This window comes from Pseudomonas oryzae (assembly GCF_900104805.1).
In the GTDB taxonomy this organism is placed as follows: Bacteria; Pseudomonadota; Gammaproteobacteria; order Pseudomonadales; family Pseudomonadaceae; genus Geopseudomonas; species Geopseudomonas oryzae.
Map to the genome: position 1 here is coordinate 2,625,115 of NZ_LT629751.1, position 54,335 is coordinate 2,679,449.

General features: G+C 68.8%; 56 protein-coding genes (2 of these 56 only partly in view). 21 read left to right on the plus strand and 35 right to left on the minus strand.

Annotated features, from left to right (window positions below; translation table 11 throughout):
- On the minus strand, positions 1–182 hold the beginning of the coding sequence (gene exaC, locus BLT78_RS11760; RefSeq protein WP_090349153.1) for an acetaldehyde dehydrogenase ExaC. The gene continues 1,339 nt to the left of window position 1, outside the view; 182 of the gene's 1,521 nt are visible here — the first part of the coding sequence; it begins with the start codon at positions 180–182; its stop codon lies off the left edge, out of view.
- A 374-nt stretch (positions 183–556) separates the two neighbouring features.
- Here exaC and qhpR point away from each other — a divergent pair, with 374 nt between their 5' ends.
- Entirely contained in the window at positions 557–1,642 is a 1,086-nt protein-coding gene (gene qhpR / locus BLT78_RS11765) for an AraC-like transcriptional regulator QhpR (RefSeq protein WP_090349154.1), read from the plus strand.
- Positions 1,643–1,753: 111 nt separating this feature from the next.
- Here the strand turns inward: qhpR and BLT78_RS11770 are convergent, their stop codons facing one another.
- Together BLT78_RS11770 and BLT78_RS21985 are read right to left on the minus strand one after the other, a co-directional pair.
- A complete protein-coding gene (locus tag BLT78_RS11770) occupies positions 1,754–2,083 on the minus strand; it encodes a hypothetical protein (RefSeq protein ID WP_090349155.1) in 330 nt (109 codons plus the stop codon).
- A gap of 528 nt (positions 2,084–2,611) precedes the next feature.
- Positions 2,612–3,235 carry a PAS domain-containing protein gene (locus BLT78_RS21985; RefSeq protein ID WP_090349156.1) on the minus strand — a complete coding sequence of 208 codons (624 nt, stop codon included), beginning with the start codon at positions 3,233–3,235 and terminating at the stop codon, positions 2,612–2,614.
- A 388-nt stretch (positions 3,236–3,623) separates the two neighbouring features.
- Between BLT78_RS21985 and BLT78_RS11780 the strand changes: the two genes are divergently transcribed.
- From BLT78_RS11780 to BLT78_RS11810, 8 genes are all read left to right on the plus strand, one after another.
- Positions 3,624–4,994 (plus strand): flavin-containing monooxygenase, encoded by a 1,371-nt coding sequence (locus BLT78_RS11780; protein ID WP_090349157.1) that lies wholly within the window; start codon positions 3,624–3,626, stop codon positions 4,992–4,994.
- A gap of 174 nt (positions 4,995–5,168) precedes the next feature.
- Entirely contained in the window at positions 5,169–7,511 is a 2,343-nt protein-coding gene (locus tag BLT78_RS11785) for a DUF1989 domain-containing protein (RefSeq protein ID WP_090349158.1), read from the plus strand.
- A 56-nt stretch (positions 7,512–7,567) separates the two neighbouring features.
- Positions 7,568–8,887, plus strand: a complete 1,320-nt coding sequence (locus tag BLT78_RS11790; protein ID WP_090349159.1) for an ammonium transporter — start codon at positions 7,568–7,570, stop codon at positions 8,885–8,887.
- A gap of 379 nt (positions 8,888–9,266) precedes the next feature.
- Positions 9,267–10,589, plus strand: coding sequence for an ammonium transporter (locus BLT78_RS11795; RefSeq protein WP_231975620.1), 1,323 nt, complete (start codon positions 9,267–9,269; stop codon positions 10,587–10,589).
- Between the two features lie 56 nt (positions 10,590–10,645).
- Positions 10,646–10,819, plus strand: coding sequence for a hypothetical protein (locus BLT78_RS21545; protein ID WP_172830787.1), 174 nt, complete (start codon positions 10,646–10,648; stop codon positions 10,817–10,819).
- 452 nt (positions 10,820–11,271) lie between these two features.
- On the plus strand, positions 11,272–12,651 hold the full coding sequence (locus BLT78_RS11800; RefSeq protein WP_090349161.1) for an alanine/glycine:cation symporter family protein: 1,380 nt from the start codon (positions 11,272–11,274) through the stop codon (positions 12,649–12,651).
- A gap of 371 nt (positions 12,652–13,022) precedes the next feature.
- Complete coding sequence (locus BLT78_RS11805; protein WP_090349162.1) at positions 13,023–13,685, plus strand: phenylalanine--tRNA ligase beta subunit-related protein; 663 nt, start codon at positions 13,023–13,025, stop codon at positions 13,683–13,685.
- A 214-nt stretch (positions 13,686–13,899) separates the two neighbouring features.
- Entirely contained in the window at positions 13,900–14,367 is a 468-nt protein-coding gene (locus BLT78_RS11810; protein WP_090349163.1) for a hypothetical protein, read from the plus strand.
- A 90-nt stretch (positions 14,368–14,457) separates the two neighbouring features.
- Here BLT78_RS11810 and BLT78_RS11815 read toward each other — a convergent pair whose 3' ends face one another.
- From BLT78_RS11815 to BLT78_RS11825, 3 genes are all read right to left on the minus strand, one after another.
- Complete coding sequence (locus BLT78_RS11815; protein ID WP_090349164.1) at positions 14,458–15,456, minus strand: MBL fold metallo-hydrolase; 999 nt, start codon at positions 15,454–15,456, stop codon at positions 14,458–14,460.
- 131 nt (positions 15,457–15,587) lie between these two features.
- Positions 15,588–16,103, minus strand: coding sequence for a glycine cleavage system protein R (locus tag BLT78_RS11820; protein ID WP_090349165.1), 516 nt, complete (start codon positions 16,101–16,103; stop codon positions 15,588–15,590).
- A 29-nt stretch (positions 16,104–16,132) separates the two neighbouring features.
- Complete coding sequence (locus BLT78_RS11825; RefSeq protein WP_090349166.1) at positions 16,133–16,594, minus strand: GNAT family N-acetyltransferase; 462 nt, start codon at positions 16,592–16,594, stop codon at positions 16,133–16,135.
- 119 nt (positions 16,595–16,713) lie between these two features.
- Between BLT78_RS11825 and BLT78_RS11830 the strand changes: the two genes are divergently transcribed.
- Genes BLT78_RS11830 through BLT78_RS11840 form a run of 3 tightly spaced genes read left to right on the plus strand, consistent with a single transcriptional unit; the run spans position 16,714 to position 18,726 of the window.
- Positions 16,714–17,169, plus strand: a complete 456-nt coding sequence (locus BLT78_RS11830) for a nucleoside deaminase (RefSeq protein ID WP_090349167.1) — start codon at positions 16,714–16,716, stop codon at positions 17,167–17,169.
- Positions 17,169–18,305, plus strand: a complete 1,137-nt coding sequence (gene zapE, locus BLT78_RS11835) for a cell division protein ZapE (protein WP_090349168.1) — start codon at positions 17,169–17,171, stop codon at positions 18,303–18,305. Before BLT78_RS11830 ends, zapE begins: the two co-directional genes overlap by 1 nt.
- A 16-nt stretch (positions 18,306–18,321) precedes the next feature.
- The gene (locus BLT78_RS11840) at positions 18,322–18,726 is read left to right on the plus strand and encodes a VOC family protein (RefSeq protein ID WP_090349169.1); all 405 of its coding nucleotides are present in this window, start codon (positions 18,322–18,324) and stop codon (positions 18,724–18,726) included.
- 12 nt (positions 18,727–18,738) lie between these two features.
- On the opposite strand, the gene BLT78_RS11845 is transcribed toward BLT78_RS11840, so the two are convergent.
- From BLT78_RS11845 to hisN, 9 genes are all read right to left on the minus strand, one after another.
- The gene (locus BLT78_RS11845; protein WP_157719538.1) at positions 18,739–19,239 is read right to left on the minus strand and encodes a hypothetical protein; all 501 of its coding nucleotides are present in this window, start codon (positions 19,237–19,239) and stop codon (positions 18,739–18,741) included.
- A 150-nt stretch (positions 19,240–19,389) separates the two neighbouring features.
- Complete coding sequence (locus tag BLT78_RS11850) at positions 19,390–20,271, minus strand: cation transporter (RefSeq protein ID WP_090349171.1); 882 nt, start codon at positions 20,269–20,271, stop codon at positions 19,390–19,392.
- Between the two features lie 115 nt (positions 20,272–20,386).
- A complete protein-coding gene (locus BLT78_RS11855) occupies positions 20,387–20,731 on the minus strand; it encodes a DMT family transporter (RefSeq protein ID WP_090349172.1) in 345 nt (114 codons plus the stop codon).
- Positions 20,732–20,911: 180 nt separating this feature from the next.
- The gene (locus BLT78_RS11860) at positions 20,912–22,045 is read right to left on the minus strand and encodes an aminomethyltransferase family protein (RefSeq protein WP_090349173.1); all 1,134 of its coding nucleotides are present in this window, start codon (positions 22,043–22,045) and stop codon (positions 20,912–20,914) included.
- A gap of 158 nt (positions 22,046–22,203) precedes the next feature.
- Positions 22,204–23,232 carry a heme-dependent oxidative N-demethylase family protein gene (locus BLT78_RS11865; protein WP_090349174.1) on the minus strand — a complete coding sequence of 343 codons (1,029 nt, stop codon included), beginning with the start codon at positions 23,230–23,232 and terminating at the stop codon, positions 22,204–22,206.
- A 44-nt stretch (positions 23,233–23,276) separates the two neighbouring features.
- Complete coding sequence (locus tag BLT78_RS11870) at positions 23,277–24,236, minus strand: PDR/VanB family oxidoreductase (protein ID WP_090349175.1); 960 nt, start codon at positions 24,234–24,236, stop codon at positions 23,277–23,279.
- Complete coding sequence (locus tag BLT78_RS11875; protein WP_090349176.1) at positions 24,233–24,793, minus strand: dimethylamine monooxygenase subunit DmmA family protein; 561 nt, start codon at positions 24,791–24,793, stop codon at positions 24,233–24,235. The genes BLT78_RS11870 and BLT78_RS11875 overlap by 4 nt, the downstream gene beginning before the upstream one ends.
- 464 nt (positions 24,794–25,257) lie before the next feature.
- Positions 25,258–25,803: a hypothetical protein gene (locus BLT78_RS11880; RefSeq protein WP_090349177.1), complete on the minus strand. Its 546-nt coding sequence runs from the start codon at positions 25,801–25,803 to the stop codon at positions 25,258–25,260.
- Between the two features lie 222 nt (positions 25,804–26,025).
- Positions 26,026–26,817: a histidinol-phosphatase gene (gene hisN / locus BLT78_RS11885; RefSeq protein ID WP_090349178.1), complete on the minus strand. Its 792-nt coding sequence runs from the start codon at positions 26,815–26,817 to the stop codon at positions 26,026–26,028.
- A 198-nt stretch (positions 26,818–27,015) separates the two neighbouring features.
- On the opposite strand from hisN, the gene BLT78_RS11890 reads away from it, so the two are divergent.
- Together BLT78_RS11890 and BLT78_RS11895 are read left to right on the plus strand one after the other, a co-directional pair.
- The gene (locus tag BLT78_RS11890; RefSeq protein ID WP_090349179.1) at positions 27,016–27,678 is read left to right on the plus strand and encodes a PIN domain-containing protein; all 663 of its coding nucleotides are present in this window, start codon (positions 27,016–27,018) and stop codon (positions 27,676–27,678) included.
- Between the two features lie 82 nt (positions 27,679–27,760).
- Positions 27,761–28,267 carry a metal-dependent hydrolase gene (locus BLT78_RS11895; protein WP_090349180.1) on the plus strand — a complete coding sequence of 169 codons (507 nt, stop codon included), beginning with the start codon at positions 27,761–27,763 and terminating at the stop codon, positions 28,265–28,267.
- 37 nt (positions 28,268–28,304) lie between these two features.
- Here the strand turns inward: BLT78_RS11895 and BLT78_RS11900 are convergent, their stop codons facing one another.
- From BLT78_RS11900 to nifH, 7 genes are all read right to left on the minus strand, one after another.
- Positions 28,305–29,036, minus strand: a complete 732-nt coding sequence (locus BLT78_RS11900; RefSeq protein ID WP_090349181.1) for a 4Fe4S-binding leucine-rich repeat protein — start codon at positions 29,034–29,036, stop codon at positions 28,305–28,307.
- Positions 29,037–29,043: 7 nt separating this feature from the next.
- A complete protein-coding gene (locus BLT78_RS11905; RefSeq protein ID WP_090349182.1) occupies positions 29,044–29,313 on the minus strand; it encodes a DUF6129 family protein in 270 nt (89 codons plus the stop codon).
- A gap of 23 nt (positions 29,314–29,336) precedes the next feature.
- Entirely contained in the window at positions 29,337–30,080 is a 744-nt protein-coding gene (locus tag BLT78_RS11910) for a dinitrogenase iron-molybdenum cofactor biosynthesis protein (RefSeq protein ID WP_231975621.1), read from the minus strand.
- Between the two features lie 4 nt (positions 30,081–30,084).
- The gene (nifT, locus tag BLT78_RS11915; RefSeq protein ID WP_090349183.1) at positions 30,085–30,303 is read right to left on the minus strand and encodes a putative nitrogen fixation protein NifT; all 219 of its coding nucleotides are present in this window, start codon (positions 30,301–30,303) and stop codon (positions 30,085–30,087) included.
- Between the two features lie 133 nt (positions 30,304–30,436).
- Entirely contained in the window at positions 30,437–32,008 is a 1,572-nt protein-coding gene (nifK, locus tag BLT78_RS11920) for a nitrogenase molybdenum-iron protein subunit beta (RefSeq protein ID WP_090349184.1), read from the minus strand.
- 101 nt (positions 32,009–32,109) lie between these two features.
- The gene (nifD, locus tag BLT78_RS11925; RefSeq protein WP_090349185.1) at positions 32,110–33,591 is read right to left on the minus strand and encodes a nitrogenase molybdenum-iron protein alpha chain; all 1,482 of its coding nucleotides are present in this window, start codon (positions 33,589–33,591) and stop codon (positions 32,110–32,112) included.
- A gap of 121 nt (positions 33,592–33,712) precedes the next feature.
- On the minus strand, positions 33,713–34,594 hold the full coding sequence (gene nifH / locus BLT78_RS11930) for a nitrogenase iron protein (RefSeq protein ID WP_090349186.1): 882 nt from the start codon (positions 34,592–34,594) through the stop codon (positions 33,713–33,715).
- A 439-nt stretch (positions 34,595–35,033) separates the two neighbouring features.
- Here nifH and BLT78_RS11935 point away from each other — a divergent pair, with 439 nt between their 5' ends.
- Entirely contained in the window at positions 35,034–35,903 is an 870-nt protein-coding gene (locus BLT78_RS11935) for an SIR2 family protein (protein ID WP_090349187.1), read from the plus strand.
- Between the two features lie 28 nt (positions 35,904–35,931).
- A complete protein-coding gene (locus tag BLT78_RS11940) occupies positions 35,932–36,498 on the plus strand; it encodes a hypothetical protein (RefSeq protein ID WP_090349188.1) in 567 nt (188 codons plus the stop codon).
- Between the two features lie 362 nt (positions 36,499–36,860).
- Here BLT78_RS11940 and BLT78_RS11945 read toward each other — a convergent pair whose 3' ends face one another.
- Positions 36,861–37,601 carry a helix-turn-helix domain-containing protein gene (locus BLT78_RS11945; protein ID WP_090349189.1) on the minus strand — a complete coding sequence of 247 codons (741 nt, stop codon included), beginning with the start codon at positions 37,599–37,601 and terminating at the stop codon, positions 36,861–36,863.
- Between the two features lie 122 nt (positions 37,602–37,723).
- Between BLT78_RS11945 and BLT78_RS11950 the strand changes: the two genes are divergently transcribed.
- Genes BLT78_RS11950 through BLT78_RS11960 form a run of 3 tightly spaced genes read left to right on the plus strand, consistent with a single transcriptional unit; the run spans position 37,724 to position 42,579 of the window.
- Positions 37,724–38,524 (plus strand): hypothetical protein, encoded by an 801-nt coding sequence (locus BLT78_RS11950; RefSeq protein WP_157719539.1) that lies wholly within the window; start codon positions 37,724–37,726, stop codon positions 38,522–38,524.
- A 15-nt stretch (positions 38,525–38,539) separates the two neighbouring features.
- Positions 38,540–40,705 carry a bifunctional acyl-ACP--phospholipid O-acyltransferase/long-chain-fatty-acid--ACP ligase gene (aas, locus tag BLT78_RS11955; RefSeq protein WP_090349191.1) on the plus strand — a complete coding sequence of 722 codons (2,166 nt, stop codon included), beginning with the start codon at positions 38,540–38,542 and terminating at the stop codon, positions 40,703–40,705.
- Positions 40,702–42,579, plus strand: a complete 1,878-nt coding sequence (locus BLT78_RS11960) for an MFS transporter (RefSeq protein WP_090349192.1) — start codon at positions 40,702–40,704, stop codon at positions 42,577–42,579. Before aas ends, BLT78_RS11960 begins: the two co-directional genes overlap by 4 nt.
- A gap of 24 nt (positions 42,580–42,603) precedes the next feature.
- On the opposite strand, the gene BLT78_RS11965 is transcribed toward BLT78_RS11960, so the two are convergent.
- The 12 genes from BLT78_RS11965 to rsxA form a co-directional block, all read right to left on the minus strand.
- The gene (locus BLT78_RS11965; RefSeq protein WP_090349193.1) at positions 42,604–42,846 is read right to left on the minus strand and encodes a hypothetical protein; all 243 of its coding nucleotides are present in this window, start codon (positions 42,844–42,846) and stop codon (positions 42,604–42,606) included.
- 159 nt (positions 42,847–43,005) lie between these two features.
- On the minus strand, positions 43,006–43,578 hold the full coding sequence (locus BLT78_RS11970; protein WP_090349194.1) for a MerR family transcriptional regulator: 573 nt from the start codon (positions 43,576–43,578) through the stop codon (positions 43,006–43,008).
- On the minus strand, positions 43,575–43,991 hold the full coding sequence (locus BLT78_RS11975; protein WP_090349195.1) for a hypothetical protein: 417 nt from the start codon (positions 43,989–43,991) through the stop codon (positions 43,575–43,577). The genes BLT78_RS11970 and BLT78_RS11975 overlap by 4 nt, the downstream gene beginning before the upstream one ends.
- 210 nt (positions 43,992–44,201) lie before the next feature.
- A complete protein-coding gene (locus BLT78_RS11980) occupies positions 44,202–44,921 on the minus strand; it encodes a dinitrogenase iron-molybdenum cofactor biosynthesis protein (protein ID WP_090349196.1) in 720 nt (239 codons plus the stop codon).
- Positions 44,922–44,970: 49 nt separating this feature from the next.
- Positions 44,971–45,375: a NifB/NifX family molybdenum-iron cluster-binding protein gene (locus BLT78_RS11985; RefSeq protein ID WP_090349197.1), complete on the minus strand. Its 405-nt coding sequence runs from the start codon at positions 45,373–45,375 to the stop codon at positions 44,971–44,973.
- Between the two features lie 50 nt (positions 45,376–45,425).
- Entirely contained in the window at positions 45,426–45,677 is a 252-nt protein-coding gene (locus BLT78_RS11990) for an RnfH family protein (protein ID WP_090349198.1), read from the minus strand.
- Between the two features lie 22 nt (positions 45,678–45,699).
- The gene (locus BLT78_RS11995) at positions 45,700–46,416 is read right to left on the minus strand and encodes an electron transport complex subunit E (RefSeq protein WP_090349199.1); all 717 of its coding nucleotides are present in this window, start codon (positions 46,414–46,416) and stop codon (positions 45,700–45,702) included.
- Positions 46,413–47,096 carry an electron transport complex subunit RsxG gene (gene rsxG, locus BLT78_RS12000; protein ID WP_090349200.1) on the minus strand — a complete coding sequence of 228 codons (684 nt, stop codon included), beginning with the start codon at positions 47,094–47,096 and terminating at the stop codon, positions 46,413–46,415. Before rsxG ends, BLT78_RS11995 begins: the two co-directional genes overlap by 4 nt.
- Positions 47,097–47,098: 2 nt before the next feature.
- Positions 47,099–48,190: an RnfABCDGE type electron transport complex subunit D gene (locus BLT78_RS12005; RefSeq protein ID WP_090349201.1), complete on the minus strand. Its 1,092-nt coding sequence runs from the start codon at positions 48,188–48,190 to the stop codon at positions 47,099–47,101.
- Positions 48,190–49,656 (minus strand): electron transport complex subunit RsxC, encoded by a 1,467-nt coding sequence (rsxC, locus tag BLT78_RS12010; RefSeq protein WP_090349202.1) that lies wholly within the window; start codon positions 49,654–49,656, stop codon positions 48,190–48,192. The genes BLT78_RS12005 and rsxC overlap by 1 nt, the downstream gene beginning before the upstream one ends.
- 20 nt (positions 49,657–49,676) lie before the next feature.
- Positions 49,677–50,201, minus strand: a complete 525-nt coding sequence (locus tag BLT78_RS12015) for an RnfABCDGE type electron transport complex subunit B (RefSeq protein WP_090349203.1) — start codon at positions 50,199–50,201, stop codon at positions 49,677–49,679.
- A 35-nt stretch (positions 50,202–50,236) separates the two neighbouring features.
- Positions 50,237–50,809, minus strand: coding sequence for an electron transport complex subunit RsxA (gene rsxA / locus BLT78_RS12020; RefSeq protein WP_090349204.1), 573 nt, complete (start codon positions 50,807–50,809; stop codon positions 50,237–50,239).
- 452 nt (positions 50,810–51,261) lie between these two features.
- Here rsxA and nifL point away from each other — a divergent pair, with 452 nt between their 5' ends.
- Entirely contained in the window at positions 51,262–52,827 is a 1,566-nt protein-coding gene (gene nifL, locus BLT78_RS12025; RefSeq protein ID WP_090349205.1) for a nitrogen fixation negative regulator NifL, read from the plus strand.
- 18 nt (positions 52,828–52,845) lie between these two features.
- A protein-coding gene (nifA, locus tag BLT78_RS12030) for a nif-specific transcriptional activator NifA (protein ID WP_090349206.1) crosses the window boundary here: on the plus strand, positions 52,846–54,335 show its 5' portion. It continues 76 nt past the right edge of the window; only the first 1,490 of its 1,566 coding nucleotides appear in the window; the start codon lies at positions 52,846–52,848; the stop codon falls past the right edge of the window.

Sequence of the window (54,335 nt, forward strand, 5' to 3'; positions counted from 1 at the left end):
GCCAGCTCGATGTCCTCGGCGGTGGAGCGCGGGAATTCGGCGATGGCCTCGCCGGTGACCGGCGTGGTGTTGGTGAAGTACTGGCCCTTCACCGGCGCGACGAACTCGCCGTTGATGTAGTTGCCGTAGCGCGGCTTGAAGGAAACGATGGCGCCTGCGCTGCCCGGTTGTGCGTAGATCATGCTGGCTCTCCGAAACGACGATTCTTGTAGTTGTGGGATACCGGGGAGGACAGCGGGCCCTCGCCCGCCGCCGCTCGCAGCGGCTTGCGCTCAATCATGCGCCGGGCGCACGCGCCTGACTTGACCGTCGCCGCGCTGCGCTGTCGTCTGAAGTCAACTTTTCCGCGCCCGCCGCCCGCGTGTCACCGCCGGTCAACTCGCCGGCCCCGTTGCGGTTCGGGTGTTTCCAAATCACCCGCCGCATGCACCACCCCGGTGCGGCGGCGTCACGGCGGCAGCGCGCAGGCCCCGGCGTCACTGGGCCGGACCGGCGGACCGGGGGCCGGCGCGAAACTTGCTTCGGATGACCGGTTGTTCCCGCGGAGAGTTTCACCATGCCCCCGTTGCTCGCCTCCCCTGCCAGCCTGGCCGGCGTGCCGGAGCTGTCTTCCGGCCCACGCCACAGCGGTGTGCTGGCGGCGGCCGCCAGCGGCCTGTGCGCCTTCATCGACAAGCACGGCGGGGATGCCGACCGCATCCTCGGCATCTCGGGCATCGATCCCGAGCAGCTGCAGCACCCCACCCTGAGCCTGGCGCTGCCCAACTACTGTCAGGTGCTGGAGGAAGCCGCACGCCAGTCCGGCTGCGACAACTTCGGCCTGTACTACGGCCAGCAGTTCAAGCCGCAGGAGCTCGGCCTGCTCGGCTACATCGGCCTGTGCTCGGCAACTCTGGAGCAGGCGCTGATCAACTTCGCCCGCGCCTTCCCCCTGCACCAGCGCAACAGCCTGATCCGCCTGGTAGATGCCGGCGACTGCTACCGCTTCGACTACCAGGTGCGCCACGGCGCCATCCTGGTCCGCCGCCAGGACGCCGAGCTGACCCTGGGCATGGCCCTCAACCTGATCCGCCACGTGCTGGGCAGCCAGTGGGCGCCGCGCGCGGTGCACTTCGAGCATCCGCGCCCGGAGCACTGGCATGAGCACTGCAAGGTGTTCGACGCCCCGGTGTACTTCGAGCAGCCGTGCAACTCGCTGGTCATCCCCAAGCGCGACCTCGGCCGCGCCATGCCCGAGAGCAACCCGACCCTGCTGCTGGTGATGCAGGACTCGCTGCGCCAGCTCAGCCTGGCCGGCGGGCGCGAGGCGCCGAACATCGTCGACGACACCCGCGCCCAGGTGCGCCAGCAACTGCTCGCCGGCGAACCGAGCCTGGAGGTCGTCGCCGAGCAGATGGGCCTGGCCAGCTGGTCGCTGCAGCGCCGCCTGCGCGAGCAGGGCCTGACCTTCAGCCAACTGGTCGACAAGCTGCGCTGCGAGCTGGCCACCCACTACCTGCGCCAGCAGCAGCTGCCGATCTCCGAGCTGGCCCCGCTGCTCGGCTACTCGGAAACCAGCGCCTTCTCGCGCGCCTTCCGCCGCTGGTTCGGCGTCAGCCCGCGGCAGTGGCGCCAGGGCGGCGGCACCGGCACCGCGCACTGAGCGCCAGGCGCGAAGCACCGCGGCGCATCTCCAGCCACGCGCGCAAAAAAAAACGCCTGACCCGCGAGGGTCAGGCGAAAACTGAGGGTTTGTTGCTCTTTTGCGCCGGGATCAGCAGTAGCGGTCGATGTAGGCGACCTCGGGCTTGCTGCGAACTGCCGGCCATTCCTGTTGCAGGGTCTGGTACACGCGGCCGATGAACTCCTTGTCGGCGGCGGCCTTCTTGCCCACGTAGCCCTTGCCGCGGTGGTAGGTGCGCAGACGGGCACGCATGCTCGGGGTGCGCTTGGCGAACTCTTCCTCGCCCAGTTCCGGTGCCAGGGTGTCCAGGTGCACCTGGCCGCACTCGCTGACCCAGAGAATGTGGCTGCCGTGGCTGTCCTTGCGCGCGGCGAACAGTTTGGCCAGGTCTTCGGCGGTGTGCTGGTTGTTCAGATTCATGGTGTGAGCCCCTTAATTGTTGATCGAAAACGTCGGTCTGAATTTGGGTAGACCCGAATACCGCCAGCGGTAGGCCGGCGTGTGCACGCGGGGTCTGATCTCAACCTGAGCCTGGTGTAGCGCTGATCCAAGCGAACTACAGGCGGCAGAGCTTTGAAGCCTGCATCGGGTTCGTCGGGGTGGAAGGTGCCGGTGGGGCCTGCAGATGCCAAGCGGAGGGCGCAACCGGACTACGTACGGCCACAGCCAGCATCATGAGGACGTTTCACCGGCACTTGCCGTCCGCGGACGAACCTGCCAGTCAACTTCTTCAGTCTGCCTTGTGGGCAGTACAAACACGGGAGTTCCGGCTGGTGGGCCGGAGAGATGCTGAAGCCCCTTGCCAGGGCCCCCGCATCCGGGAGTGGCTTCATCCTGCATTCTTGCATGGCCCCTCGTCAACAGTTTTGTAGCGAATTTTTTGTCGCACTACAAAAGCACTACCGAAAGCCTGTACCAAGGTAGCGAATCCGCCGTGCATGAGCGCGACTAACGCGCCATCACCACTCCTTCCAGCTCCAGCACCTCGCCGTTGCCGCCGTAGATGCCGCAACCGCGCTCCTGCACCAGACGCTCGCGGCCGTCGGCGCACAGCAGCCGGTAGTCGAGGCTGAACGGGCGGCCCTCCTGCAGGCCGCGCTGCACCACCAGCCACACCCGATCGCGGTCGGCGGGGTGGATCAGGCTGTTCCAGGTCAGCCGGCGGCTGCCGAGCAGCTGCGCCGGGCTGTAGCCGGTCAGCTCCAGGCAACCGGCGCTGACGTAGGCCATGCTCCAGTGCGGGTCGTTGCGGCAGCGGTAGAGCATCAGCGGCAGGTCGTCGAGCAGGTTGCCGAGATCCAGCGGGCTGATCGGCAACTGACGGGCAACCGGCAGCGCCAGCGGCAGGCCGAGCTGGTCGCCGGCGCGGTGTGCCCAGGCCGCCAGCTCCAGGCGCGAATGCAGGCCGAGCTTGCACAGCAGGTGGCGGACGTGGACCTTCACCGTGCCGTCGCTGATGCCCAGCTGGCGGGCGATCAGCTTGTTGCTCAGCCCCTCGGCGATCAGCGCCAGGGTCTGCCGCTCGCGTTCGGTCAGCGCGGCCAGCAGGTCGGTAGCGGCGCCGCCGGTCATCGTCGCCCCCCTGTGGGACGCATGCATGTGATCGCCACAGCCAGCATGGGGTCTACCCTCGCAGAAAGGATCGCTGCCCGGCTGCAGCAAGTTCCGTGCCTTCCGCCCAGAAACAGGCGCTCACACAGGAAACAATCTTTCCCGACAGGGAACTGCGCCCGACAGCGCGGCCATCTGCACCAGCGCGATGCATCCTGCCCGTTTCCTGCCTGTTCGCGGTGCTTGAGCGCCAATCGGTCTTCGCCAGACGAACGACGGCCGCAGTATCTACCCCCAACGGAGTATCTCCACCGGCAGAGTTCCAGCACGGCACGGTCGCGGTAGCGTAATTCGCAACGGGAAACTTTGTTTCCTAAAAATCCGCAATCCTTCGTTTCAGGAGCTGACCATGACCACTCGCATCGCCATCATCGGCGCCGGCCCTTGCGGCCTCGCCCAACTGCGCGCCTTCCAGTCCGCCAAGGCCAAGGGCGCCGAGATTCCCGAACTGGTGTGCTTCGAGAAGCAGCAGGACTGGGGCGGCATGTGGAACTACACCTGGCGCACCGGCCTCGACGAGAACGGCGAACCGGTACACGGCAGCATGTACCGCTACCTGTGGTCGAACGGGCCGAAGGAGTGCCTGGAGTTCGCCGACTACACCTTCGACGAGCACTTCGGCCGGCCGATGGGCTCCTTCCCGCCGCGCGAAGTGCTGTGGGACTACATCAAGGGCCGCGTCGAGAAGGCCGGTGTGCGCGACTACATCCGCTTCAACACCGCCGTGCGCCACGTCAGCTTCGACCCGGCCAGCGAGCTGTTCACCGTCAGCGTGCACGACTACACGAAGAACGAGACCTACGCGGAAACCTTCGACTACGTGGTCTGCGCCAGCGGCCACTTCTCCACCCCCAGCGTCCCCTACTTCCCGGGCTTCGAGAGCTTCGCCGGCCGCGTGCTGCACGCCCACGACTTCCGCGACGCGCTGGAATTCAAGGGCAAGGACGTGCTGATCGTCGGCGCCAGCTACTCCGCCGAGGACATCGGCTCGCAGTGCTACAAGTACGGCGCACGCTCGATCACCAGCTGCTACCGCAACGCGCCGATGGGCTACAAGTGGCCGGCCAACTGGGAGGAGAAGCCGCTGCTGCTGCGCGTCGAGGGCAGCACCGCGCACTTCGCCGACGGCAGCCACAAGCACATCGACGCGGTGATCCTGTGCACCGGCTACAAGCACCACTTCCCCTTCCTGCCCGAGGAGCTGTGCCTGAAGACCGACAACCGCCTGTGGCCGCTGAACCTGTACAAGGGCGTGTTCTGGGAAGACAACCCGAAGATGATCTATCTGGGCATGCAGGACCAGTGGTACAGCTTCAACATGTTCGATGCCCAGGCCTGGTACGTGCGCGACGTGCTGCTCGGCCGCATCGCCCTGCCGAGCTACGAAGAGATGCACGCCGAGGATCTGGCCTGGCGCGCCGAGGAGGAAACCCTGCAGAACGCCCAGGAAATGTTCGAGTTCCAGGGCAAGTACATCCAGCAGCTGATCGACGCCACCGACTACCCGAGCTTCGACATCGCCGCGGTGAACAAGACCTTCCTCGAGTGGAAGCACGACAAGTACGAGGACATCATGGGCTACCGCAACAAGTGCCACCGCTCGCTGATGACCGGCACCATGGCCACCCCGCACCACACCCCCTGGCTGGAGGCGCTCGACGACTCGATGGCCGCCTACCTGTCCGACCAGCCGGAGAAGTCGCTCAAGGCGGTCGGCTGACTCCGCGCCGAACGGCTTGCGTAGGGTGGGCAACCGCGCAGCGTTGCCCACCAGGGGGCGCGGCGGCAAACCTTCCGCGGTTTTCCACCGGCTGCCCCTACGCCAGCGACCTCCCTGCAGATGGGCCAGAGCCCACCCGGAATCTTCCGCCGCGCCTTCGCGCAGGAGCCTTGCATGCACACGCCCGTGATTTCCCGACCGCGCGAACCCGCGCTGTTCGCCCGCGCCCCGGCGCTGGAGCGCCACCGCGTCGCCCCGGGCGGGCTGACCGTGGTCGCCCTCGAACCCGGCGACCGCCTCGAAGTGATCGACCTCGAAGGCCGGCAGAGCGCCGAGCTGCTGGCCTTCGCCGCCGGCGGCCGCGCCGCGCTGGCCGACCTCGGCCTGACCGCCAGCGCCGGCGCGCGCTTCATCCCCGAACTGCTCGGCGACGGCAGCGCCGAATCGCTGCACACCCGCCTGGGCCTGGCCAAGCGCGACATCGACTGCCGCGCGCTGCCCGACGCCGCGCGGCTGTGGGACGCCGACACCCCGGCCGGCTTCTCCCGCCGCTTCACCGCCGCAGGCGAGCTGCTGGTGCTGGTCGCCGCCCCCGGCGGCGCAGTGGCGGTGGACTGCCAGCAGCGCGCCAGCGAGCTGCGCCTGCTGATCCAGCGCGCCAACCCGCGTGCCGTGCTGGCCCCGCCGCTGCCGGCGCCGCTCGGCGAACTGGTCGACGAATTCACCATCACCCCCGGCACCGCCCGCGACTACGTGGTCGAGGCCGGCCAGTACCTCCAGGTGCTGGATGTGGCCGGGCGGCAGTGCTCGGACTTCGTCGCCTTCGACCGCCGCGCCCTCGACGCCGGTCGCCAGATCGACCTCGATCCCACCGTCACCCGCACCCTCAACGGCAACGCCTACCCCGGCCCGGGACTGTTCTCCAAGTTCTTCGACCGCAACCTGCAGCCGATGCTCGAGGTGGTGCGCGACACCGTCGGCCGCCACGACACCTTCGCCCTCGCCTGCACCGCGCGCTACTACGAAAGCCAGGGCTACTTCGGCCACGCCAACTGCAGCGACAACCTCAGCCGCGCGCTGGCCGCCCATGGCGTCGGCGCCCGCGCCGGCTGGCCGGCGATCAACTTCTTCTTCAACACCGGCATCGACGCCCACCAGCAACTGACCCTCGACGAGCCCTGGTCGCGCCCCGGCGACTATGTGCTGCTGCGCGCGATGACCGACCTGGTCTGCGCCAGCAGCTCCTGCCCGGACGACATCGACCCGGCCAACGGCTGGCAGCCGACCGACATCCACATCCGCGTGTATTCCGCCAAGGAGCGCTTCAGCATGGCCATGGCCACCCGCAAGACCGCCGACGCCGACCCGGTACTGACCCGCGAAAGCGGCTTCCACCCCGCCACCTCGGCGCTCACCGGCAACTTCGTCGACTATCGCGGTTGGTGGACGCCGACCCACTATTACGGCTTCGGCACCCTCGAGGAATACCACGGCTGCCGCGAGCGGGTGGCGGTGATGGACCTGTCCGCGCTGCGCAAGTTCGAGGTACTAGGCCCGGACGCCGAGGCGCTGCTCAACCACTGCCTGACCCGCGACGTGCGCAAGCTGGCGGTCGGCCAGGTGGTCTACTCGGCGATGTGCTACGAGCACGGCGGCATGCTCGACGACGGCACCCTGCTGCGTCTCGGCCCGGACGCCTTCCGCTGGGTCTGCGGCGAGGACTTCGCCGGCGACTGGCTGCGCCAGCAGGCCGAGAAGCTCGGCATGAAGGTCTGGGTGAAGTCCGCCTCCGAGCAGATCCACAACGTCGCCGTGCAGGGGCCGAAAAGCCGCGAACTGCTCAGCCAGCTGATCTGGACCCCGCCCAGCCAGCCGAAACTGGCAGAACTCGGCTGGTTCCGCTTCCTGATCGGCCGCCTCGGCGACTACAACGGCTGCCCGGTCATGGTCTCGCGCACCGGCTATACCGGCGAGCTGGGCTACGAGATCTGGTGCCACCCGAGCGACGCCCTGCAGGTCTGGCAGCGCCTGTGGCAGCTCGGCGAGCCGCTGGGCCTGGTGCCGCTCGGCCTGCACGCGCTGGACATGCTGCGCATCGAGGCCGGGCTGATCTTCGCCGGCTACGAGTTCTGCGACCAGACCGACCCGTTCGAGGCCGGCATCGGCTTCTGCGTGCCGCTGAAGACCAAGCAGGACGACTTCATCGGTCGCGAGGCGCTGCTGCGGCGCAGCGCCCACCCGCAGCACAAGCTGGTCGGCCTGCAACTGGAGGGCAACGAGCCGGCCCAGCACGGCGACTGCGTGCATGACGGCCGCGCGCAGATCGGCGTGGTCACCAGCGCCACCCGCTCGCCGATCACCGGCAAGAACGTCGCCCTGTGCCGCCTGGACATCGGCTACTGCGAGCCCGGCACGGCGGTGGAGATCGGCAAGCTCGACGGCCAGCAGAAGCGCATCGCCGCCACGGTGACGGCGCCGATCTTCTACGACCCGGACAAGAGCCGCGTGCGCGCCTGAGCACCCGCGGCCCGGTCCCTGGACCTTCTACTGACCCCTGACGAGAGAAACAGACCATGAAGCGATTCGGCCTTCTGCGCCGCAGCCTGATCGGCACACTTCTACTATCGGGCTCCCTCTGTGCCTGGGCGGACGATGCCGCCCCGGCCTTGAACAGCGGCGACACGGCCTTCCTGGTGGTGTGCTCGCTGGTCGTGCTGCTGATGACCCTGCCCGGCCTCGGCCTGTTCTACGGCGGCATGGCGCGCAGCAAGAACGTGCTCTCGGTGCTGATGCAGGTATTTTCCGGCGCCGCGCTGATGGCGCTGCTGTTCGCCATCTACGGCTACAGCCTGACCTTCACCGACGGCGGCAGCCTGCAGGCGCTGATCGGCGGCACCGACAAGCTGTTCCTCCAGGGGGTCGGCCCGGACGCCCTGGTGGGCACGATTCCCGAGCTGCTGTACTTCCTGTTCATGCTGCTGTTCGCCGCGATCACCCCGCCGATCATCGTCGGCGGCTTCGCCGAGCGCATGAAGTTCTCCGCAGTGATGGTGTTCATGGCGGTCTGGATGACCATCAACTACATCCCCATGGCGCACATGGCCTGGGGCGGCGGCTGGGTATTCGAACTCGGCGTGCAGGACTTCGCCGGCGGCAACGTGGTGCACCTCAACGTCGGCATCGCCGCGCTGGTCGGCGCCTGGCTGGTCGGCCGCCGCCGCGGCTTCGGCAGCGCGACCCTGTCGCCGCACAACATGACCATGACCGTCACCGGCGGCTGCCTGCTGTGGGTCGGCTGGCTGGGCTTCTGCGGCGGCTGCGTGCTGGCGGCCAACGGCTTCGCCATGCTGGTGATGGTCAACACCATGCTCGCCAGCTGCGCCGGCGCCCTGGCCTGGCTGCTGGTCGAGTGGGCGTACCGCGGCAAACCCAGCATGTTCGGCGCCGTTTCCGGGGCCATCGCCGGCCTGGTGGCCGTGACGCCGGCCTGCGGCTTCGTCGGCCCGATGGGCGCGATCGCCCTGGGCCTGATCGCCGCACCGATCTGCGTCTGGGCGGTCGACAAGCTCAAGCCGATGATCGGCCTCGACGACGCCTTCGACGTGTTCGGCGTGCATGGCGTCGCCGGCATCGTCGGCGGCCTGCTGACCCCGGTGTTCGCCATGAGCGTGCTCGGCGGCCAGGGCTTCGCCGAAGGGCGCGACCTGTTCGATCAGCTGGTCGTCAACGGCGGCGCCATGCTGTTCAGCATCCTCTACTCGGCGCTCAGCAGCTGGGCGGCGTTCAAGCTCGCCGCCGTGCTGTGCGGCGGCCTGCGCGTGGACGAGGAACACGAGGTGGACGGCCTGGACCTCTCCTCCCACGGCGAAGCCGGCTACAAGTACGCCAACTGACGTGCGCGCCAGCCTGGCTGGCGCATGAGCCCGAGCCCCGGACCGCGCCAGCGACCGGGGCTCGCGCCTTTCCGGTACACGCCCGGCAGGCCCGGCGCCACGACCCATTTGCAGGCACGCCCGTGCCGGCTTGGGCACCAGCGGGGCATCGGCACCGCTCCTGCCGCTGCCGCCGGCGAATAACTCTTTGAAATTCCGACCATTCCACTCGGTGGCACAACGATTGCACTTGCAATCTGCGAATTATTTATAACTCAAGATAATACCCAAAGCCCTGACTCTCGATCTGCCCAACAAGGTTCGCCACTCAAAATCGCATCGAGGTTTCACTATGGAACAGGCAACGCCCACACTCGAAGAGCTGCACCAGCTCATCCGCATGTCCGACACCATCAACATGGAGATCTTCTACTGGTGGTGCATCGCCTTCATGATCGTGATCCACGCCGGCTTCCTCTCCTACGAGATCGGCGCCTCGCGGCTGAAGAACGCGCTTACCGCCGGGGTGAAGAACATCCTCGCCTTCGCCTTCATCGTGCCGACCTTCTTCTTCTTCGGCTGGTGGATCTACAACGGCTTCGCCGGCGGCATCGTCCCCGACCTGGCCGGCGCCGCGGCCAGCCTGCCGTGGAGCGCCAGCATGGGGCCCAACGTGCAGGACAACGCCACCGGCATCTTCTGGGCCGCCTTCGTGCTGTTCGCCGCCACCACCGCCTCGATCATGTCCGGGGCGATCATCGAGCGCACGCGGATGAGCGCCTTCATCGTCCTGGCGATCCTGCTCGGCTCGGTGGTGTGGATCCTCGGTGCGGCCTGGAGCTGGCACCCGAAGGGCTGGATGACCAGCGAGTGGGGCTTCCATGACGTCGGCTGCGCCGGCGCGGTGCACCTGATCGCCGGCTTCTTCACCCTCGGCGTGGTGATGAACGTCGGTGCGCGCCTCGGCCGCTTCAACGCCGACGGCAGCGCCAACCCGATCGTCGGCCACAGCATGCCGATGAGCGTGATCGGCCTGATGCTGGTGATCGTCGGCTTCTTCGGCTTCCTCGGCGGCTGCATCATCTACAACGTCGGCGGCCAGTGGACCAACATCTACGGCCAGCCGGCCACCCTGTCCGCCTTCGCCTTCAACGCCCTGATGGGCTTCGCCGGCGGCCTGATCGGCGCCTACCTGACCACCCGCGAGCCGTTCTGGATGATGTCCGGCGGCCTGGTCGGCATCGTCTCGGTGGCGCCGGGGCTGGATGTCTACTACCCGCCGCTGGCCTACGTGATCGGCATGGGCGTGGCCGCCGCCGCGCCGCTGGTGCAGAACCAGCTGGTTCGCCGCGGCCTCGACGACGCGGTCGGTGCCTTCGCCGTGCACGGCTTCGGCGGCTTCGCCGGGCTGGCGATCAGCGGCCTGTTCCTCGCCGGCTACCCGAACGTCGCCGAAGGCGCCCCGGCGGTGAACTTCCTCGGCCAGCTCGGCGGCGCCGTGGTGCTCGCCGCGCTGGGCTTCCTCCCCGGCTACCTGGTGTCCCTGGCGATGAAGAAGGCCGGCTGGCTGCGCGTGCCGGCGCACGCCGAGGAGCGCGGTCTGGATCTGGTCGAGGTGCCGGCGCAGGCCTATCCGGAATGGGCGATCACCGGCGCCAGCACCACAGTGGCGGCCAGTGCACCGGCAGTCCAGCCCTCGATGATCCAGGCCAAGACCGCCTGAGCCAATCCCCTGTATGCGCGGCGCTCAGCCGCCGCGCCCGATGAAGGAGCAACGCCATGAGCAGTCCGATCAGCAGCTGGGAAGGCGCCAGCACCGTGTACACCTTCGCCGACAAACCGGCGGTGATGAGCGTGATCCTGATCCTCGCGGTCGCCCTGACCCTGTTCAGCATCTGGGCCACGGTGCGCCACGAGAAACACAGCTACAGCAGCCCGATGACCAAGAAATGACCCCGCCGGGGCCGGCTGCGGCCGGCCCCGCATCTTCCCCTAAGGCTACCGTGCGCCCCCCGAACTCCCCCTGCACCGGACCGGCCGGAGACAACCTGCCGTCAAGTAATCGTGACAGTTTTCGGTGATTTCTCGCGCAATCGATCTTGCAAACAGCCAAAACCCCCGAAGCATCGCCCCTATACTCGCCTCGCCACAAGCGCTGCCGAACCTCTCCAGCGGAATGCCCTGCACGGCGTCGCTCACGCCAGGTTCGACCTTGTGGCACATGGATAGTCAGGATGCAGTCCGCTGCCAGCACCCCGGCAGCCTCCGGATCGTGACCGGTTTCCCCCGAGGAGCAGCGCCCCGACCGGGCGCGCCCCTCCCCGGCCACCGACCTTCGGAAAGGCATTTCCGAGCCCGCAGGAACTACCCCTACCGCGGTACACAACAACAAGAGGAACCCCTCGATGGAATCCCTGAACAATCTGGTCAACGCTCTCAACGGTCTGGTCTGGGGTCCGCCCATGCTGGTCCTCATCCTCGGCACCGGCCTGTTCCTGATGCTGAGCCTCAAGTTCATGCCGCTGGCCAGGATCGTCACCGCCTTCGGCCTGCTCTGGCAGGGGCGCAAGAAGGACGACGACGGCTCCGGCGAGATCAGCCCGTTCCAGGCGCTGATGACCTGCCTGGCCGCCACCGTCGGCACCGGCAACATCGCCGGCGTCGCCACCGCGATCTTCCTCGGCGGCCCCGGCGCGATCTTCTGGATGTGGTGCACCGCGCTGGTCGGCATGGCCACCAAGTACTGCGAAGTGGTGCTCGCCGTGCACTACCGCGAGAAGGACGAGCGCGGCGAGCACGTCGGCGGGCCGATGTACGCGATCAAGAACGGCCTGGGCAAGAAGTGGGCGTGGATGGGCGGCGCCTTCGCCCTGTTCGGCGGCCTGGCCGGCTTCGGCATCGGCAACATGGTCCAGGTCAACAGCATGGCCGACGCCCTCGGCGGCTCCTTCGGCGTGCCGGACTGGGTCACCGGCGTGGTCACCATGCTGATCACCGGGGTGGTGATCCTCGGCGGCATCAAGCGCATCGGCAAGGTCGCCGAGGCCCTGGTGCCGGCCATGTGCGTGGGCTACATCATCGCCGCGCTGACCGTGCTGGTGCTCAACGCCGAGGCCATCCCCGGCGCCTTCGCGCTGATCTTCGAGCACGCCTTCAACCCGGCGGCGGCCACCGGTGGCTTCGCCGGCGCCGCGGTGATGGCGGCGATCCGCTTCGGCGTGGCCCGCGGCATCTTCTCCAACGAGGCGGGCCTGGGTACCGCCGGCATCGCCCAGGCCGCCGGCACCACCCACAGCTCGGTGCGTTCGGGCCTGATCGGCATGCTCGGCACCTTCATCGACACCATCCTGGTGTGCAGCATGACCGCCCTGGTGATCCTCACCACCGGCGCGTGGACCAGCGGCGCCAGCGGCGCGGCGCTGTCCAGCGCGGCCTTCGAGACCGCCCTGCCCGGCGTCGGCCAGTACCTGCTGGCCCTGGCCCTGATGGTGTTCAGCTACACCACCATCCTCGGCTGGAGCTACTACGGCGAGCGCTGCTGGGAGTACCTGGTCGGCACCCGGGCGATCCTGCCGTTCCGCATCCTCTGGGTGCTGGCGATCCCCTTCGGCGCCGTCGCCCAGCTGGACTTCGCCTGGCTGGTCGCCGACACCCTCAACGGCCTGATGGCGATCCCCAACCTGATCGCCCTGGTGCTGCTCAGCCCGGTGGTGGTCAAGCTGACCCGCGAGTACTTCGCCAAAGCGGCGAGCACCCGCGCCGCCAGTCTGCCGCAGAACAACTGAGCCCTCGGGCGGCCGCCGGCCGCCCGTCCCCCGCGCATGCCCCTGCCCCGTGTCAGGGGCATGCGCGTTTGTGGGGCAGCCCCGTTCCGCCACGGCGCAGCCCGCGGCGCCGTGGCGACGGCCGTGCGCCGCAGCTGCGGTGCAGGGCGCGGCACAGGGCCTGCAGCCCCGGCCCCAAAGCTGGCATGGAAGATGCTTTCAAACTCTCGACTGAATGATGCGGAGCCACCTTGCCGTGTACGACCCGGGTGGCGGCGCCGGTCTGGCGACCGGCGACCCTTCTGGCAGTACCGCACAACAACAATCGTGATGAAACAGGCAGCGCGACCTGGCCGGTGCTTCACCCCACTCCCGCTGCGCCGAGGTGCACCATGCTCAACCCCGTCTTCCGTCTGGAAACCCCCGCCGGCCTGGGCCTCAAGGCCATCGCCTTCACCCTGCACGGGCTCGACAACCACCACTACTCGGAGCGACTGCTGGAGCGCCTGCGCCACCTGCGCGAGAGTTTCGATCCCAGCCACAGCCTCACCTGCCAGCACGGCTTCCAGGCCCTGCGCCAGCAGATCGAGCGCTCGCCCCGGCGCTTTCCGCCCTCGCCGCTGGCGCTGTTCGAGCAGAACCGCCGCCAGGGCGGGCTGCGCCCCATCGCCCCGGTGGTCGACCTGTACAACCAGTGGTCGCTGAACAGCGGGCTGTCGATCGGCGCCCACGACCTGCAGCGCCTGCGCCTGCCGGTGCGCCTGGCGCTCACCCGCGGCAGCGAGCTGTTCCGCCCGCTCGGCCGCGCCGCCAACGAGGAAGCCGAGAGCCTGCCGGCCGGCGAGTACGCCTACTTCGACGCCAACGGCCAGGTCATCTGCCGCATGGAGTACCGCCAGGCCGCGGCCAGCGCCCTGCAGCCGGACTCCAGCGCCGCGCTGTTGATCGTCCAGGGCCATGCGCAGACGCCCGACGACTACCTGAAGAGCATCGCCGCCGCGCTGAAGAGCGACCTGCTCGACCTCTGCACCGGCAGCCTGCGCCGCGCCGGCTGAGGAGACACGCAGGATGGGCGGAAAAACGTGACATAGCTCACGATAAGCCGGCATCTGCGCGCATTTTTCCACTATGCCAGTAAGACCTTGATCGACTTCGACGGAGTGCCCCGCTTGGGCATACTGGGCATGGTATCGGCGAGAGCCTGTCGTTGTCCGGCAGCTCTCGTTCCCTGGCTGCTAATCAACACCCATTAGAAAGAACTAGAAAAACATGGAAATCCGCTGCGCTGCACTCGGCTTTGCACTCCTGGCAACTTCCACCCTCGCACTGGCCGACAACAATCCGGCCAAGATGCCCTACAACCTGATCGACCTTCCGGTCAAGGAAGCCGCCACCCGCGTCGGCGTGCAACCCAACCAGGCCAACAACATCGTCTTCGACACCGACAAGCACCACGTCTTCCTGGAGGCCGACGGCAACACCGTGGGCTATGCCGACGTCGAGTTCCGCGGCAACCCGCCGTGCAGCCAGAAGCAGGCCATCGACTCGGCGGCCGCCCTGCAGAGCCTGGGCATCAACGCCAGCGAACTCGAGCTGGCCATCGACAAGACCGACAACCACACCTACTACGACCACAAGCGCGGTCTGAAGGTGAGCGTCTCCTGCAACTACGAAGGCGCTCCGCTGACCGTCGGCTTCAGCCGCAAGCAGTACAACGTGCTGATGGGCACTCGCTGAGTCGCCAGGGTTCTCTCCGCGCCACGGAAGGCGCACCTCCCCCGTCCGCCCAGACGGATGGGCGGACCGCCAGGCCCGCCCGCTCCCGCCTCAACGCGCGCCGCGCAGCGGCCCGTACTCCACCGGTACCCAGGCGTAGCCCTGCGTCTCGGCCCGCACATGGCCGATGCCGGGGAACGGCAGGTGCGCACCGGCCACCCACAGCCTGTCGCGAGCCGTCTCGGCGAGCAGCTTCTGCCGGCTGGCGATGGCCTGGGCGCCGTCCACGTCGAACTCGATGCTCACTTCCGGCCGGGCGAACTGCACCGCGTGGCTGTGCACGATATCGCCCCACACGAGCAGACGGCTGTCGCCTGCGCTGAACAGGTAGCCGCTGTGCCCCGGCGTGTGGCCGGGGCTGGCCACGCTGCGCACTCCGGCGAGCCCCGGGCCGTCCGCGCCGTAGACCTTCAGGCGACCGGCGGCGCGGTAGGGCGCCACCGCGTCCTGCGCCATCCTGAAGAAGCCGCGCGCCGACTCGGGCGCCTGCGCCGCCACCTCGGCATTCAGCCAGTGATCCGCCTCGCCCTGGGGCACGTACACGGTGGCATTGGCGAAGGCCGCCTGGCCGCCGCCATCGAGCAGGCCGCAGGCGTGGTCGGGGTGCAGGTGGGTGAGCAGCACGCTGTCGATCTGCGCCGGCTGGTAGCCGGCGGCCCGGAGGTTGTCCTGGATCACCCCGAGGGTCGGCCCGAAGCACTGCGCCGCCCCGGTATCCACCAACACCAGCTGGCTGCCGGTGTTGATCAGGTAGGCATTGACCGCGGTCTGCACGCCCTGGCCCGACTCGACGAACATCCGCGCCAGCAGGCTCTGGATGTCCTCGGCACTGGCGCCCTTGAGCAGTTGCGGGGCGAGATCCACGTAGCCGTCGTACAGCGCGGTGACCTCGAAATCGCCCAGCGCCATGCGGTAGAAGCCCGGCACCTGGGCCTGCTGCCGGGCCGCCGGCGCGGCGCCGGCCAGCGGCGGCAGGCTGGCGGCCAGCGTGGTCGCGCCGAGCGCGCCGGCCAGCAGGATCGAACGGACAACAGTGGGGGAAAAGGCCATTCACGAGTCTCCATGCGGTGGGGTATGCACGCCTTCATGGCGTTGCCGGACTGTCGCAAGACACGCCGGCCCTGTCGAGGGGCAACGCCCCCGACCGGCCACGTCCGTCACCCGCAGCGCGGAGTCACGCCCTACTCGCTGCTCAGCACCAGCTCCACCATCAGATCGTCCGCCAGCGCCTCCAGATGCTGGCGCAGCAGGTGCAGGGGCATGCCGCCGGGCACGCCGAGCTCGGCCTCGGCGCGGAACAGCGGCTCGCTGCTCATCGGCGCCGACAACACCTCGGTGGTCAGGCTCTCGACGTTGACGCCGTGCTCGCTGAGCAGGCGGGTGATGTCGCGGACGATGCCGGGGCGGTCGTTGCCCACCAGCTCGAGGTGGATGGCCTGGCGCTCGGCGCCGGGCTCCGGGCCGCTGGGCGCCAGCAGGACGCGTATGCCCTGGCCGGCCAGCGCCTGCAGGGCCTGCTCCAGCGCCGCATGGCGCTCGCCGGGCACCGCGACGCGCAGGATCCCGGCGAACTGCCCGGCCATGCGCGCCATGCGGCTCTCCAGCCAGTTGCCGCCCTGCTCGGCGACACAGTTCGCCAGTTTTTCCACCAGCCCCGGTTGGTCGGGGGCGATTACCGTCAATACCAGATGGTCCATGCCGGGCCTCTCTGCAGTTGCGTGGGAAATCATTCGGACGGCCGCGCGGGCAGCGCCAGCCAGTAGGTATGGAACACCTCGTCGCGCACGTAGCCGAGCTTCTCGTAGAGCGCCTGGGCGGCCCGGTTGCTGCGCGCCGTTTCCAGCTGCAGGCCGCAGGCGCCGGTGGCCTCGGCATGCGCGCGGGCGGCGTTCATCAGCGCCACTGCTACGCCCTGGCGCCGCGCCTCGGGGCTGACGAACAGGTCGTTGAGCAGCCAGGCCGGGCGCAGGCTCAGCGAGGAGAATCGCGGGTAGAGCTGCACGAAGCCCTGGGCCAGTCCCGCCTCGTCACGGGCCAGGAAGATCGCCGAATCGCCGCGCGCCAGGCGCTCGCCGAGGAAGGCGCGCACCGGCGCCGCCGGCTGCGGCACCTCGTAGAAGGTCAGGTAGCCGGCGAACAGCCAGATCAGGTCGTCGAGGTCGGCGGGGGTGGCCAGGGCAACGCGCATGGACGACTCCTGCGAGCGAGGGTGGAGCCAGTATAGGCAGCGTCGGGCGCCTCGCTAAACCCCGCCCAGCGGTTATCATGCGAGCCGGGAACATCACACCGTCGTCGCGAGGAGCCGCCATGGATCCCTTCATGCAAGCCGCCATCGAAGAAGCTCGCCTGGGTCTCGCCGAGGGCGGCATCCCCATCGGCTCGGTGATCGTCCATCGCGGCCGCATCATCGGCCGCGGCCACAACCGTCGGGTGCAGCAGGGCAGCGCCATCCTGCACGGCGAGATGGACGCCTTCGAGAACGCCGGGCGCCAGCCGGCCAGCGTCTACCGCGAGGCGGTGCTCTACACCACCCTGTCGCCCTGCTCGATGTGCAGCGGCGCCATCCTGCTCTACGGCATTCCCAGGGTGATCGTCGGCGAGAACCGCACCTTCCTGGGCGAGGAGGATCTGCTGCGCGCGCGCGGCGTGGCGGTCGAGGTGCTGCAGGACGCAACCTGCATCCAGCTGATGCGCGAGTTCATCGCCGCCCGTCCCGAGCTGTGGAACGAGGACATCGGCGTCGCGCCGGAGGACCACGCCTGATGCCGCATCGCGCCGCCGACGCCTCGGCCCTGGCGCCGCTGGCCGCCTGGCACGCCGCCGTCGCCGCGGGCTTCGCGGCGGACGAGGCCCAGCGCCAGGCCGCCCGGCACCTGGACGACTGCCATGCCGCCCTGCACCGGGGCGATCCGGCGCCGCGCGGGGTGTACCTGTGGGGTCCGGTCGGCCGCGGCAAGACCTGGCTGATGGACCAGTTCCACGCCAGCCTGCAGGTGCCGGCGCGCCGCCAGCACTTCCACCACTTCATGCGCTGGGTGCACCGCCGCCTGTTCCAGCTCACCGGCACCGTCGATCCGCTGCCGGCGCTGGCCCGCGAGCTGGCCGGCGAGGTGCGCGTGCTGTGCTTCGACGAGCTGTTCGTCAGCGACATCGGCGACGCCATGCTGCTCGGCCCGCTGCTGACCGCGCTGTTCGCCGAACGGGTGACGGTGGTCGCCACCTCCAACCAGCCGCCGGCCCAGCTGTACGCCGACGGATTCAACCGCCAGCGCCTGCTGCCGGCGATCGCCGCCATCGAGCGGCACATGCAGGTGGTCGGCGTGGATGGCGGCGCCGATCACCGCCTGCATCCCGGCGCGCAGTGCCAGCGCTACTGGCTCGCCCGCCCGGGGCAGCCGAGCGCGCTGGCGGCGGTGTTCGACCGGCTGAGTGGCGGCCAGGCGGTCTCCACCGCGCCGGTCGCGCTCGGCCAGCGCAGCGTCGGCGCGCTGCGCCACAGCCCGGCGGCGCTCTGGTGCCGCTACGCCGACCTGTGCCAGCAGCCGCTGTCGGCCTTCGACTTCATCGCCCTGTGCGACCGCTTCCCGGCCATCCTGCTCGGCGAGGTACCCTGCCTCAGCGCCCGCCAGCGCGCGGCGCGCATCGCCCGCGGCACCGAGGACGGCGCCCGCCTGGTGGTCGCCGGCGACCGCCAGCTGCCCGAGCTGTCGGTGCACGACGACAGCGTGCGGCGCTTCATCGCCCTGGTCGACGAATGCTACGACCGCCGCGTGCCGCTGTATCTGGAAGCGCAGGTGGCGCTGGAGGCGCTGTACACCGAGGGCGGCCTGACCTTTCCGTTCCGCCGCACGCTGAGCCGCCTGCGCGAGATGCAGCTGGAACGCTTTGCCCAGACCTGAACAGGGAGCCACCCGCATGATCGACCACCTCGACCACCTGGTGCTGACCACCACCGACGTGGACGCCTGCACGCGCTTCTACACGGAGGTGCTCGGCATGCGTCTGGAAACCTTCGGCAACGGCCGCCTGGCGTTGTGCTTCGGCAAGCAGAAGATCAACCTGCATGTGCGCGGGCACGAGTTCGAGCCCAAGGCGCACCTGCCGGTGCCGGGGGCGCTGGACCTGTGCTTCATCGCCAGCCAACCGCTGGAGGCGGTGATCGCCCATCTGCAGCGCCATGGCTGGCCGATCGTCGAGGGGCCGGTCATGCGTACCGGCGCGACCGGGCCGATCCGCTCGGTGTACGTGCGCGATCCGGATCTCAACCTGATCGAGATCGCCGAGCCGGCGGCCTGGAGCCGCCCGCGGCGCGAGGAATGAGGGACGCGCGCCTCAGTTGGCGCGCCGACGCCCGTGCGGGCTGCGCGCGGTGCCGCGCGGCAGGTCGCCGTCGTTGATGGCGGCGGCCAGCTGCTCGACGTCGTCCGGGCGGAAGCCCAGCGGGCGGATCGAGGCGCCGAGGTCCAGACACCAGATGCCGTCTTCGCGGTTCGGCCGACCATCCTCGCTGGAATAGACCCAGGCGGTGCCGCGCACGATGATGCGGTCGCTGGCGCACAGCAGCGGCTCGGCGCTGCCTTCGGGAATGGCCACGATCACCCCGTCCGCCTCGAGCAGCTCGCAATGCCCGGCGCCCTTGACCTTGCGCACGAACAGCTGATCGGCCGGAGCCGGGCCGGCGGCGAAGGCGCAGTCGACATGGGCGACGCAGCGTTCGGCGGCGCACAGTTCGAGCAGCTCGTGGTTGGTGAGAAAGATACCGGTCAGCTCGTGAACCCGCAGCACCGCAGCGCTCGAGTCCAGCCAGCCCTGTCGGGCTTGATCCCTGGTCATGCCTTGCATAATCCCTCGACTCCCTGGAGTTGTAATTATGTCAGGAAAGACCTGCGACCAGCCGGGCCGACATCGTGCCTTTCTTTCCCCCTCTTTGAAGCATAGCCGGCAACGGTGATTTTCTGCGACGCAGGTCGCAAAAATCACCTGTCACTTCAGCGCCAGGATGCGCCGCGCACCATTCAGCACCAGCAGGCCGACCGCGCTGCCGATCAGCAGATCCGGCCAGGGCGAGCCGCTCCAGGCCACCAGCGCGCCGGCCACGATCACCCCCAGGTTGGCGAGCACGTCGTTGGCCGAGAAGATCCAGCTGGCGCGCATGTGCGCGCCGCCGTCGCGATGCGCGGAGAGCAGGTACAGGCAGGTCACGTTGGCCGCCAGCGCCAGCAGGCCGATGCCCATCATCGACAGCGACTGCGGCTCGCTGCCGAACCAGAAGCGCCGGCCGACCTCGGCCAGCGCCGACAGGGCGAGAAGCAGCTGCAGCACGCCGGCGAAGCGCGCCGAACGCAGCTGCGCCTGCGCCGTGCGGCCGACGGTGAACAGCGCCACGCCGTACACCGCCGCGTCGGCGAACATGTCCAGCGAATCGGCGATCAGCCCGGTAGACTGCGCCAGCAGGCCGCCGACCAGTTCGACGCCGAACATCAGCGCATTGATCGCCAGCAGCACCCGCAACACGCCGGCCTGCTGCCCGGCCTGCGCTGCCGCCGCGCGCCGCTGTGCCGCCACCGCCTCGCCGGCCAGCGCCTCGGTGGCGGTGAGCCGGGCACCGAGGCCGAGGGACGCCAGCTTGCTGGCCACCGCCTCGATCTCGCCGGCATGGAACACCTGCAGGCGGCGCTGCGGCAGGTCGAAGGCCAGCGCCGCCACGCCGGGCATCCGCTCGATGGCCAGGCGGATCATCCGCTCCTCGGCCGCGCAGTCCATCTTCGGCACCAGGAAATGGCTGACCCACGCCGCGTCGGCGGGCACCGCCGTCGGCTCACCCGCCGACGCGGAACATCCGCAGCCCTGTTCGCACCCGCTCATCGTCCTCGCCTCCGTCCATCCGCTGTCGCTCAGCTGACCGAAGGTTGCCATGCGCGGCAGGGTGCTGCCCAGCGCCACCCGCCGCGGTGCATGGGCGCAGCGGCTGACGCGCGGCTCAGGCCATGGCCGGCGAGAACAGCTTGAGGCCGGCCACCCCGGCGACGATCAGCAGCAGGCAGGCGATGCGTGCGGCGCTGGCCGCCTCGCCGAGGAAGAGGATGCCGTAGACCGCCGTGCCCACCGCGCCGATGCCGACCCACACGGCGTAGGCGGTGCCCACCGGCAGGGTGCGCACCGCCATGGCCAGCAGGTACAGGCTGAGGGCGATGAATACCACGCAGTACAGCGTCGGCCACGGGCGGGTGAAACCTTCGGTGCGCGGGATGGCGGCGGCGTAGCAGATCTCGGCGATGCCGGCGCTGATCAGGAACCACCAGCCGGCGTTGGCACCTGTGAACATGTCGTGCTCCCCGTAAAAGTGATGACGGGCGGCCACATCCTGTCTGCCGCCCGGTTCCCTGCCCCAGGAACGCGTTGACGGACACTGCCCATCGTGCGGGCAGCTCCGGTATCTATTCGTAGGGTGCGCCATGCGCACCGTTCACCACAGCGAGGCGGTGCGCACGGCGTCCCCTACCGATCAGCCCTTGGCCGTGCGCTTGAGCTTCTGCGGATCGTCGAACGGCAGCGTGTGGGCGATGGCGGCGACCGCGAGGCTGCCGCGCACCTCCAGCGGACAGCCCTGTTCGGCGTAGGGCACCTCCATCCGCGCGATGGCCATCGACTTGCCGGTCAGCCGCGAGTACATGCCGCAGGTGATCACCCCGACCTGCTTGCCGTCGGCCCACAGGGTGTCGCCACCCGTCGCCGCCTGCTCGCCGTCGAGCAGCACGCCGAAGATCTTGAAGCGCTCCTTGCCCTTGAGCCGCGCGTGCTCCAGGCCGCCGCGGAACTCGCCCTTGGTCGGCGACACGGTGAAGTCCAGGCCCAGCTCCCACAGGGTGTCGCCGGCGCCCTGGTCGGCGAAGGGGTACATCTCCGAGTTGTCGTAGGGGAAGAACAGCAGGTAGCTCTCCACCCGCAACCAGTCCAGCGCGGTGAAGGCGCAGGGGATGATGCCCATGGGCTTGCCCAGCTCGAGGATGGTGTCCCAGATCAGCGGCGCGTCGGCGGCCTTGCAGAAGATCTCGTAGCCGCGCTCGCCGGTGTAGCCGGTGCGCGAGATCATCACCGGGCAGCCGAACAGCTTGGTCTGCAGATGGTGGAAGTACGCCAGCTCGCGGATGCCGGGCACGTGCTCGGCGAGGAAGTCCACCGCCAGCGGGCCCTGCAGCGACAGGTCGTGCATGTCGTCGTCGAACAGCACGGCGACCTGACGGCCCTGCGCCGAGCGGAGCAGCATCTCGTAGCCGCCGCCGGCACCGTGCACCACCATGAAGGCGTTGGGCCCGGTGCGGTAGATCACGCAGTCGTCGACGAACTTGCCCGCCTCGTTGAGCATGGTCGCGTACACCGACTTGCCGGGATACAGCTTAGAGATGTCGCGGCTGGTGGCGTATTCGAGCAGCGACTCGGCGTGCGGGCCGACGTAATGCACCTTCTTCAGGCCGGACACGTCCATCAGGCCGGCGCGGGTGCGGATCGCCTCGTGGGCGTCGGCCAGGCTGGTGGCCTCGTAGGTCCAGGCGGTGCCCATGCCGTTCCAGTCTTCCAGCTTGGAGCCCAGGGCACGATGACGTTCGGCCAGGACGGAAATGCGCCAGGAATTGGCCATGTCGTTCTCCTTGAGTTTTTTCGGGCGCGCGCCGGCCCATCCGGTGCACGCAAGGCATTCGGTTGTTTTTTGGAGTCGCGGGGGATGAGGCCGGCTGCGGCCTATCCGGCAAGCGGTCGAGGGCTGGGCAACACGGCACGGTCACCCACCCTGCGCGGCTACGCGGCGGCCTCGGCTTCGGGGTCGAAGCGGCTCAGCCAGTCGACCACCGTCTGCCGGTAGCGGGTCAGCCCCTTGTAGTCGGCGATGGCATCGGGCAGACCGCGCAGCACGCGGTGCAGGCGGCAGGCCCAGGCCGGGTTGGTCGCCAGCTCGTCGAGGCTGATCAGGTAGGTGCGGATGCTGAACAGCAGCGCATTGCTGCGCGGCAGGCGCGCCATGTGCTGCAGCTCGACGCGCAGGTGCACCAGCTGGCCGACGTTGTCCGCCGTCACCAGGCCGCGCTCGTGGCCCCACTCGTGGAAGGTCTCCGAGGAGGTATCCAGGCGCGGGTTGATGGTCATGGTCCAGTTCAGCCGGCGCACCGGGCGATCGACCTGGATGTTCAGCAGGTACTTCAGCGCGCGGTCGAACACGCCCAGCTGGTGGGCCATCGGCACCGGCGCGTGCCACTGCTTGAAGCTCATGCCGGCGTCGAAGGCCAGCGACCAGTCGGCCGGGCCGGTGACGATGCCGGCGTCCATGTACAGGTCGCCGTCGCGCTGGTCGAGCAGGGCGAAATCGCCCTGCACCTGGCGGCCGATGTACTCCAGCGGCTCGTAGGGCAGGCTGTCGGCGTCGCCGAAGGTGAAACGCTGGCAGATGTCGAGGGCGAAGTTCTCCCAGGTCCACTGGTTGCCCTTGCGGGTCAGGCGGAAGTGCTCGGGATAGTCGGCGGCCAGGTGGGTCATCAGCATTTCCAGCGCGTCCCAGCAGGCGTCGTGCATGTGCGGCATGACCACGAAACGCTGCGGGTCGCGGGCCAGCACGCGGGCACGCTCGGCGGTCTCCGAGCGGTAGTGCTCGTCGATGTCGAAGCAGTGCTCGAACACCGAGCCCGGCGCACCGGCGGTGGCCGGCTCGATGTTCACCGAGTACAGGTAATGGTCGTCGGGGAACGGGAAAGGGAAGCGGGCGATCGCCGCCGGGCTGTTGGCGAAGCTGAAATCGTCCCGGTAGCTTTCCAGCGGTTTGAGAGTGACGGGCATGACGGACTCCACGGATTCGGTTCGGGCCACAGGGCCGACGGGAACTAGAGGTCGAGGACCAGGGTGCTGCCGGCGCAGCCGCGCGACACGCAGGGCATCAGCTGGTCGGCGCGTTCGGCCTCGGCAAGGAAGCTGTCGCGGTGCTCCACCGCGCCGCGCAGGTAGCGCGTCGCGCACTGGCCGCAGACGCCACCGCGGCACAGGCTGGGCACCGCCACGCCGGCCTGCTCGAGCGCCTCGAGCAGACTGAGGTCGGCCGCCACCTCGAGGCGCCGGCCGCTGCCGGCCAGGTCGGCGACGAAGGGCTCGGCCGGCGCACCGGCGCCCGGCGCCGCGCCAGCGAAGGCCTCCCAGTGCACCCGGCCCTGCGGCCAGCGCAGGCCCTGCGCCGCCTCACGCACGCCGTCGATCAGCCGCTGCGGGCCGCACACGTAGGCGTGGGTCGCCAGCGGCTGGTGGCGCAGCAGCGCGGTGAGCTCGAGGCGCTCGCCGGCACTGGCGTCGTAGGCGTGGAAGCGCGCGCCGAGGCGGGTGGCCAGCTCGTCGCGGTAGGCGTCGGTGAGACCGCCGCGACAGGCGTAGTGCAGCTCGAAGCTGGCGCCGCGGCGCTCCAGCTCGGCGATCTGGGCCAGGAACGGGGTGATGCCGATACCGCCGGCGATCAGCAGGTGATGGTGCGCCTGGGAGTTCAGGCCGAACAGGTTGGCCGGCGGCGACAGCTGCAGGCGGTCGCCCGCGGCGACCTGCTCGTGCATGAAGCGCGAGCCGCCGCGCGAGTCTTCCTGCAGGCGCACGGCGATGCGGTAGCGCTGCGCGTCGGCCGGATCGCCGAGCAGCGAATAGGCGTTGCGCAGGGTGCGCCCCGCCGCCGGCATGTGCACCACCACATGGCTGCCGGCGGAGAAGCCGGGCAGCGCGCCGCCCTCGGCCTCGAAGGTGAATTCGCGCACCAGTGGGGTCAGCTGGCGCACCGCCGCCACCCGCACGTCGAGCAGTCCGTTCATGCCTTGTCCTCCGCGTAAGGCTGGTCCGGGTTCAGGCAGACGCCCATGTAGGCGCCCAGGCGACGCGAGAAGTGCTCGCGTACCAGGAGCTGCACGCCACAGTGGCGGCAGGCGACTTCCTGCTCGCTGCCGATGGTCTGCAGGGTGGCGCAGTGCACGCAGTACAGTTCGCGCCGGCTGCCGGTCTTGATCAGCTCGATCTCCTCGGCGAGCAGGCCGCTGTTGCGCGCCAGCCGATAGATGCGCCAGGCGAAGGCCTCGTCGCCGCACACGTACACCCGGCTGCCCACCGGCGCGGTGGACAGCAGGGTGAGCACACGCACCTCGAGCAGATCGGTACTGCCGCAGCCGCGCTGGCCGTCGGCCCAGGGCGCCTCGCCGCGCAGGGCGACCAGCTCCACCGGCTGGCCATCGGCGCCCAGCTGCCCGTACAGCTGGGCAGCCTCCGCCAGTCCGGCATCCTGGAGCACCAGCAGGCGTCGCCCGCTGGCCAGGATGGAAATCTCCGGTGCATACACCGGCGTACTGGGCATCGCGCCCGTCACTTCGCCACTCATCCGCAACCCCTCCCCTGCCCCGCCGCAGTCGCGGGCCGGAGCTCGGCGCGCAGCGGTTAAGATTACTCAAAAGAACATTTTGTTCCTTATGGGAAAGCATGTTGCGTGCCAGAAAATTTCAACCTGTTGATTTACAAGGATTTGTTTTATTGCTGCGCAGGGGCATGGCCCACACGCTGGCCATCCGCCAGCCAGCGCCTGCACAACCGCGGGGCAGGCCGGCCTGTTTCGGGGCAACGCACGGCGGCGCGGGATATGGACCGGGCAGCGGCAGGAGTACGGGAGACAGGCAGATGGCAGCATCGAGCATGCCGTGAGTGGCCGCACGCGGAGTGCGTCTGGACGACGCGAAAGTGCCCCGCCGCGACGCGGCAAAGCAGGAGAGAGGGAGGAAAAGCGGAGGGCTGCCGGGCAACCCGGCGGGAAGCCGCCGCGCCAGCGGGGCGCGGCGACGGGAGCGATGCTTACTGCGCCTCGCCCTCGGCCTGCGACTCGGCCAGCAGGGTCTCGTAGGCCGGTGCGGCGTAGATGCCGACTGCCACGGCCAGCTCCAGCACGCGCGCCAGGTCGGCGCTGTAGACCAGCACCACCTGCAGTTCGTCGTCGAGCGGCTCGCTGAAATCGACCAGCACGTAGCCGCCCTTCTCCGGGTACAGCGCGCTCATCTGCACCTGGATGCGGCGCAGCTGGGAGAGCAGGTCGGACTTGGCCAACTGCTTGGCGGTCAGCACGAAGGGCACGTCCGGGCCGAACGAGGAGCGGATCTGCTCGAACAGCTGCTCGCCGTCGTCGGCCTGGAACAGCACGGTGTCCGGCAGGCTGCCGACCACCACCCACTCGCCGAGCGGGATGGGGAAATCGTCGTCGTAGTTGACGTCCGGATTGGCGGCGAGGAACGCCTGCGGATCGGCGTAGGCCTGGGCGGCCTCGTCGGCGATGCGCGCGATGTCCTCGTCGCGCATGCAGCCGGAACTGATCAGGGTGATCAGCTCGACGAGCTGGTCTTTCATGGGGAGATCCTGTGAGACGGGAAGTGTCGCGGCATTGTCGCCGATGCGGCTGCGCATGGCTAACGCCGCCGGTTGCGCGTAGCGCTCCAGCGCCGGGCGGCTGGCATGGGGCGCGCCCATGATCGCGTCCTGCTCGGAGCGGCCGGCGGCCATGCCGAGCGCGGGGCGGATGCGACGAGGCCGCCCGCGGGCGGCCTCGTGGGGCGGCGGCAGACGCGCGCCTCAGGCGGCGTGGCGCAGCAGCTCGATCAGTTGGGCGTGCAGTTGCGGGTCGCCGCAGGCGATCACCGCACCGCCGTTCTGCGCCGAGCCGCCGTCCCACGCGGTCACCACGCCGCCGGCGCCCTCGACGATGGGCATCAGCGCCTGGATGTCGTAGGGCTGCAGGCTGGCCTCGACGATGGCGTCGACGAAGCCCGAGGCGAGCATGCAGTAGGCGTAGCAGTCGCCGCCGAAGCGCAGCAGCTGGGCCTGGGCGGCCACCGCGTCGAAGGCCTGGCGCCGCGCCGGGGTGTCGAACATGTCCGGGGTGGTGCACATCAGCCGGGCGCTGGCGAGGCTGGCGCAGGCGCGGGTCTGCAGCGCGTCGCCGTTGCGCCAGGCGCCGGCCGGGGTGCCGACGTAGCGCTCGCCGGTGAACGGCTGGTTCATCACCCCGAGCAGCGGCCGCTGGCCGTCGTTGAGGGCGATCAGCGTGCCCCACAGCGGCAGGCCGGTGATGAAGGCGCGGGTGCCGTCGATGGGGTCGAGCACCCAGGTCAGCGCGCTGCTGCCGGCGGTGGCTTCCTCCTCCTCGCCGAGGATGCCGTGCTCGGGGTAGCGCGCGCGGATCAGCTCGCGCATGGCCCGCTCGGCGGCCTTGTCGGCCGCGGTGACCGGATCGTAAAGCCGGCCGCCCTTGTCCTCCACCGCCAGCGGGGCGCGGAAGTAGGGCTGGATGGCGGCGGCCGCGGCGTCGGCCAGTTGCTCGGCGAAGGCCTGGTACTCGGCGAGTTGCTCTGCGCTCAGGGACATCGGATATCACCTAGGTTGGGCGTGAAGGTGGCGATCATAGCCACAAGCGCGCTGGCTGTGGCAGGGCGATCTTCGTTATCCCAGGAGGGTTGCACTGCCTGGGCCGGCCGCTTACCGTCAGGCGCCAAGGGGTCCGTTGCCCGGATCGCGCACAGGAAGACAGGCTCTGCGACGGAGCGCCGAGAACAAGGACAGAAATTGAAGACGAACTACGTGCTGGTCGACTACGAGAATGTGCAGGTCAAGTCGCTCGACCTGCTGCGCGAGGAACACTTCCGCGTGACGGTGTTTCTGGGGCCGAAGAACACCCGCCTGCCGGTCGAGCTGGTGCTGGCCATGCAGCAACTGGGCGACCGCGCCGAATATGTCCAGCTGGAGACGCCGGGCAGCAACGCGCTCGATTTCCACATCGCCTATTACCTGGGAGCACTGGCCAAGGAAGATCCCGCCGGTTTCTTCCACATCATTTCCAAGGACACGGGGTTCGACCCGCTGATCAAGCACCTCAAGGCCAAGAAGATATTTTCCTCCCGTTCCGAGTCGATCGAGGAAATGCCCTGCTTCGCCCAGCTGGAAAGCAAACCGACACCGCCCACCGAGGCGCAAGCAACGGCGACAAAGGCCCCGCTGCAACAGGCCAGCGGCAGCGTGGACGAGTTGATCCGGGTGGCGGTCGACGACCTCATCCGGCGCAAGGCCTCCAAGCCGCGAACCGCCAAGACCCTGCTAAACACCATCCATGCCAAGTGCGGCAAGCAGCGCCCCCTCACCGAGATCGAGGCGGTCTACCAGGGGCTGCTGAAGCGCGGCTACGTGCGGGTGGAGGGCGCCAAGGTTACCTATGCGCTGCCCGGCGCATAGGAATCCCTGACGGACTGCCGCCTTCCCGGGACGTGCAGTCCTGCGTGTCTGCAGCCCGGATCGACTCCCCAGGAGCCACCCCATGTTCATCGCCCACCTGCCGTCCGGCTACATCCTGGCCTCGCTGCTGCTGAAGCGCGCCGGGCGGCATTCCGTACTGCCCCGCACGCTCATGCTGGCCGGCATCCTCGGTGCCGTGGCGCCCGACTTCGACATGCTCTACTTCTATCTGGTCGACAATCGGCAGACCCACCACCACCGCTATTTCGTGCACTGGCCCATTCTCTGGTTCGGCCTGGCGCTGGCCTGCCTGCTCTGGCGGCGAATAGCCGCGAGATCCGGGTGGCCCATCGTCGCCCTGGTTTTCAGCCTGGGCGGCATCCTCCATCTGCTGCTGGACAGTTTCGTCGGCGATATCTGGTGGCTGGCGCCCTTCGTCGACCAGCCTTTCGCCCTGTTCAGCGTCCCGGCCCTGTTCAAGCCCTGGTGGCTGAACTTCATCCTGCACTGGTCCTTCGCGGTCGAACTGGCTGTCTGGCTGTGGGCGTTGCTCATCCATCGCCGGCGTGCCAGCCGGGAACCTTTATGAGCAGCCCAAGTGGCGGACAGGCGAAAGTGCCTGCCCCCTACCCCAACCGCTCCCCGATCGCCGCCCGCACCTCCGGGTCCTGCTCGTCCAGCGTGCGCAGCGCCTCCAGCGGCGCGTTCTCCACCGCCGCCAGGCGTACCGTCCAGTCGGGGTCGTGGAGCATTTGCACCACATCCTCGCCGTGCAGGCGCGAGGCGACGATGCGGCGGATTTCCGGTTCGGGGTCGTCGATCATCAACCCCAGGCTGATCTCCGGCAGGCGCCGGGCGACCAGCTTGCGCACCTGGCGGTCGTCGTCGCGGATGAAGCGGAACAGCCGGCCCGGGGCGATGCGCTGGACCACGTAGGCGCGCACCAGGTAGTCGCGGTCGGCGGCCATCTGCTCGAGCAGCTCGACCGGCAGGCGGTCGGCCACGGTGATGCGCACCTCGCGGTCCTCGTCCTGCATCAGCAGGTACAACTGCTCGCGCGGCAGGCGATAGGCCACCGCGCGGCGCACCGCTTCGTCGCTGTCGCGCACCAGGGAGGGCAACGCCTCCAGCGGCGCGTAGCGCACGGCGATGGCGCGCCGCTCCCAGAACGGGTCGGCCAGGTACTGCACGGCGAGCTGCGGGTTGTTGCGGAAGAAGCGGTCGATCTGCCGGCCGCTCTCCACCGCCACGCAGGCATCGCCCGGCGTGCAGCGCCCGGTCAGCAGCAGGTTGCGGCGGAAGCTGCATTGCAGGCAGTCGCCGAGCGGGGTGTGGTCCTGGCCCTGGTCGTCGAACATGCGCACCTCAATCGGCAATGACTTCGGCCAGCACCACGCCGGAGGCCGCTGCGCAGTCGTTGGTGAGCACCGAGCAGTGGGCGCTGGAGTTGACCAGGTAGAGGTTGAAACGCGGTCGCTCGACCAGCGGCCGGGCGTTGACCACGATGTCGTCGTCCATGCACCAAGTGAAGTGCACGCCGGGGTGGGCGCTGCGCAGGCTGGCGATCAGGGCGTCGTCGAGCACGCCCTCCTCGGCCCGACGGATGACGTCGTCGAGTAGTTTCTGGCTGATCATGGCTGGGTCCTCGTCGGTAACTGTCAAAGCCCGCTATCGGGGGTGAAGCGCACGCGCCGCACCGGCTCGGCGCCCATGACCTTGGCCAGCCAGGGCGGCGGCAGGGTCGCCAGCACCCGCTGCAGCTCCTCGACGAGCTCGCGCGCCGGCAGCGCGCGGGGCTGCTTGATCGGGTGCACGCCGGCGCGGATCACCTTGGCCGCGGCCGGGCCGCCGATGCTGAGGGTGTAGAGCAGCTGGCAATCGTGAATGAGTTCGGCGCGCAGGGCATAACGGTCGTCGTCCTCGGTCGCCGGGGCGGGTTCGCGGATGGCGATCAGCCGGCTGGCGTGCGGGGAGATCTGGTAGATGAGGAAGCGCGCACAGCCGCCGAATCTGCCGTCCATGCGCTCGCCGCCATCGGAGGCGCAGGCGATGCGCACCGAGTCCTCGAACTCGCCGTCGCGGTAGCCCTGCGGCACCGGCAGCGGATCCTCCGGCATGCTCACCCCGCGGCCCTTGAGCAGGCCGAGGGCGCTGTGCAGCTGGCGCTCGCCGATCAGCGGCAGCTCGCCGCCGGGCGGCACGCTTTCCTGCAGGCGCGCGTACAGCCGCGAGGCGCGCAGCTTGCGCAGGCGGGCCTCGGTGATGGGTTCGCCGACCGCGGCGATCACCGCGCGCAGCAGGTGTGCGGTGTCGACGCCCTTGAGCGTGCGCGCCGCCAGGGCGATCCGCAGGGCCAGGTGGCCCGGCAGCTGCGCATGCCTGGAAACGGGAGGCGCGCTCACGATCTCAGGCCTCGCCGGCTCGCCTGGCGCGCACGGTGATCGGCAGCTTGGGCTGGGGGATCGGCTCGATGTAGTAGCTGGAGCCGTCGCCGAGGGTGACCTCGCCGCCCCACAGTTCGGCGCTGTCGTGCTCGAGGGCGACGACGATCTCCTCCTGGTCCTTCTTGGCGATGTAGAAGGCCAGCTGGCCTTCGGCGTTGCGGCGGATCATGACGCTGGGCATGGCGGTTCTCCGGATCGGGATGGGCACCGCCGCCGGCGTCCGGGGGCTCTGGACCCGGACGCCGGCGGACAGTGGGGTGAAGCGGGCCGGAGCGGCGCATGCCGCCCCGGCCGGTACCGCTACCGACTGCGCTTCAGCGCACCAGGTCGTAGTTGTAGTCGGTGGTCTGCATGCCGCGGGTTTCCTCGTCCAGGCGCTCCAGGATGGAGTTGACGATGGTGGTCAGCATCTGCATGGCGCCCTCGTAGCCCATGGTGGTGGAGCGGTGCAGGTGGTGACGGTCGAAGATCGGGAAGCCGATGCGGATCAGCGGCACCTCGAACTCCTTGCCCTTGTGCAGGGTGTCGCGCTGGATGAACTTGCCGTAGCTGTTGCCGATCATGAAGTCCGGCTTGTCGGTGAACACCAGCGAGCGCAGGTGCCAGAGGTCCTTGCCGATGTACACGGTGCAGTTCTTGCCGTACGGCGAAGCCTCGAGGATGGCCTCGACGGCCTTCTTCCAGCGCTTGTTGCCGTTGTGGCAGAGGATGTGTACCGGCTCGCAACCCAGCTCCAGCAGGAACTTGACCATGCCCATGACGAAGTCCGGGTCACCCCACAGGGCGAAGCGCTTGCCGTGCAGCCAGGTGTGCGAGTCGGTGATCATGTCGACCAGGCGACCGCGCTCCTTGGCCAGGCTTTCCGGGATCGGCTGGCCGGTGACTTCGCTGATCTTCATCAGGAATTCGTCGGTCCAGTCCAGGCCCATCGGGATGTTCAGCTTGGGTACGTCGTGCTTCCAGGTGTTCTCGACGAACTTCTTGGTCTTTTCCAGGTGCCACGGCTGCAGCAGCAGGGTGGTGAGGGCGTTCGGCGCGTCCTTGATCTCGGCCTGGGTGGTGCCGCCGGCGTACATGCGGAACTGACCGTCGGCCGGGGTATCCAGCACTTCCTCCGGATCGGAGAGGAAGCTGTAGCCGACGTCCATTTCCTTGAGCATGCGCTTGATCACGCGGAAGTTGCCCAGGTAGGTCTCGAAGCCCGGCACCACGTTGACCTTGTGGTTGCTGCCGACCACCTTGTCTTCCATGTGGTTCAGGGTGAAGTAGCGGGCGATGCCCTCGAACATGTTGTCCCAGCCGGTGACGTGGCTGCCGACGAAGCTCGGGGTATGCGCGAAGGGCACCGGATACTCCTCCGGGATGAACCCTTCCTTCTTCGAGTTGTTGATGAAGGCGTTGAGGTCGTCGCCGATGACCTCGGCCATGCAGGTGGTGGACACGGCGATCATGTCCGGCTTGTAGGTGGCCATGCAGTTCTGCAGGCCGTCCTTCATGTTCTGCTGACCGCCGAACACCGCGGCGTCTTCGGTCATCGAGTCGGACACGCAGGACACCGGCTCGCGGAAGTGGCGGTTGAAGTAGGTGCGGAAATAGGCCACGCAGCCCTGCGAGCCGTGCACGTAGGGCATGGTCTTCTCGAAGCCCAGGGCGCACAGCACCGAGCCGAGCGGCTGACAGGCCTTGGCCGGGTTGACGGTCAGGGCTTCGCGGGCGAAGTTCAGCTCCTGGTATTCCTGGGTGGTGGTCCACTGGAAGACTTCGTCGATCTTGTCCTGCGGATGCTTCTCTTCGAAGGCATCGCGCTTCCTGGCAAGCATCGAGGTGTACTCTTCCTCGCGGAACAGCGGATAGCTGGGTTTGATGTTGTCGACTTGCTGGCTCATGACTCTTCTCCTGCGCCGCACTCATCTGTGCTCGGCGCTTGCGGATGTCGGCTGCGGGCGACGCACCGCCCGCAGCGGACGGTTCATACGGCGGCGGACTATCAGGCGCTGGCGGCGACTTTCTCGGCGGTTGCTTCCGCCTTCTGCCAGGGGGCCTGCAGCTTGTTCCAGCACGGGTTGTTGAGGGTCATGTCCATGTCACGGGCGAAGATGGCGAAGCCGTCGAAGCCGTGGTACGGGCCGGAGTAGTCCCAGGAGTGCATCTGGCGGAACGGGATGCCCATCTTCTGGAAGATGAACTTCTCCTTGATGCCGGAGCCGATCAGGTCGGGCTTGACCTTCTTGACGAACTCCTCGAACTCGTAGCCGGTGACATCGTCGTAGAGCAGGGTCGCGTTGCCCATTTCCTTGATGGTGCGGTCGTAATCGTCGTTGTGAGCGAACTCGTAGCCGGTGCCGACCACTTCCATGCCCAGATCCTCGTAGGCGCCGATCACGTGGCGCGGACGCAGACCGCCGATGTAGAGCATGACGCGCTTGCCTTCCAGACGCGGACGGTACTTGGCGACCACGGCTTCCCACTCGACCTGGTACTTGGCGATCACTTCCTCGCACTTGGCCTGGATCGACTCGTCGAACTTGGCGGCGATGGCGCGCAGCGATTCGATGGTCTTGGTCGGGCCGAAGAAGTTGTACTCCATCCATGGGATGCCGTACTTCTCTTCCATGTGCCGGGAGATGTAGTTCATCGAGCGGTAGCAGTGCACCAGGTTCAGCTTGACCTTGGGGGTCAGCTCGATCTCGGCGATGGAGCCGTCGCCGGACCACTGGGCGACCACGCGCAGGCCCATTTCCTCGAGGAGGATGCGCGAGGACCAGGCGTCACCACCGATGTTGTAGTCGCCGATGATGGCCACGTCGTAGGGGGTGGTCTGGAAGGAGTTGTCGTTGTCGCGCTTGTCCAGCACCCAGTCGCGCACCGCGTCGTTGGCGATGTGGTGGCCGAGGGACTGCGACACGCCGCGGAAGCCTTCGCAACGCACCGGGACCACGGTGGTCTCGTGCTCGGCGGCCTTGCGCTTGGCCACCGCCTCGATGTCGTCGCCGATCAGGCCGATCGGGCACTCGGACTGGATGGAGATGCCCTTGTTCAGCGGGAACAGGGTCTCGATCTCGTCGATCAGCTTGGACAGCTTCTTGTCGCCGCCGAAGACGATGTCCTTCTCCTGGAAGTCCGAGGTGAAGTTCATGGTCACGAAGGCGTTCACGCCGGTGGTGCCGATGTAGTAGTTGCGGCGGCCGGCACGCGAATACTGGCCGCAGCCCACCGGGCCGTGGGAGATGTGGATCATGTCCTTGATCGGGCCCCAGACCACGCCCTTGGAACCGGCGTAGGCGCAGCCGCGGATGGTCATCAGACCGGGCAGCGACTTCTTGTTCGAGGTGATGCACTTCTTCGACTGGGTCAGCGACTGGTCGTTGACGGCCAGGTGCTTGGCGCGGTCCTTGCGGGCCTTCTCGGGATAAACTTCCAGGACTTCCTGGATGAGGCTCTCGACCTCTTCGCGCGTCATACCGGACATGGGTATGTTCCTCTTGCCTTGCGTTCATGTGCGGGTAACGGATGGGCCGCACTGCGCCCGGCGCAGTGCGACGCTCCGACAGGGCCCATCTGCCCTGCCCCGTCCTTCAGCGGCGATGCGATCAGGCGCTGACCTCGTCGGCGGCGGTCTTGCCGACGATGCTCAGGTCCTCTTCTTCCATGATGCCGAACTCCATGAGCAGGGCTTCCAGCTCGTCCATGGTGATCGGGGTCGGAATGATCAGCTTCTTGTTGTTGACGATCTTGTTGGCCAGCGCGCGGTACTCGTCGGCCTGCTTGGCCTGCGGGTCGTACTCGATCACGGTCATGCGGCGGATTTCGGCGCGCTGCACCACGTTGTCGCGCGGCACGAAGTGGATCATCTGGGTGCCCAGCTTGTCGGCCAGGGCCATGATCAGCTCGTCTTCGCGGTCGGTGTTGCGGCTGTTGCAGATCAGGCCGGCCAGGCGCACGCCACCGGAGTTGGCGTACTTCACGATGCCTTTGGAGATGTTGTTGGCGGCGTACATGGCCATCATCTCGCCGGAGCAGACGATGTAGATTTCCTGGGCCTTGTTCTCGCGGATGGGCATGGCGAAACCGCCGCACACCACGTCGCCGAGCACGTCGTAGAACACGAAGTCGAGGTCCTCGTCATAGGCGCCTTCCTCCTCGAGGAAGTTGATCGCGGTGATCACGCCACGGCCGGCGCAGCCAACGCCCGGCTCCGGGCCACCGGACTCGACGCACTTGACGCCACCGAAGCCGACCTTGAGCACGTCTTCCAGCTCGAGGTCTTCCACGGTGCCGGCCTCGGCGGCCATTTCCATGATGGTGTTCTGCGCCTTGGAGTGCAGGATCAGGCGGGTGGAGTCGGCTTTCGGGTCGCAGCCGACGATCATGACTTTCTTGCCCATTTCGGCCAGAGCAGCCACGAGGTTCTGAGTAGTGGTGGACTTGCCGATCCCACCCTTACCGTAGATAGCGCATTGACGCATTGCCATAATCAAGTTCCTCAGGTTTCGTTTCCACGTTTGTGGGCTGTAGGCCCGAACAAGCCTGCGCAACCTGATCGATGCAGCGTCTGTGCCAGCACCGAAAACAACTCATAAGTCATTGATTTAAATCGAATAAATAATACTCACCGGGGCATTCCGAGCGGTTCGATACACAACAAAGGCCTCTCGCGCCATGTGCCAATGGCGACAACCCAACAAACTTTTCCGTGGTTCGCAAAGTTCGCCAGCGAGCCGCACTCGGCCTGTCGCGAATACGACAATTGTCGCTGCGCTACTTGGCTTTTGTTATTTACGGGAAACTCCTCGACTACCAACACGGCAAATAAATTCATTGCGCATCAATGAGTTGTCGTATTCCCGCGAAACTGGTTCGGATATTGCGTCAGTGCCGGCGAGCAACGCCTTATTCCAGCGGGAGAGTCCAGTGAACAGCACTTCCATTGAGGAAATCCTCGCCCAACTCGGCAGCGGCGATATCGTTCCCTACCTGGGCCCCGGCGTCCTGCGCGGGGTGGTCGATCGCCTCAGCGGCAAGCCGATCCCGGCCGACAGCGACAGCCTGATCCTCGCCATGACCGGCGGCCAGCCGATGTCGCCACGGCTGATGTACGAGTTCCCGCGCGCCGCCATGCATCTGGAGAACAAGAAGGGCCGCAGCTACATCGAGCGCTTCCTGACCCAGACCTACGCCAGCGACCACTGGACGCCGTCGCCCTTCCACCAGTGGCTGGCCGACCAGCGCCTGCCCTACGTGATCGACTGCAACCGCGATACCCAGCTGCAGCGCTGCTACGCCGACCGCGCCCACACCCTGGTGGTCGGTGCCGCGCGCATCGCCGCCACGCCCTATCGCTTCGACCTCTACCAGTTCGACGCCGGCCACTACCGCGCGATCGAGCTGGCCGAGGTCGACGCCGAGCTGCCGGTGCTGTTCAAGCCGCTCGGCACGCCGCTGCCCCGGCCCGGCTACGTGGCCTCGGACGCCGACTTCGTCGACTACATCACCGAGCTGATGGGCGGCTTTGCGGTGCCGGCCTGGCTCAAGCTCAAGCGCAAGAACAAGCGCTACCTGTTCCTCGGCATGCGCTTCAACCGCGACACCGAACGCATGGTGATGAGCGACCTGATCCACGACGCCGCCCCGGCGGCCGGCTGGGCGCTGATCGGCGCACCGAGCGAGAAGGAGAGCAAGGTCTGCGCGCGCAAGCACCTGCAACTGATCGATGCCGACTGGAGCCGCCTGTTCGCCCTGGCCAACCCCGAAGCTGCCGCCGACACCGTGCGCGTGGCCTGAATCCCTTGATCAACGAGAGAGCCTCACCATGCTGCTGAAAACCTACGAAGAGAAGAACCTGCTGTGCAACCTGAGCGTCAACGGCGCCACCAGCCAGGCCGACACCTATGCCTACCGCGGCGACCTGGTGCTGACCGAGGGCGAGGTCGCCGACGACGCCGGCCGCCGCCTGCCGCCGACCGCGGTGGTCAAGCAGGCCACCGTGCTGGTCAAGGGCGACAAGCTGGCCATGGTCAGCGGCATCCTCAGCCACCTGGCCGAGGTGCCGCTGTTCGTCGAGCGCTACCGTCACGACCTGGCCGCCGACATCCATGTGCTGTTCTACGTCGAGGACCTGACCAAGTCGCTCACCACCGACCTCGACGGCGTCGGCATCATCCTGCTGCCGCACCCGGACGGCGGCGCCGCCTGGCAGACCCTGATGGACGACCTGCGCCTGGACAAGGACGACTTCAAGGGTCAGAGCGCCGAGGACAAGGTCATCACCATGGCCGCGGGCCTGGCCGACTACCACCCGAAGTTCGACAGCCTGAGCTTCGAGCAGTGCCTGGCCTTCGTCAGCACGGTCAAGCGCGAGCACCGCGGCCCGGTCTGATCCCGCCGTCCCGATCTCCAGTGTCCCATTTAGGCCGTTAAGCCACTCCCCCGCTCCTGGGGGAGTTTTGTTTCCGGCGCCCGCCTCCGCAGGAGTAGGGTGCGTCGCGCGCACCGGCCTATCTTCGCTGGTGCGCATGGCGCACCCTACTTCCGGTGGCGGTGCTGGTGGGGAGTTTTGTTTTCCGGCACCCGCCCCCGCTGGAGTAGGGTGCGCCGCGCGCAGCAACAGGCACGGCGGTGCGCGCGGTGCACCCTACTTCCGGTGGCGGTGCTGGTGGGAGTTTTGTTTTCCGGCACCCGCCCCTCTGGAGTAGGGTGCGCCCTGCGCACCAACAGGCACGGCGGTGCGCACGGCGCACCCTACTCCTGGTGGCGGCGCAGCGCGGTGAACGCCGCCAGCTCCCACTCGCGCAGCGCCAGCAGCAGGCCGCAGCCGCGGCGCCTGGCCAAGGGCGCGGCCAGGCTCTCCTCGTGCAGCTCGGCGAAGCGCTGGCGCAGGCGGCGCACCTCGGCCTGCAGCTGGGCCAGCGCCGCCTCGGTGAGCATGCCGTGGGCGAAGCCGAGGGCCTGGTCGGCGCCGGCGAAATCGCTGGCGAGGAACTCGCCGAGACCCTGGCGCAGGAAGAAGCGCTGGATCGGCCCGTCGGGCCGCCAGTCGAAGTCGCGCGCCACGTTGAGGCGCACGCGGTTGCCGGGCAGCAGCTCGATCAGGCGCAGGCGGTCGAGGCGCGCCAGGCAGCGGATCGCCTCGCTCTCGCTCAGGCGGTATACGCTGAGGATGTCGGCCAGGCGCCACTGGTTGAGCACGCACACCGCCACCAGCAGCAGGCGGTCGTCGGAGACCAGCTCGCGCTCCTGGGCCTCGCTCAGGGTGTGCAGGCGCTGGCCGCTGGCGGCGGCCTCCTGGCTCAGCTCGGCTAGGGTGAAGCCGAGCAGATGGGCGATCTGCAGCAGGCGCTCGAGGCTGAAGCTGCCGCTGGCGAACAGGCGCTTGACGCTGGCCTCGGAGAGGTCGAGTTCGCCGGCGAGGTCGCGATAGGTCATGCCGCGCGCCTTGAGCTGGCGCTTGAGGGTGGCGATCAACTGGTCGAGTTCGCTCATGGGGCACGGAAAGTAGCGTTTTTCGATACCTTGCAGTGTACGCGACGCGACATTTCTCGACGGAGTTTCGCTTCACGTTTCCCGAGGCCATGCTCGGCTCACCCACCACCCTGGAGACCGCCATGGATCGCTGCTCTCGCCACCTGCCGCTGCTGCTCACCCTGCTGCTATCGGCCGCCGCCCTGCTGCACGGGCCCATCGCCCAGTTCGAGGACTACCACGCCTTCGCCGACCGGCTGACCCTGTTCGGCATCCCCCACTTCTGCGACGTGCTGTCCAACCTCGGCTTCGCCGTGGTCGCCCTGTGGGGGCTGTGGCGCCTGGCGCCGCGCCGCCACAGCCACTTCGCGCACAGCTGGCCGGGCTACGCGCTGTTCCTCGCCGGCCTGCTGCTCACCGCCGCGGGTTCGAGCTGGTATCACCTGGCGCCCGACGACCACCGCCTGCTGTGGGACCGCCTGCCGATCGCCCTGGCCAGCGCCGGCCTGCTGGCCGGGGTGTGGGCCGATTGTCGCCAACGCGATGGCCGCGCCTTCGCCGCCCTGCTCGGAGCCTTCGCGCTGGCCGGCGTGCTGTGGTGGTACCTCACCGCGCTGACCGGCGTCGGCGACCTGCGCCCCTACCTGCTGCTGCAGCTGCTGACCATCCTGCTGATCCCGCTGTGGCAGTGGCTGCATGGCCGCCCGCGCGGCGAGCGCCTGGCCTTCGCCGGTGCCATGGGCCTGTACCTGCTGGCCAAGCTCGCCGAGCTGCTCGACCATCAGCTGGCCGCCCTGTTCGCCCCGCTGACCGGCCATACCCTCAAGCACCTGCTGTCCGCCGCCGCCACCGCGGTAGTGGTCGCCCAGCTGGCGCGCCGCGCGCCGCTGGCCAGCGACACGGAAGCGGTGGCACCATCGCGCCACTCCCTCCACCACTCCTGAGCTCAGGGACCGATCATGCTCAAGCTCCTCCTGCGCAACCTGCTGCAGCGCCTGCTGCGGGTGCGCGTGCACGGCGATACCGACGTGTTCGCCAACCCGCGCACGCTGATCGTCGCCAACCACGAATCCTTCCTCGACGGCCTGCTGCTCGGCCTGTTCCTGCCGGTGGACGCCACCTTCGTGGTCCACTCGCAGATCGCCAGCCGGCCGCTGCTGGGTTTCCTGCTGCGCTTCGTGCCGCACCTGGCGGTGGACTCGACCAGCCCGCTGGCGATCAAGCAGATCGTCCGCCTGGTGGAGAGCGGCCGGCCGGTGGTGATCTTCCCCGAGGGGCGCATCACCCGCACCGGCTCGCTGATGAAGGTCTACGACGGCGCCGGCTTCGTCGCCGCCAGGACCGGCGCCACCGTGGTGCCGGTGCGCATCGACGGCGCCGCGCGCAGCTACTTCGGCCGTCTGGCCGGGGTCTACCCGCGCCGCCTGCTGCCGCAGGTCGACCTGTACGTGCAGCCGCCGCGGCAGATCGCCATGCCGGCGCTGCCCTCGGCCAAGCAGCGCCGCCGCCGCGCCGGCGAGCTGATGCGCCACATCCTGCTCGACATGCTGGTGGCCAGCCGGCCGCGACGCACCCTGTTCGAGGCCTTCCTCGACGCCCGCGCGGTGTTCGGCAGCGACTACCAGCTGGTCGAGGACGTGCGGATGGTCGAGGAGTCCTACGGCTCGCTGCTGAAGATGGCCCTCGGTCTCGGCCGCCTGCTCAGCCGCCACACCGCGCCCGGCGAGATCGTCGGCGTGCTCACCCCCAACGCCGCGCCGACCCTAGGTCTGGTGCTCGCCCTGTCGCTGAACGCGCGCATCCCGGCAATGCTCAACTACACCGCCGGCCGCGACGGCCTGCAGGCCGCCTGCACCGCCGCCGGCATCAGGACCATCGTCGCCTCGCGCACCTTCGTCGACAGGGCGCGCCTCGGCGGCCTGCTCGAGCAGTTGCCCGGCATCCGCGTTCTCTATCTGGAGGACCTCAAGGCCGAGCTGAGCCTCGCCGACCGCCTGTGGCTGCTCGCCCACCTGCTGCTGCCGCGGCGCGCCGCCGTGCCCCAGCAGCCCGACGATCCGGCGCTGGTGCTGTTCACTTCGGGTTCGGAGGGCAAGCCCAAGGGCGTGGTGCACTCGCACGACTCGCTGCTCGCCAACGTCGCCCAAGTGCGCGCGGTGGCCGACTTCACCCCGCTCGACAAGTTCATGATGGCGCTGCCGCTGTTCCACTCCTTCGGCCTGACCTGCGGCGTGCTGCTGCCGCTGGTGTCCGGCTGCAAGGTGTTCCTCTACCCCAGCCCGCTGCACTACCGCATCGTCCCCGAGCTGGTCTACGACCGCGACTGCAGCGTGCTGTTCGGCACCTCGACCTTCCTCGGCAACTACGCGAAGTACGCCCACCCCTACGACTTCGGCCGCCTGCGCTACGTGGTGGCCGGCGCCGAGCGGCTCAACGAGGAGGTGCGCCAGACCTGGATCGACAGGTTCGGCATCCGCATCCTCGAGGGCTACGGCATCACCGAGTGCGCGCCGGTGGTGGCGGTCAACGTGCCGATGGCCTGCCGGCGCGGCAGCGTCGGCCAGTTGCTGCCGGGCATCGCCCATGAGCTGGAACCGGTACCGGGCATTGAGCACGGCGGCGCCCTGCACCTGCACGGCCCCAACCTGCTCAAGGGCTACCTGCTGTTCGAGCAGCCCGGGGTGATCCAGGCCCCGCCGGCCATCCGCCCCGGCTGGTACGCCACCGGCGACATCGTCGAGCTCGACGACGACGGCTTCCTGCACATCTGCGGCCGCCTCAAGCGCTTCGCCAAGCTGGCCGGCGAGATGGTCTCGCTGGAGGTGGTCGAAGAGATCGCCGCCAGCGCCGCACCGGGCTTCGCCCACGCCGCCGCGACTCGCGGCGACGCCGCCAAGGGCGAGGCGCTGGTACTGTTCACCAGCGCCCCGCAGCTGGGCCGCGACGCCCTGCTGGCCGCCGCGCGCCGCCTGGGCGCCAGCGAGCTGGCGGTGCCGCGCGACATCCGTCATCTGGACGCTCTGCCGCTGCTCGGCACCGGCAAGATCGACCACGTCGCCCTCAAGCGTCTGGCCGAAGCCGCCGCCAGCCCACTCACCGTCGCCCGTCAGGACACCCCGACATGAGCTCGTCCCTCGCCCTGCTCAGGGCCCGCCGCTTCGGCCCGCTGTTCGTCACCCAGTTCCTCGGCGCGTTCAACGACAACCTGTTCAAGAACGCCCTGGTGGTACTGCTGACCTTCCAGGCCGCGCAGTGGACCAGCCTGTCCATCGGCCTGCTCGCCAACCTGGCGGCGGGCCTGTTCATCCTGCCGTTCTTCCTGTTCTCCGCCACCGCCGGGCAGCTCGCCGACAAGTACGACAAGGCGCGCGTGGCGCGCTGGACCAAGCTGCTGGAGATCGTCATCGTCCTGCTCGCCGGCGCCGGCTTCTGGACGCACAGCCTGGAGCTGCTGCTCGCCGCGCTGTTCCTGCTCGGCCTGCAGTCGACCCTGTTCGGCCCGGTGAAGTACGCCATCCTCCCCCAGCACCTGCACGAGGACGAGCTGGTCGGCGGCAACGCGCTGATCGAGGCCGGCACCTTCGTCGCCATCCTCATCGGCACCCTGGCCGGCGGCCTGCTCGCCGGGATCGAGGGCGGCAGCCTGTGGATCACCGCCGCCTGCCTGGCGGTGGCCGTGGTCGGCTACTGGGGCAGCCTGGGCATCCCGGAAGCACCGGCGCCGGAACCGCAGCTGAGGATCAACCCCAACCCGCTGAGCGAGACCTGGCGCAACATCGGCTTCGCCCGCGAGAGCCGCACGGTGTTCCTGGCGATCCTCGGCATCTCCTGGTTCTGGCTGTACGGCGCGCTGCTGCTCGCCCAGTTCCCGGCCTACGCCAAGGACGTGCTGGGCGGCAGCGAGAGCGGCGTGACCCTGCTGCTGGGCATCTTCACCCTCGGCATCGGCGCCGGCTCCATGCTCTGCGAGCGGCTGTCCGGCAAGCTGGTGGAGATCGGTCTGGTGCCGCTCGGCTCGATCGGCCTGACCCTGTTCGGCCTCGACCTGGCCTTCGCCTCGCCGGCCAGCCCGCCGCCGGCACCGCTGGCGCTGGCCGAGCTGCTGCAGGCGCCCGGCACCCTGCGCGTGCTGTTCGACCTGTTCGGCCTGGGCCTGTTCGGCGGCTTCTTCATCGTGCCGCTGTACGCGCTGATGCAGCTGCGCTCGGCCGCCGAGCACCGCGCGCGCATCGTCGCCGCCAACAACATCCTCAACGCGCTGTTCATGGTGGTCGGCGCCGGCGCCGCGGCCGGGCTGCTCGCCGCCGGGCTGTCGATCCCCGAGCTGTTCGCCGCCGCGGCGCTCATCAACGCGCTGGTCGCCGTGTACATCTACCGCCTGGTGCCGGAGTTCCTGCTGCGCTTTCTCGACTGGCTGCTGATCCACTCGGTCTACCGCCTGGACAAGCAGGGCGTCGAGCGCATCCCGCAGAGCGGCCCGGCACTGCTGGTGTGCAACCACGTCAGCTACGTCGACGCCCTGGTGATCGCCGCCGCCTGCCGGCGGCCGATCCGCTTCGTCATGGACCACCGCATCTTCCGCTGGCCGCTGCTGTCCTTCGTGTTCCGTCACGCCCGCGCCATCCCCATCGCCCCGGCGAAGGAGGACGCCGCGCTGCTGGAGCGCGCCTACGCCGAGGTGGCCAGCGCGCTGGAGGCCGGCGAGCTGGTGGCGATCTTCCCCGAGGGCCGGCTGACCCCGGATGGCGAGGTCGGCCCGTTCCGCCCCGGCACCCAGCGCATCCTCGAAAGCAACCCGGTCGAGGTGCTGCCCATGGCGCTGTCAGGGCTGTGGGAAAGCCCGTTCTCGCGCCGCGCCAGCTCCCTGTTGCAGCGCCTCGGCCAGCTGCATCCGCTGCGCCGCGTCGCCCTCAGCGTCGGCGAACCGGTGCCGGCAAACGTGGCCGAACCCCGGCTGCTGCGCCAGCGGGTGCTGGAGCTGCGTGGTACGGAGCAGTGAGGGCGGCGCAGTAAGGACAGCGCGTCAGGCGGCGAACTGGCCGAGAGCGGCCATCATCGCCAGTGCCGCTACGGCGCCGCCGACGCACTGGACATAGATTTCCTCACGGTGCCCGCTACGCCAGCCGTGGCGGGGATAGCGGCCGAGGGTGAACAACTTCACCCAGGGCCAGCCGAGCCAGTAGCACAGGGTGCCGAGGATCAGCTCGCCGACAAATTCGGCGAGAAGACGGGCCGCGAATGCCAGCAGTGCCAATAGCAAGTCCATTGCTCAATCCTTCGCCATCAATGGCGCCTTCGCAGCGACCCGGTCCGCGCCCCGTGGCGCCTTCCGATCATCCGCGAGTCACACACGACAGACAACTCGCGCAGCGATTGCCCACCGCGGAGCAGTACGCCGGTGGACAAGGCTGCGCCGTTGTCCAGCCTACTTGTCGGTCTTGACTCGCGACCAGCAGCGAATTCTTGCCACCTCCGCCGGATCGAGGCCAAGCAACTTCAGGAAGCTCGCATGCTGGTCAGGGTCTTCACGCTCGAACTCAATGTGCCACAGGTGCATTGCCTCTTCGTTGAAGCCTGCGCGCCGCAACAACTCGACCCACGACTCCTTGTCCCAGTGCTGCCGACCGTTGAGGACGTCGGGAGCCGCGAGCAGACGTGCGAGATCGCGCTGCTGCTTGCGGATACGCTGCACTTCCTGGCTGAGACCGAGCAGACGCTTCTCCAGTAACGCCATAGGCCCGGTGCCTCCACGCGCGGCTGATTCCTCGGATGGCGAAAGGATGCTGCGTATGTCGGCTAACGCCAAACCCGACTCGCGCAGACGACGGATAGTGAGCAGGCGATCCAGCTCGGACTCCCCATAGAAGCGGTAGCCGGCCGGGCTACGTCCGTGGGGAGCCAACAACCCGATGGACTCGTAATACAGGATCGAGGAGCGCGCCAGCCCGACGCGTTTGGCGAGCTGGCCGAGCGTGAGCTTGCTGCGGGATTGGCTCATAACGGCAGAGGCTGGCGGTCCGGTGCCGTGAAGCACTCCCGTGCCGCCTCCGAGTACAAGGTTTCGTCACTATAGTGGCGCACCAGAACGCGGCGCGCGTCACCGACCAGATCGGCGTTGGCGGCAAGGAAGTCAGGCCAGGAGAGTGCCCTGTTACTGGCGCCGCCATGCGCCATCAGACGTACCAGTGCTTCGGAAAGGGTCCGGTTGTACTTTTCCGGAACACCCAGACGCGTCGCCAGCCGGGCGATAGCGTTGCAGGTTTCCGCCACCGCATCCTCAAACGGACGACGCTGGAGCAGCAGCCAGGCGGCTCGCATGTGGCCGAGGTGATCAAAGCCGGCTGGCGGCATGCTGGAATCCAGAAAAGCCGCCAGAAACTGGTCGTCAGACATTGATTTCGGATCGCCCATGGTCTGCTCCTGTGGAATGGGAGCGCCAAGCTTCGACCCTACTATAGTCGTCAGGTCAAGCCATGATGAGCCAAAGCAACGCAGGGTGAAGAAGGGGGTCCATACAGGGCAACGCGCAGCGATTGTCCACCGTTGGGGCCGGACACAGGTGGACAAGGCTGCGCCGTTGTCCACCCTACTTGCGGTCCATCAGCGCGCGCCCCGCGCCCCTCAGGCCAGCTCCTCCCCGTCCCATTCGAAGCGCACCCGCTGCTCGGCGCTCTTGCCGAGCAGCTTGGCCAGCCACGGCGGCGGCGAGCCGCCCATGACCCGCTGCAGCTCGGCCAGCACCGCCTCGGCGCGACCGCCGCCGGGCTTCTTCAGCGGGTGGATGCCGGCGCGCACCACCTTGGCCGCCGCCGGGCCGCCGATGGAGACCACGTAGAGTACCTGGCAGTCGCCGATCAGCTCGGCGCGGAAGGCGTTCTTGTCCTCGGCCTCTTCGGCCTCGAGAGTGGAACGGATGTCGACCAGGGTCTGCTCGCCGGCGCTGACCTGGTAGACCAGGAAGCGCAGGCAGGTGCCGAAGTGGCCGTCCAGCTGGGCGCCGTTGTTGGAGGCAATGGCCACGCGGATCGAGCCGGCCGGCACCGCGCTCAGGGCCACCGGCTGAGGCAGGTCGTCGGCGATGGTCTCACCCCAGAGGATGCGCACCGCTTCCTTGAGCGCGCTCATCGGCGTGTCGAGCAGGTCGACGTCATCCTCGGAGCCGGCCAGGCCGATCTTCAGGTCGGTGACCGTCACCCCCTGCAGGCTCTCCTCGGTGAGCGGGCCGTTGACCTGCTGGTGGAGGATCTCCAGCAGCTGGGCGACGCCGGTGTCGGGCAGGGCGCGGGCCGCCAGGGCGATGCGCAGGGCAGTTTCGCGGTTCATGGTTGCGGGACTGTTCATGGTGCGGCTCCTCGACGACCGCCAGGTCGTCACTGCTCATCGATAATCGTCAGGCGTGGCCGGCCTGGTGCCCTTCCCCGCCGCAGGCGTGTTCGTCGTGCGGCGCGCCGGGCGGCAGGCTGCCGGCTAGGAAGGCCCTGACCGCCTGCAACGGGTCGCTCTCGCCGGTGGTGCGCAGGCTCACGCCGCGCTCGCCGAGGCGACGGATCACCCCGTCGCCGGCGCTGCCGGCGATGGCCACGTCCAGCGTGTGTAGCGGGTGGCGTTCGGGCTGCGCGCACACGTGCCACTCGTGCAGGCAGGCATGCTCGGCCAGCTCGAGATCGTAGGCCTCCTCCGGTGCTTCGCCGGGCCAGACGTCGAACACCCGCCAGCGCTGGGCCCGCCCGGCGTGTCCGGCCACCCGGCCGTCGCGGTCGATGGCCACGGCGATCAGTCGTCGGCTCTCACTCATGTTCACAGCACCTCGCAGCAAGGGGAAAAGACGCAGCCACGCGGGCGCGGTCAGTCATCGTCATCGTCGTCGAGCCCCCGCGTGATGCGCTGGTAGATCTCCACGCGGTCGCCGTCCTTCAGCGGGCTGTCCAGCTTGACGAACTTGCCGAACACGCCGACCTTCTGCTGCTTCAGGTCGATCTCCGGGCAGTAGCGCAACAGCCCCGACTGCTCGATGGCCTGCGCCACGCTGCTGCCCTCCTCGACCTGGCAGGTCAGCAGCAGCGGTCGGGGGGCGGCGTACACCACAGCAACTTTCATGGCACTCACTCCTGGGCCGGGCTCATTGCAGGACGATCAGCTCGCCGTGGGACTGGATCCGCCGCTCGGCGCGGCGGCGGTCGAGCACGCGCTTGCCGGCCAGCAGGAAGCCCAGGACGATGAACGCCCCCGGCGGCAGGATGGCCAGCAGGATGCCCTGGAAGCCGGGCAGCACGGTGATCTCCAGCCACGCGAAGTGCGGGCCGAGCAGGGACGAGGCCTGGGCGAACAGGGTGCCGCTGCCGAGGATCTCGCGGATGCCGCCGATCAGCACCAGCACCCAGGTGAAGCCGATGCCCATGCCGGCGCCGTCGAGCATCGCGGGGAGCACCGGGTGCTTGAGGCTGAACGACTCGGCGCGGCCGAACACCGCGCAGTTGGTGACGATCAGGGCGATGAACAGGCCGAGCACCTTGTACAGCTCGTGCATCCAGGCGTTCATCGCCATGTCGATCAGGGTCACCACGCCGGCGATGACGGCGATCATCACCGGGTTGCGCACCTCGGGGGCGATGGTGTGGCGCAGCGCCGAGATGATCGCGTTGGTGCAGATCAGCACCAGGGTGGTGGCCAGGCCCATGCCCAGGCCGTTGGTGGCGGTGGTGGTCACCGCCAGCGCCGGGCAGAGCGCGAGCATCTGCACCAGGGCGACGTTGTAGTCCCACAGGGCACTGGTGAAGTACTTCCAGGGACTGGCCGCTGCCGGCGCGCTGGCGGGAACGCCGCAACTGCTGCTCATGGTTGGCTCTCCTGTTGTCTTGCGCGCAGGGGCACGGCCTGGCGGGCCTGGAACTGCAGGGCCTGCAGCACGCTCCTGACCACAGCGCGCGGGGTGATGGTGGCGCCGGCGAACTGGTCGAACTGGCCACCGTCCTTCTTCACCTTCCACCTGGCCAGCGGCGTATTGGCCAGCGACAGGCCGTCGAAGGCCTTGATCCAGTCGCTGCGCGAGGCCTCGATCTTGTCGGCCAGGCCGGGGGTTTCCTTGTGCGCGAGCACGCGCACGCCGAGGATGCGGCCTTCGGCATCCAGGGCGATCAGCTGCAGGATCGGCCCGCCGTAGCCGACGTTGCTGACCTGGAAGGCCACCGCCACCAGGCGGCCGTCCTTGCGCGCCGGGTAGACTTCGACCGCACCCAGCTCGCCGTCCTGCACGGTGAAGGCATCCTGCAGCGGGTTGTTGTCGTACAGCGCCGCCGGCAGCACCTGGCGCAGCACCGCCAGGCGGTCCTCGAGCTGCTGGGCGGCGATCTGCCCGTGGGTCAGCCGGTCGCCGACCAGCAGCAGCACGGCGACCAGCGCGCACACCGCGGCCAGCGACAGGCCTTGGTACTCGATGCGCCCGCGCCAGCGCGCGAGCAGCGGCGGCGACGGCTGCGCGGCAGCCTGGTCCGCCGCAGTCACTGTGGTCTCGCTCATGCCTAGCCCTCCTGCTTGACCTGGCTGGTTTGCCGGCCGATGGCCAGCGGCTTGCCGCCCGCGGTACGGCCGTAGGCGCGCGGGCGCCAGTAGCGGTCGATCAGCGGACTGAGTGCGTTCATGAACAGCACGGCGAAGGCCACCGCCTCGGGGAAGCTGCCCCAGGTGCGGATCACGTAGACCAGCACGCCGCAGCCGGCGCCGAAGATCAGCCGGCCGCCGCGGCTGACCGGCGAGGTCACCGGGTCGGTGGCGATGAACAGCGCGCCGAGCAGCAGGCCGCCGCTGGCCAGGTGGTAGAGGCCGCCGGGGTAGCGTTCGGGGTTGATCTGGTGGGCGATGGCGGCGAGCAGCAGCACGCCGAGCAGCATGCTGACCGGGATCTCCCAGTGGATGAGGCGCCGCGCCAGCAGCCACAGGCCGCCGAGCAGCAGGAGCAGCTCGGAGGTCTCGCCGAGGCTGCCGGCGCTGTGGCCGAGCAGCGCCGGGCCCAGCGCGAAGTTGCCGGCGAGAATCGCTTCGGCGCTGCGGCCGAGGGTCAGCTCGGTCTTCAGTCCGCCGAGGGCGGTGGCGCCACTCATGCCGTCGGGCAGGGCGCCGCCGAAGCTGATGGCCAGGCCCTCGACGAAGCCCGGCGCGCCCGCCGAGCCGAGCGGCGCCGGCGGCACCCAGCTGGTCATCTGCAGCGGAAAGGCGATCAGCAGGGCGACGCGGGCGAGCATCGCCGGGTTGAAGATGTTCTGGCCGATGCCGCCGTACAGCTGCTTGCCGATGCCGACGGCGAAGGCGGCGCCGCCGACGCCGATCCACCAGGGTGCCCACGGCGGCAGCGACAGCGCCAGCAGCCAGCCGCTGAGCAGCGCCGAGCCGTCCAGCAGGCGCCGCTGCGGCTGGCCGAGCCAGCGCAGGCACAGCGCCTCGGTCACCAGCGCGCTGGCGCAGGTCAGCAGCCACAGGTTGAGCGCCGGCCAGCCGAACAGGTACAGGCCGAACAGGGTGGCCGGCAGCAGCGCCAGGCACACCTGCAGCATGATGCGGTTGACCGAGGAGCGGTCATGGGCGAAGGGCCCGGATGCGACATTCAGGGTGCTCATCACTGCGCCTCGCTGGTCGGTGTGGCCGCGAGTTTGACCTTGGCCGCCTTGGCTGCCTTGGCCGCGGCCTTGGCGGCCTCCTCAGCGGCCAGGCGCGCGGCGCGCGCCTCGGTCAGGCGCCTGATGTGGTCGGTCTTGCGTTCGGCGCTGCGCCGCTCGTCCTGGCGGCCCATGGCGTACTGGAAGTACTGCACCAGCGGGATGTGCGAGGGACACACGTAGGAGCAGCAGCCGCACAGGATGCAGTCGCGCAGGCCGTAGTCGTGGGCACCGTCGAGGTCGTCGACCCGCGCGCGGGCGGCCATCTCCAGCGGCAGCAGGCCCATCGGGCAGGCGTCCACGCAGCTGGCGCAGCGGATGCACGGCGAGGCCTGGTCGTGGCGCAGCTCGTGCGGGGCCAACGCCAGCAGGCCGGTGGCGCCCTTGATCACCGGCGCCTGCAGCGACGGCAGGCTGACGCCCATCATCGGTCCGCCGAGCAGCAGCCGCGCCGGCTCGCGGGTGAAGCCGCCGCAGGCGTCGAACAGCGCCTGCGCCGGGGTGCCGATCAGGGTTTCCAGGTTGCGCGGGTTGCTCACGCAGCTGCCGGCCACGGTGACCACCCGCGAGATCAGCGGGCGGCCGTGGCGCAGCGCCTGATGGATGGCGTACACGGTGCCGACGTTGTGCACCAGCGCGCCGACCGAGGTACTGCGCGCGTCGGCCGGCACCTCGCGGCCGGTGACCGCCTGGATCAGCTGCTTGGCCGAACCCATCGGATACAGCGCCGGCACCGCCTCGACCTCGATGGCGCCGTAGGGCTCGCTGGCCGCGCGCATGGCGGCCAGCGCCTCGGGCTTGTTGTCCTCGATGCCGATCACCACCCGGTAGGCGCGCAGGATGTGCTGGATCAGCCGCGCGCCGTCGACGATGGCCTCGGCGCGCTCGCGCATGATGCGGTCGTCGCAGGTCAGGTAGGGCTCGCACTCGCTGCCGTTGACCAGCACGGTCTTGATCTCGTGGCGGGTGCCCTGCTTGAGCTTGACCGCCGCCGGGAAGATCGCCCCGCCCATGCCGACGATGCCGGCCTGGGCCACCCGCTCGGCAAGCAGCAGCGGACTTTCCTCGAAGGGGTTGACCGGCACCTCCAGCTCGACCCAGCGCTCCTCGCCGTCGGTGTCGAGGACGATGCCGTTGACCGTGAGGCCCGACGGGTGCGGGGCGAGGATCGGGCCGATCGCGACGATCCGCCCCGAGCTCGGCGCATGGATCGGGGCCGACAGCTCCGAAGGCGAGCTGGCGATCAGCTGGCCCTTGAGCACCCGCTCGCCGACCTTGACCAGCGGCAGGGCCTCGGCGCCGGCGTGCTGGCGCAGCGGCAGGTACAGGCGCGGCGGCAGCGGCAGGCTGCCGATGGTCAGCGCCGAGGAGCGGTCCTTGTGGGCGGCCGGGTGGACGCCGCCGCGGATGCGGGCGAGATTGAACATGCGAATGCTCCGTGAAGGAATCAGGCGGCCTGCGGCTTGGCCCAGCGCCAGGTGTCCAGGGTCGGCGCCTGCGCAGCGAGGGACACGCAGTCTTCCGGACAGGCGTCCTGGCACTTGGCGCAGCCGGTGCAGGCGCCCTGCAGCACCACGTGGATCTGTCCGCTGGCGCCGACGATGGCGTCGGTCGGACAGGCGCGGTAGCAGCGGGTACAGCCGGTGCACTGCGCGGCGTCGATCTGCGCCAGCAGCGGCGCGCTCATCTGCCCGGCGTCGAGGGTCACGCCGAGCAGCCCGGCGAGCTTCTCGGCCAGCGCCACCCCGCCGGGCGGGCAGCAGGTCACTTCGGCCTGGCCCTCGACCAGCGCCGATGCCGCCGCGGAGCAGCCGGGAAAGCCGCACTGGCCGCACTGGCTGCCGGGCATCAGCGCCTCGATTTCCTTGATCAGCGGGTTCTCGTCGGTGACCGCGAAGCGGCGCGCCGCCACGCCCAGTCCACCGCCCAGGATCAGGCCCATGCTGGCCAGGGCCAGGGTTGCCATCAGCATCTCGCTCTCCTCGCCGGCGCCTGCCGGTCAGCCATTCAGATCAGCCCGCCGAAGCCCATGAACGCCAGCGCCAGCAGGCCGGCGGTGACGAAGGCGATCGGCGGGCCGGCAAACGCCGCCGGCACGCTGGCGAGCTGCAGGCGCTCGCGCAGGCCGGCGAAGATGATCATGATCAGGCTGAAGCCCAGCGCCGAACCGAAGCCGAACAGGCCCGCCTGCACCAGGCTGTGCCCCTCGCGCACGCTGATCAGCGGCACGCCGAGCACCGCGCAGTTGGTGGTGATCAGCGGCAGGTAGATGCCGAGGGCGCGGTACAGCGGCGGGCTGAGCTTGCGGATGATCATCTCGATCAGCTGCACCAGCGCCGCGATCACCACGATGTAGGCGAGGATGCGCAGGAAGCCGATGCCCAGCGGCTGCAGCACATGGTGCTCGAGCAGCCAGCTGCTGATGCCGCCGAGGGTCATCACCAGGGTGGTGGCCACGCCCATGCCGATGGAGGGGTCCAGCTTGCTGGACACGCCCATGAACGGACACAGGCCGAGAAAGCGTGCCAGCACCACGTTGTTGACCAGCACGGTACCGATCAGAAACAGCAGATATTCCATAGCGAACCACCACTGCGGCAGAACCATCCGGCGCACCCTTGTCGGGCACAGACTGTTGCGAAGGGGGTTTGCAGCAAGCGTGCCATGGCCTTGCCGAGGCTCCGGAGCGGCGTGGACAGTCCGCAAAACTTGACCCAGGTCAACGGAAGCGCGGACAGCGCGGCCCGTCCGGCGGCAGGAGCCGGCCGGTTTGTCGGCTTTGCGACAGACAAGCCCGTCCAAGGCGGCGCCATCCGTGAGCTTTCGCACAGAAAACCCCGTAACGATGGCAGCAGACCGCTCTGCCACGCGGCTTTCGCGCCTGCGGGCGGCTCCGGAGCGGCCGCCGCGAGGCGGCACAGTGCTTGCAAAAGCCCTTACGTCTGCTGTGAGTATTGGCCGGCGCGCCTTGGCGCGGCCCCATTGCAGACGCTTTCGCGTTCGCTGGCTGTCCAGACTGATGAGGCATGCGCATGACCCAGGGCAAACCGACCCGCAGCAGTGAGACGTCGGCGGCCATCCGCGCCGCCGATGCCGAGGAATTGCTCCCCGAGGCTTTCCGGCAGATGGCCGAGCACGCGCCCATCGCCATTTCCATCACCGATCTCAAGGCCAACATCCTCTATGCCAACCGCGCGTTCAGCACCACCACCGGTTACGCGCTGGTCGAGGTGATCGGCAAGAACGAGTCTCTGCTGTCCAACGGCACCACGCCGCGGCTGGTCTACCAGGCGCTGTGGAGCCGCCTGGCGCAGAAGAAGCCGTGGTCGGGGGTGCTGGTCAACCGGCGCAAGGACGGCAGCCTGTACCTGGCCGAGCTGACCGTCGCCCCGGTGTTCGACGAGCACGGCGAGGTCGTCTACTACCTAGGCATGCACCGCGACAGCAGCGACCTGCATGAGCTGGAGCAGCGGGTCAGCAACCAGCGGCTGATGATCGAGGCGGTGGTCAACGCCGCGCCGGCGGCGATGGTGGTGCTCGACCGCGACAACCGCGTGGTGCTGTCCAACCCGAGCTTCACCCGTCTGGCCCGCGAGCTGGTGCCCGACGCCTCCAGTGCCGGCCTGGTGGCCCTGCTGCGCGCCAACCTCGAAGCGCCGTTCGCCGCCCTCGAGCAGGACGGCCAGGCCTTCTCCGGCAAGGAAATCCCCTTCGACCTGGGCGGCCATGCGCCGCGCTGGCTGTCCTGCCACGGCCGCGCCATCCACATCGAGGACGAGAGCGCCCAGGTATTCTTCGCCCCCGGCGCGGAGCGCTACCTGCTGCTGACCCTCAACGACATCTCCGAGCTGCGGCAGAAGCAGCAGGACTCGCGGCTCAACGCGCTGAAGGCGCTGATGGCCGAGGAGGAGCTGCTCGACGGCATGCGCGAGACCTTCAACGGCGCCATCCATCGCCTGCAGGGGCCGGTCAACCTGATCAGCGCCGCGCTGCGCATGCTCGAACGCCGGCTGGGCAGCGCCGCCGGCAACGACCCGGTGCTCAGCGCCATGCGCGAGGCCAGCGCCGCCGGCATCGAGGCGCTGGAGAGCCTGTCCGGTGCCATGCCGGTGCGCCGCGCCGAAGCGAAGATGCCGGTCAACGTCAACCAGCTGATCCGCGAGGTGGTGACCCTGTGCACCGACGACCTGCTCGCCCAGGGCATCGTCGTCGACTGGCAGCCGGCGCTGCGCCTGCCCTGGGTGATGGGTGCGGAAAGCCGCCTGCGCAGCATGATCAAGCAACTGATCGTCAACGCCGTCGAGGCCATCGCCCACAGCCAGGTCAGCCGCCGCGAGCTGTTCATCAGCACGCGGGTGGAGAACCAGCAGGTGGTGCGCATGGAGATCACCGACAGCGGCCCGGGCATTCCGGCCGAGCTGGCGCTCAAGGTGTTCGAACCGTTCTTCAGCACCAAGCCGCCGCACTCCGCCGGCCACGGCATGGGCCTGGCCATGGTCCAGGAAATCGTCACCGAGCACGCCGGGATGGTGCACATCGACACCAGCTATCGCCAGGGCTGCCGGGTGGTAGTCGAACTTCCCTTCACCGCAGGTTGATCCACGGAGCCCATGCCGATGAACAGCAAGCTCGCCCTGCGGCCCGGCGCCTCGCCCCGGGTCGACCTCTACGACAGCCAGTTGCAGGCGCTGGCCAGCATCGCGCGCATCCTCAGCCGGGTGCAGCAGATCGAGGACATCCTCGCCCAGGTGCTGGCCGTGCTGCACAACGACCTCGGCCTGCTGCACGGTCTGGTGTCGATTTCCGATGCCGAGCACAACGCCCTGCAGGTCGGCGCCATCCACAGCGATGCCGAGGCGGTGGTCAGCGCCTGCGAAAGCGTGCGCTACCGCATCGGCGAAGGGGTGATCGGCAACGTGCTCAAGCACGGCAACAGCGTGGTGCTCGGGCGCATCTCGTCCGAACCACGTTTCCTCGATCGCCTGGCGCTCTACGACCTGGAACTGCCGTTCATCGCCGTGCCGATCAAGACCCACGAGGGCAACACCATCGGCGTGCTGGCCGCCCAGCCGGACGGCTCGGCCGACCCGCTGCTGCCCGATCGCGCGCGCTTCATGGAGATCGTCGCCAACCTGCTGGCGCAGACCGTGCGCCTGGTGGTCAACCTCGAGGACAGCCGCGCGGTGGCCAACGAGCGCGACGAGCTGCGCCGCGAGGTGCGCGGCAAGTACGGCTTCGAGAACATGGTGGTGGGCAACACGCCGTCGATGCGCCACGTGTTCGACCAGGTGCGCCGGGTCGGCAAGTGGGACAGCACGGTGCTGGTGCTCGGCGAATCGGGCACCGGCAAGGAGGTGATCTCCAGCGCCATCCACTACAACTCGCCGCGCGCCCACCAGCCGTTCGTGCGCCTGAACTGCGCGGCGCTGCCGGAGACCCTGCTCGAGTCGGAGCTGTTCGGCCACGAGAAGGGCGCCTTCACCGGCGCGGTCAAGCAGCGCAAGGGCCGCTTCGAGCAGGCCGACGGCGGCACCCTGTTCCTCGACGAGATCGGCGAGATCTCGCCGATGTTCCAGGCCAAGCTGCTGCGCGTACTGCAGGAGGGCGAGTTCGAGCGGGTCGGCGGCAACCAGACGGTCAAGGTCAACGTGCGCATCGTCGCCGCCACCAACCGCGACCTGGAGGCCGAGGTGGAGAAGGGCAAGTTCCGCGAGGACCTCTACTACCGCCTCAACGTGATGGCCATCCGCATCCCGCCGCTGCGCGAGCGCAGCGCCGACATTCCCGAGCTGGCCGAATTCCTCCTGGCCAAGATCGGCCGCCTGCAGAACCGCACGCTGAGCATCACCGACAGCGCCATCCGCCTGCTGATGAGCCACCGCTGGCCGGGCAACGTGCGCGAGCTGGAGAACTGCCTGGAGCGTTCGGCGATCATGAGCGAGGACGGCACCATCACCCGCGACGTGGTGTCTCTGACCGGCCTCGGCCACGACAGCCTGCCGCTGGCGCCGCTGCCCGAGGTCAACCTGGCCGACGAGGCGCTGGACGACCGCGAGCGGGTGATCGCCGCCCTCGAACAGGCCGGCTGGGTGCAGGCCAAGGCGGC

What these genes read in the sequence shown, in the direction of transcription:
- qhpR (WP_090349154.1), top strand. Translation starts at nt 557, where the DNA reads ATGCCCCCGTTGCTCGCCTCCCCTGCCAGCCTGGCCGGCGTGCCGGAG.
- BLT78_RS11770 (WP_090349155.1), bottom strand. Translation starts at nt 2,083, where the DNA reads ATGAATCTGAACAACCAGCACACCGCCGAAGACCTGGCCAAACTGTTC.
- BLT78_RS21985 (WP_090349156.1), bottom strand. Translation starts at nt 3,235, where the DNA reads ATGACCGGCGGCGCCGCTACCGACCTGCTGGCCGCGCTGACCGAACGC.
- BLT78_RS11780 (WP_090349157.1), top strand. Translation starts at nt 3,624, where the DNA reads ATGACCACTCGCATCGCCATCATCGGCGCCGGCCCTTGCGGCCTCGCC.
- BLT78_RS11785 (WP_090349158.1), top strand. Translation starts at nt 5,169, where the DNA reads ATGCACACGCCCGTGATTTCCCGACCGCGCGAACCCGCGCTGTTCGCC.
- BLT78_RS11790 (WP_090349159.1), top strand. Translation starts at nt 7,568, where the DNA reads ATGAAGCGATTCGGCCTTCTGCGCCGCAGCCTGATCGGCACACTTCTA.
- BLT78_RS11795 (WP_231975620.1), top strand. Translation starts at nt 9,267, where the DNA reads ATGTCCGACACCATCAACATGGAGATCTTCTACTGGTGGTGCATCGCC.
- BLT78_RS21545 (WP_172830787.1), top strand. Translation starts at nt 10,646, where the DNA reads ATGAGCAGTCCGATCAGCAGCTGGGAAGGCGCCAGCACCGTGTACACC.
- BLT78_RS11800 (WP_090349161.1), top strand. Translation starts at nt 11,272, where the DNA reads ATGGAATCCCTGAACAATCTGGTCAACGCTCTCAACGGTCTGGTCTGG.
- BLT78_RS11805 (WP_090349162.1), top strand. Translation starts at nt 13,023, where the DNA reads ATGCTCAACCCCGTCTTCCGTCTGGAAACCCCCGCCGGCCTGGGCCTC.
- BLT78_RS11810 (WP_090349163.1), top strand. Translation starts at nt 13,900, where the DNA reads ATGGAAATCCGCTGCGCTGCACTCGGCTTTGCACTCCTGGCAACTTCC.
- BLT78_RS11815 (WP_090349164.1), bottom strand. Translation starts at nt 15,456, where the DNA reads ATGGCCTTTTCCCCCACTGTTGTCCGTTCGATCCTGCTGGCCGGCGCG.
- BLT78_RS11820 (WP_090349165.1), bottom strand. Translation starts at nt 16,103, where the DNA reads ATGGACCATCTGGTATTGACGGTAATCGCCCCCGACCAACCGGGGCTG.
- BLT78_RS11825 (WP_090349166.1), bottom strand. Translation starts at nt 16,594, where the DNA reads ATGCGCGTTGCCCTGGCCACCCCCGCCGACCTCGACGACCTGATCTGG.
- BLT78_RS11830 (WP_090349167.1), top strand. Translation starts at nt 16,714, where the DNA reads ATGGATCCCTTCATGCAAGCCGCCATCGAAGAAGCTCGCCTGGGTCTC.
- zapE (WP_090349168.1), top strand. Translation starts at nt 17,169, where the DNA reads ATGCCGCATCGCGCCGCCGACGCCTCGGCCCTGGCGCCGCTGGCCGCC.
- BLT78_RS11840 (WP_090349169.1), top strand. Translation starts at nt 18,322, where the DNA reads ATGATCGACCACCTCGACCACCTGGTGCTGACCACCACCGACGTGGAC.
- BLT78_RS11845 (WP_157719538.1), bottom strand. Translation starts at nt 19,239, where the DNA reads ATGACCAGGGATCAAGCCCGACAGGGCTGGCTGGACTCGAGCGCTGCG.
- BLT78_RS11850 (WP_090349171.1), bottom strand. Translation starts at nt 20,271, where the DNA reads ATGAGCGGGTGCGAACAGGGCTGCGGATGTTCCGCGTCGGCGGGTGAG.
- BLT78_RS11855 (WP_090349172.1), bottom strand. Translation starts at nt 20,731, where the DNA reads ATGTTCACAGGTGCCAACGCCGGCTGGTGGTTCCTGATCAGCGCCGGC.
- BLT78_RS11860 (WP_090349173.1), bottom strand. Translation starts at nt 22,045, where the DNA reads ATGGCCAATTCCTGGCGCATTTCCGTCCTGGCCGAACGTCATCGTGCC.
- BLT78_RS11865 (WP_090349174.1), bottom strand. Translation starts at nt 23,232, where the DNA reads ATGCCCGTCACTCTCAAACCGCTGGAAAGCTACCGGGACGATTTCAGC.
- BLT78_RS11870 (WP_090349175.1), bottom strand. Translation starts at nt 24,236, where the DNA reads ATGAACGGACTGCTCGACGTGCGGGTGGCGGCGGTGCGCCAGCTGACC.
- BLT78_RS11875 (WP_090349176.1), bottom strand. Translation starts at nt 24,793, where the DNA reads ATGAGTGGCGAAGTGACGGGCGCGATGCCCAGTACGCCGGTGTATGCA.
- BLT78_RS11880 (WP_090349177.1), bottom strand. Translation starts at nt 25,803, where the DNA reads ATGAAAGACCAGCTCGTCGAGCTGATCACCCTGATCAGTTCCGGCTGC.
- hisN (WP_090349178.1), bottom strand. Translation starts at nt 26,817, where the DNA reads ATGTCCCTGAGCGCAGAGCAACTCGCCGAGTACCAGGCCTTCGCCGAG.
- BLT78_RS11895 (WP_090349180.1), top strand. Translation starts at nt 27,761, where the DNA reads ATGTTCATCGCCCACCTGCCGTCCGGCTACATCCTGGCCTCGCTGCTG.
- BLT78_RS11900 (WP_090349181.1), bottom strand. Translation starts at nt 29,036, where the DNA reads ATGTTCGACGACCAGGGCCAGGACCACACCCCGCTCGGCGACTGCCTG.
- BLT78_RS11905 (WP_090349182.1), bottom strand. Translation starts at nt 29,313, where the DNA reads ATGATCAGCCAGAAACTACTCGACGACGTCATCCGTCGGGCCGAGGAG.
- nifT (WP_090349183.1), bottom strand. Translation starts at nt 30,303, where the DNA reads ATGCCCAGCGTCATGATCCGCCGCAACGCCGAAGGCCAGCTGGCCTTC.
- nifK (WP_090349184.1), bottom strand. Translation starts at nt 32,008, where the DNA reads ATGAGCCAGCAAGTCGACAACATCAAACCCAGCTATCCGCTGTTCCGC.
- nifD (WP_090349185.1), bottom strand. Translation starts at nt 33,591, where the DNA reads ATGTCCGGTATGACGCGCGAAGAGGTCGAGAGCCTCATCCAGGAAGTC.
- nifH (WP_090349186.1), bottom strand. Translation starts at nt 34,594, where the DNA reads ATGGCAATGCGTCAATGCGCTATCTACGGTAAGGGTGGGATCGGCAAG.
- BLT78_RS11940 (WP_090349188.1), top strand. Translation starts at nt 35,932, where the DNA reads ATGCTGCTGAAAACCTACGAAGAGAAGAACCTGCTGTGCAACCTGAGC.
- BLT78_RS11945 (WP_090349189.1), bottom strand. Translation starts at nt 37,601, where the DNA reads ATGAGCGAACTCGACCAGTTGATCGCCACCCTCAAGCGCCAGCTCAAG.
- BLT78_RS11950 (WP_157719539.1), top strand. Translation starts at nt 37,724, where the DNA reads ATGGATCGCTGCTCTCGCCACCTGCCGCTGCTGCTCACCCTGCTGCTA.
- aas (WP_090349191.1), top strand. Translation starts at nt 38,540, where the DNA reads ATGCTCAAGCTCCTCCTGCGCAACCTGCTGCAGCGCCTGCTGCGGGTG.
- BLT78_RS11960 (WP_090349192.1), top strand. Translation starts at nt 40,702, where the DNA reads ATGAGCTCGTCCCTCGCCCTGCTCAGGGCCCGCCGCTTCGGCCCGCTG.
- BLT78_RS11965 (WP_090349193.1), bottom strand. Translation starts at nt 42,846, where the DNA reads ATGGACTTGCTATTGGCACTGCTGGCATTCGCGGCCCGTCTTCTCGCC.
- BLT78_RS11970 (WP_090349194.1), bottom strand. Translation starts at nt 43,578, where the DNA reads ATGAGCCAATCCCGCAGCAAGCTCACGCTCGGCCAGCTCGCCAAACGC.
- BLT78_RS11975 (WP_090349195.1), bottom strand. Translation starts at nt 43,991, where the DNA reads ATGGGCGATCCGAAATCAATGTCTGACGACCAGTTTCTGGCGGCTTTT.
- BLT78_RS11980 (WP_090349196.1), bottom strand. Translation starts at nt 44,921, where the DNA reads ATGAACAGTCCCGCAACCATGAACCGCGAAACTGCCCTGCGCATCGCC.
- BLT78_RS11985 (WP_090349197.1), bottom strand. Translation starts at nt 45,375, where the DNA reads ATGAGTGAGAGCCGACGACTGATCGCCGTGGCCATCGACCGCGACGGC.
- BLT78_RS11990 (WP_090349198.1), bottom strand. Translation starts at nt 45,677, where the DNA reads ATGAAAGTTGCTGTGGTGTACGCCGCCCCCCGACCGCTGCTGCTGACC.
- BLT78_RS11995 (WP_090349199.1), bottom strand. Translation starts at nt 46,416, where the DNA reads ATGAGCAGCAGTTGCGGCGTTCCCGCCAGCGCGCCGGCAGCGGCCAGT.
- rsxG (WP_090349200.1), bottom strand. Translation starts at nt 47,096, where the DNA reads ATGAGCGAGACCACAGTGACTGCGGCGGACCAGGCTGCCGCGCAGCCG.
- BLT78_RS12005 (WP_090349201.1), bottom strand. Translation starts at nt 48,190, where the DNA reads ATGAGCACCCTGAATGTCGCATCCGGGCCCTTCGCCCATGACCGCTCC.
- rsxC (WP_090349202.1), bottom strand. Translation starts at nt 49,656, where the DNA reads ATGTTCAATCTCGCCCGCATCCGCGGCGGCGTCCACCCGGCCGCCCAC.
- BLT78_RS12015 (WP_090349203.1), bottom strand. Translation starts at nt 50,201, where the DNA reads ATGCTGATGGCAACCCTGGCCCTGGCCAGCATGGGCCTGATCCTGGGC.
- rsxA (WP_090349204.1), bottom strand. Translation starts at nt 50,809, where the DNA reads ATGGAATATCTGCTGTTTCTGATCGGTACCGTGCTGGTCAACAACGTG.
- nifL (WP_090349205.1), top strand. Translation starts at nt 51,262, where the DNA reads ATGACCCAGGGCAAACCGACCCGCAGCAGTGAGACGTCGGCGGCCATC.